The following is a 56282-nucleotide window of genomic DNA, read 5'->3' as shown; positions in this document are numbered from 1 at the left end:
GCGCCATCGGTGACACGACCCTGAGCGCTTCCAGGCGCCCGTCTACACCCCGCGGGAAAAAGGGAAGACGGAGCCTCGGAAGTCACGTTCCGCTTCCGTGTCGTTCCGCCGCGTAACCACCGGCGCGCTGGACCCGTTGGAGGGGGCATGGACTTCACGATCGGCGGCATTCGCGAGATCCGCTCCGGCACGCGTCGGCGCGGCCGTTCGTCGGAGTGCACCGCCGTCGCCGAGTTCACCGGACTGTGGGGCTGGGACGTGGTGCCGGGCGCGCGGGCCTCGGCGGGCGCCTGCTCGTGCGGGCGCGCCGACTGCGCCGCGCCGGGCGCGCATCCGCTGGAGTTCGCGCCGCGGGTCCCGGCGGGGGCCACGCTGGACGAGGTGACCACCGCCTGGGCCGAGGTGCCGGGCGCCGCCGTGATGCTGCCGGTCGGCCGGGCGTTCGACGTCATCGAGGTGGCCGAGCCGGCCGGCCGCCGCGCCCTGGTCCGCCTGGAGCGCATGGGCCTGCCCCTCGGCCCGGTCAGCGCGACCCCGGACGGCCGCGCGCACTTCTTCGTCGCCCCCGGCGCCGCCGCCGAGCTCCCCGCCCTGCTGTACCGCATGGGCTGGGACGCCCCCGCCGCCCTCGACCTGCGCGGCCTCGGCCCGGGTACATACATCACCGCCCCGCCCTCCGACCGGGGCGGCCTGGGCCCGGTCCGCTGGCTACGCCCACCCGCCCTCGACTCCGCGACCAAGCCCCCCACAGCCCGACTCCTACTGGGCACCCTGGCCTACGTGGCCCACCGGTCGCGGGCATAGAGCCGCGGACCCGCACGGCGGAGCGCCCGTCCCCGGCCGCATCCGGGGGCGGGCGCTCGTCGACACCTGATCGTCTCGGCGGCTGCTGTCCGCTCTCCGACGCGGGCGCCGACAGCGACCTTCGACTCCACCGGGCGCCGGTCGTCCGCGCCCCCGCCGGTCCGACAGCCGCTTCTCGGCACCCGATCGGCTCCGACCAGCCGGACCGGGACGGCCTGGGCCCGGCGCGCCGGCTGCGCTCACCCGCGCTGGAGCGGGGGACCCGACTGACGCTGGGCACACCCGGCGCGGGCGTAGTGACACGGGCCCGCACGGCGGAGCGCCCGTCCCCGGCCGCATCCGGGGGTGGGCGCTTGTCGACATCTGACCGTCTCGGCGGCTGCTGACGCTCTCCGACGCGGGCGCCGACGGCGGCGCCGGTCGTCCGTGTCCTCGCCGGTCCGACTGACGCCGGGCGCGCCGGGCGCGGGTGGGCGGTGCGGGCCCGCATGGCGAAGCGCCCGCCCCCAGGTCTGGCCGGGGCGGGCGCTTTCTCGCTGGGTACGGATTGTCGTATGCGGTCTCACTCGCCGATAAGGGCGTCAACGAAGGCCTCCGGCTCGAACGGAGCCAGGTCGTCCGCGCCCTCGCCGAGACCGATCAGCTTGACCGGGACGCCCAGCTCGCGCTGGACGGCGACCACGATGCCGCCCTTGGCCGTGCCGTCGAGCTTGGTCAGCACGATGCCGGTGATGTCGACGACCTCGGCGAAGACGCGGGCCTGCACGAGCCCGTTCTGGCCGGTGGTGGCGTCCAGTACGAGCAGCACCTCGTCCAGTGGGGCGTGCTTCTCCACGACCCGCTTGACCTTGCCGAGCTCGTCCATCAGGCCGGTCTTGGTGTGCAGACGGCCGGCGGTGTCGATGAGGACCACGTCGACCCCCATCTCCTTGCCCTCCTTGACCGCGTCGAAGGCGACGGAGGCGGGGTCGCCGGCCTCGGGCCCGCGCACGGTGTAGGCGCCCACCCGCTCGCCCCAGGTCTGCAGCTGGTCGGCGGCGGCGGCGCGGAAGGTGTCGGCGGCGCCGAGGACGACAGTGCGGCCGTCGGCCACCAGGACGCGGGCGAGCTTGCCGGTGGTGGTGGTCTTGCCGGTGCCGTTGACGCCCACGACCATCACGATGCCGGGCTTGCGGTCCTCGGGTTCCGTCTTCACCGTGCGGTCCGCGTCGGTGCCGATCAGCGTCAGCAGCTCCTCGCGCAGCAGCCCGCGCAGCTCCTCGGGGGTGCGCGTGCCGAGCACCCGGACGCGCTCGCGCAGCCGGTCGACCAGCTCCTGGGTGGGCTGCACGCCGACATCGGCGGTGAGCAGGGTGTCCTCGATCTCCTCCCAGGTCTCGTCGTCGAGGTGTTCGCGGGAGAGCAGGCTCAGCAGGCCCTTGCCGAGGGCGTTCTGCGAGCGGGAGAGGCGGGTGCGCAGGCGTACCAGGCGGCCGGCGGTGGGCTCCGGGATCTCGATCTCGGGAGCCTCTACGACGGGGGGCTCCTCGACGGCGACCGGGGCCGAACCGCCCGGTAGGTCCACCTCCTCGATGGTCCGGCGAGGTTCGTCGCGCGGCGTCTCGGCCTCGTCGCCGACATGCGGCTCGGCCGGGGGCGCGGTGATGTCGGGCGCGCTGGGGGGCGGCGGGGGCAGCTGCTTCTTGCGCCGGCTGCCGACGACGAGCCCACCGAGCGCGGCGAGCACGACCACGGCGATGACTACGGCAAGGATGATGGTTTCCATAACGGGACCAGTATCCATCCCCGCCCCGGGCTCGGCCGGGCGGTGCGCCCCGGTGCGCCGTGTGCGACGGCCGGGGGGCGGGCCCGCGGCCGGTCCGTGTCACCGCCATGGCCATCTGACGTGCCGTCAGCTACCGTCCCCCCGCACCCGGCCCCACCCACACGCCGAAGGGGGACCTCCCATGCCCGTGACGGTCGTACGCTTCAACCTCGTCGAACCCGGCGCCACCCCCGCCTCCCTCCACGCCCGCTACCGCGCGGCCCTGGAGATGGCCGCGTACGCCGACGAGCGGGGCATCACCACCGTGCAGACCGAGGAGCACCACGGCGTCGCGGACAACTGGGTGCCCTCGCCCTTCGTCTTCGCGGGCGCGGTGTTCGGGGCGACCCGCAGGATCGCGGTCACGGTGTCGGCGATCATCGGCCCGCTGCACGATCCGCTGCGGCTGGCGGAGGAGATCGCCGTGCTGGACCTGCTGAGCGGCGGCCGGCTGGTGACGGTGGCCGGGATCGGATACCGGCCGGAGGAGTACGCCCTGTTCGACGTGGAGTGGAAGCGGCGCGGCCGGCTCCAGGACGAGCTGCTGGAGACCCTGCTCAGGGCCTGGACCGGCGAGGAGTTCGAGTACCGGGGCCGCACCGTACGGGTCACCCCGCGCCCGTTCACCGACCCCCACCCCCTGCTCCTGGTCGGCGGCTCCTCCCGGGCCGCCGCCCGCCGCGCCGCCCGGCTCGGGCTGCCCTTCTTCCCGAGCGCGTACCTGCCCGAGCTGGAGGCGTACTACAAGGAGCGGCTCGTCGAGTACGGCACCGAGGGCTGGACGATGATGCCCGCCGCCGAGACACCGCTGCTGCACGTCTCCGAGGACCCGGACCGGGCCTGGGCCGAGTACGGCGAGCACTTTCTGCACGAGGCCCGGACGTATGCCTCCTGGCAGTCCGGCGGGATCCGCTCGGCGGTGCGGTCGGCGGCCACGACGGTGGAGGAGCTGCGCGCCGAGGGCGTGTACCGGATCCTCACCCCGGACGAGTGTGTGGCGCAGGGCCTCGACAACCTCGTCCTGCATCCGCTGGCGGGCGGGATGCCGGTGGCGGAGGGCTGGCGGAGCCTGCGGCTGTTCGCGGACCGGGTGCTTCCGGCGCTGGGCGACTGACCTTCGCGGATATCCGGTGGGTGCCGCGTACGACACCGCCGCCCCCGGTCCGGGCAGTGGCCGGGCCGGGGGCGGCGGAAGGTACGAGGAGAGGGGCAGCGGGGACTTGGCCCTTCTCCCCGAGTTCGCGGGGCGGGTGGTCAGCCCATCTCCTCCAGCGCCTTGCCCTTCGTCTCCTTGACGAACTTCAGGACGAACGGGATGGAGAGCGCGGCGCAGACCGTGTAGATCACGTAGGTCGCGGAGAGGTTCCAGTCGGCCAGCGACGGGAAGCTCGCGGTGATGGCCCAGTTGGCGATCCACTGCGCGGCGGCGGCCACACCCAGGGCGGCGGCGCGGATCTTGTTCGGGAACATCTCGCCGAGCATGACCCAGACGACCACACCCCAGGAGAGGGCGAAGAAGAGGACGAACACATGGGCGGCGATCAGCGCGGTCCAGCCCTGCGCGGCGGGCAGCTTGCCGCCGACCAGGTCGTAGGAGAAGGCCCAGGCCTCCAGGGCGAGGCCGACGACCATGCCGACCGAGCCGATGATCGCCAGCGGCCTGCGGCCGACGCGGTCCACGAAGATCATCGCGATCACGGTGCCGACGATGTTGATGATCGACGTCGTGAAGGAGTAGAAGAACGAGTCTGTCGGGTCGACGCCGACCGACTGCCACAGCGTCGAGGAGTAGTAGAACGCGACGTTGATGCCGACGAACTGCTGGAAGACCGACAGGCCGATGCCGACCCAGACGATCGGCTTGAAGAAGAAGCCGCCGCCGAGCAGGTCCCGGAAGCTCGACTTCTCCTCGCGGTTCATGGCGTGCTCGATCTCGGCGACGCGGGCGTCCAGGTCGAGGTCCTGGCCCTCCACCTCGGCGAGGATCTCGCGGGCCCGGTCGTGCTTGCCGACGGAGATCAGGAAGCGCGGGGACTCGGGGATCGCGAAGGACAGCAGGCCGTACAGGACGGCGGGGACGACCATCACGCCGAGCATGACCTGCCAGGCCTCCAGGCCCATCAGGTCGCCGCGCTGGTCACCGCCCGCGGAGTTGAGCAGACCCCAGTTGACCAGCTGCGAGATGGCGATGCCGATCACGATCGCGGCCTGCTGGAAGGAGCCGAGGCGGCCGCGGTACGCGGGCGGGGCGACCTCGGCTATGTAGGCGGGGCCGATGACCGAGGCCATGCCGATGGCGAACCCGCCGACGACGCGCCAGAGGGCGAAGTCCCACAGCGAGAAGGGAAGCGCCGAACCGACGGCGCTGACCGTGAACAGCGCGGCGGCGATCTGCATGACCCGGATGCGGCCGATGCGGTCGGCCATGCGGCCGGCGGTCGCGGCGCCGATGGCGCAGCCGATCAGGGCGACGGCGATGACCTGGGCCAGGGCCGCGGAGCCGATGTCGTACCGGTCCCGGATGGCCTCGACGGCGCCGTTGATCACGGAGCTGTCGTAGCCGAAGAGGAAACCGCCCATCGCGGCCGCCGCCGCGATGAAGATGACGTGCCCGAGATGCTCGGGGTGAGCCGTCCTGGCTCCTGACTTGGGTGCCTGCGCTGTGCTGGTCACGTGTACAACTCCTCGGGCCGCCGGCAACGCTGCCGACGTGGGGGTCAGCCCTAACAGGTGAGACCTGAAGGTAAAAGCAACGTTGCAGAGACTATGCCTTCAAGTTTCGAAGTCAATAGTCGATGTGATGTGAGCTTGGAGATACGCGGGGGCTTGTTGTGTTCATTTCTTGAAGGTGATGTGCCGGATGTGCCGGTGCCCGTCACCGAAGCCGCTGAGAGATGACCTTCGACACGCCGTCGCCCTGCATGGAGACGCCGTACAGCGCGTCGGCGACCTCCATCGTGCGTTTCTGGTGCGTGATCACGATCAGCTGCGAGGCCTCCTGCAGCTCCTGCATGATGCGGATCAGCCGCTGCAGGTTGGTGTCGTCGAGCGCCGCCTCGACCTCGTCCATGACGTAGAACGGGCTGGGCCGCGCCTTGAAGATCGACACCAGGAGAGCGACGGCGGTCAGCGACCGCTCGCCACCTGACAGCAGCGACAGCCGCTTGACCTTCTTGCCCGGCGGACGCGCCTCGACGTCCACGCCCGTGGTGAGCATGTTGTCGGGGTCGGTCAGCACCAGGCGCCCCTCACCACCCGGAAACAGCCGGCCGAAGACGCCCTCGAACTCCCGGGCTGTGTCCCGGTAGGCCTCCGAGAAGACCTGCTCGACGCGCTCGTCGACCTCCTTGACCACCTGGAGCAGGTCGGCGCGGGTCTTCTTCAGGTCCTCCAGCTGCTCGCTGAGGAACTTGTGCCGCTCCTCCAGGGCCGCGAACTCCTCCAGGGCCAGCGGGTTGACCTTGCCGAGCTGCTGGTAGGCCCGCTCGGCGGCCTTGAGCCGCTTCTCCTGCTCGGCGCGCACGAACGGTCTCGGCTGGTTGCGCGGGTGCTCGGGGTCGTCCGGCAGCTGCTCGCCCTCGGCGGGGGGCGAGGGCGGCACCGGCTGCTGCGGGCCGTACTCGGCCACGAGCCCCGCCGGTTCCACACCGAGTTCCTCCAGCGCCTTGGTCTCCAGCTGCTCGATCCGCAGCCGCTTCTCGGCCCCGAGTACCTCGCCGCGGTGAACTGAATCCGTCAACTTGTCCAGCTCGGCCTTCAGTTCGCGTCCCTCGCCGCGGGCGGCGGTCAGTTCCTGCTCACGGCGGGCCTTGGCGGACTCGGCGGCGACGCGCTCCCGCTCGGCGCGGGCCAGGGACACCTCGACGTGCGCGAGCAGCTGGCGCGCGCCGGAGGCGACGGCCTCGGCGACGGCGGCCTCGTGCCGCAGCCGGGCCCGCCGCTGCTCGGCACGCGCGCGTGCCTCGCGTTCCGCGCGGGCGGCCCGGTCGAGCGAGTCGGCCCGCCCGGCGAGCCCCTTGACCCGTTCCTCGTGCGTACGGGCCTGGAGCCGGGCCTCCATCTCCGTCTGGCGGGCGTTGGCGCCGTCGGCGGCCAGCCGGTCCCGTACCGAGGTGTCCGGTTCCTCCTCCACCGGCATCTCCTCGGCGACGGCGAGCCGTTCGGCGAGTTCCTCGGCGTCCCGTACGGCCTGGTCGAGCGCCTCCTGCGCGCGGGCCGCCGCCGCGGTGGACCGCTCGGCCTCCCCGGCGGCGCCGCGTGCCTGGCCGGCGAGCCGTCCGAGCTGCTGGGCGACGGCCGACTTCTCCCGGTCGGCGGCCCGGCGCCGCTCCCCCAGTTCCTCCATGAGCGTGGCGCACTCCCGCCGCCGCTCGGCCGCCTCGCGCTGCGCCTCGGCCAGCTCCTCGCAGCGCACCGCCAGCTCCTCCAGCTCGGCGGCGGCCTCGTCGACGGAGGCCTGCACTTCCAGCAGGCTCGGCGCTCCGGCGGACCCACCCTGCGCGAAGTGCGCGCCCAGCAGATCGCCTTCGGCGGTCACGGCGGTGAGGTCGGGGCGGGCGTAGACCAGATCCTCGGCGTCCTCGAGGGTGCCGACGACGACGATCCCGCGCAGCAGACGGCGTACGGCGGGCATGAGTTCGGCGGGCCCACGCACGAGGTCCCCGGCGAAGGGCGGCCCACCGGCAAGGGACTCCCCCGCACCGGCGGGCCGGGGGCCCGGCCTGTCCGGGATTGGGGTGCCTGGGGCGACTGGGGTGGTGGGGGTGCTGGGGGTGCCCGAGGTGCCGGGGGCAATGGAGGTGCCCGGGGCGCTGGGGGTGCCCGAGATGCTGGGGGCGCCCAGAGCGCCGACATCCGCCGACTCACCGGAGCGCCCTCCGTCCCGGAGTGCGGGGGTACGGGTCTCCCAGCTGCCGTCGGTCGCCCAGTTCTCCGGTGCTCCCGCGAGGAGCAGGGCCGCGCGGCCCGCGTCCTGTTTGCGCAGGAGGCGGATGGCGTCGGCGGCGGCGGAGGGGGTGGTGACGGCGAGGGCGTCGGCGGCTGCGCCGAAGGCGGCTGCCAGGGCGACCTCGTGGCCCGGGGTGACCGTGAGCAGCTCCGCCGCCGGGCCGAGCAGCCCGGTGAGCCGGTCCTTCGCGCCCAGCAGGGCACCGGTGCCGTCCTTCCGGCGCAGGCCCAGCGCCAGCGCCTCGTGGCGGGCCTGGGTCGCGGCGCGTCTGCGTTCCGCCGCGGTGGCCGCCTCGCGCGCGGCGGACAGGGCGGCCTCCGCCTCCGTCAGCTGCCGCTTGGCCTCCTCGTGCCGCTCGGCGAGCTCCATGTCCCCGGCGTCGAGGCCGTCGACCTCGGCCTTGAGGGTCTCGTACTCCTCCTGCGCCCGGACCGCCCGTTCCTGGGCCTCGTCCCGCGCGGCGGCCAGGCGGTCGATCTCGGCCTGCGCGGCGGCGGCGCGCGAACGGGCCGCGTTGACCTGGCCGCTGAGCCGGGCCAGGCCCTCGCGGCGGTCGGCGATGGCGCGGGCGACGTCCTTCAGACGGCGTTCCTCAGCGGCGAGTTCGCGCTCCAGCTCGGCCCGGTGGGCGACGGTGTCGTCGAGGGCGTGCTGCGCGGCCTCCAGCGCCGCCTCCAGCTCGGCCTCCTGCTCCCGGATCCGGGCGGCCTCGCGCTCCATGTCCTCGGGGTCCCGGCCGCGCCGCTCCTCGGGCGGTGCGGAGGTGGCGCTCTTCACCCGGGCTTCGGCGAGCGAGATCGTGCCGCGCACCCGCTCGGCGAGCTGGGAGAGTTCGTACCAGGTCTGCTGGGCGCGCTGGAGGCGCGGTGCGAGCCGGCGGACCTCGTCCTCCAGGAGGGCCTCACGCTGAAGGGCCTTCCTCAGCTCCTGCTCGGCGGTCTCCTTGCGCTCCTTCAGCGCGGCCTCGTCGGCGATCTCGGCCCGCAATGCCTCGCGCAGCCGTACCAGGTCGTCGGCGAGCAGACGCAGCCGGGCGTCGCGGAGGTCGGCCTGGATCACGGCGGCCCGGCGGGCGACGGCCGCCTGCCGGCCCAGCGGCTTGAGCTGCCGTCGCAGCTCGTCCGTCAGGTCCTGCACGCGCGCGAGATTGGCCTGCATCGCGTCCAGTTTCCGGAGCGCCTTCTCCTTGCGCTTGCGGTGCTTGAGGACGCCGGCGGCCTCCTCGATGAAGGCGCGGCGGCCCATGGGGTCGGCGTGCAGAACGGAGTCGAGCTGGCCCTGTCCGACGATGACGTGCATCTCGCGGCCGATGCCGGAGTCGGAGAGCAGTTCCTGGATGTCGAGGAGGCGGCAGGTGTCGCCGTTGATCTGGTACTCGCTGCCGCCGTTGCGGAACATGATCCGCGTGATGGTGACCTCGGCGTACTCGATGGGCAGCGCCCCGTCGGAGTTGTCGATGGTGAGGGACACCTCGGCGCGGCCCAGCGGCGGGCGGCCGGTGGTGCCGGCGAAGATGACGTCCTCCATCTTGCCGCCGCGCAGCGACTTGGCGCCCTGTTCGCCCATGACCCAGCTGAGCGCGTCCACGACGTTGGACTTGCCCGAGCCGTTCGGACCGACTACGCACGTGATCCCCGGTTCGAACCGGAGCGTGGTCGCGGAGGCGAACGACTTGAACCCCCGGAGGGTCAGGGCCTTGAGGTGCACGCCGCTGGACTCTACCCTTCCGCCCCTATCTCACTCCATGAACACTGGCAACCGCGCGGTTTCACGCATGAACATGCAGGGCACACCAGACGTTAAAGAGAGTGAAAGGATGCGCGGGGGAAAGAAAGAAGGGACGCCGAAGCGTCCCTTGCAACTCTGACAACTCAGCGGTTGATACGGGCAGCCCAACCACTGCTTGTGCTGTCGTGGAGCGATGCAGCGATCAGGTGAGCGCAGGCTCCGCCTGGTGTGCGTCGATGCTCTCCATGATCCTGTCGTGAGAAGCGGCAGCCGTCAGCGCCTCGTTCTCTGCCTGGATCCGTACGAGCTCGGATTCCAGGTCCTGTACGCGCTGCTGGAGCCGTCGCATCTCGGCGAGGAGTCGCGGGTCGGAGCCGCCGACGTAACCGAGAAGCGCCTTTGCCATGATGGATGGTCCTCCACACTGAGTGACCGACCGAATCGGTGGTGGGTCGTGAGGGATTCGCACCCGGAGTGCTTGGCACACTCGAGTGTTGCTCTGCTATTGCTACATGCCAAACAGCTAAGGTGCGCGGGGCTTTCAGCGTCTCACCAAAAAGTTTGACGGTCAACACGATCACGCCCCGGATTGGCGGGCAACCCGGCAGCGCGCGGCCGGAAAGCGGCGGCGCTGCGACTCCTGCGGGACCCGAAGGGCGTGGCGATCATCCTTACGTGCGGAGCCTGCCACCGCAAGCGGTTCTTGGCAACCACCAGGTCATTTCTGCTCGGGGCAGCTGCCTGTGGCATGTTCTTCCGCCTCGGCCTGCGGGAATTCACAGAACGGACTCAGCGGATGGCGAAGCTCTCGTAGCCGCCGCGGGGTGTGTCCCAGATCTCGGTGACGCCATCCACCTGCCCGGGCGTGTCGCCGCCTTGCAGCCACTTCAGCAGTCCCTCGCACGCCTCGCGCGACCCTTCGGCGACGACCTGAACGCGCCCGTCCGCCAAATTGAGAGCAAAACCACTCAGGCCGCCGATCTCGAGCGCCTTCGCCCGCGTGAACCAGCGGAAACCCACGCCCTGCACGTATCCGCGCACCCAGGCGACCAGCCGAACATCGTCACTCATACGTGCAACCTAACCGGCCAATGTCTCTCCGGACACTTCGTCCCCGGGTGCCATGGGGTACCGTCCCCACCCAATGAATCTCATATGAAACTCACTCGATCGGGTGAGTCGGGTTATCCGCAAGATCGTATGAGTGGGGTTGACCGCGAGGACGAGGAAGGCCAGGACATGGGACGCCACCGACGCGCCGCCACGGGCCGCGCCACGGAGGTCACGCAAGGGCAGGGCTCGTACACCGGGAGCCATGACCCGCGTGACTCGTACGCGGGCGAGCGCCCCACGATGGGCATCGCGCCCTATCTGAACCCGGAGGCGTACGCCGAGGCCTACGACAAGGCCGAGGCCTATCTGTACGCGACCGACGACGACTACGCCCGGACCACCGGCACGCTCCCCGTCCAGGACGGCGGGTTCACCCCGTCGGGCGGGGCGTCCCGGGGCCACCGCCGGAAGAAGAGGGCCGCGACCCCCGTGCGTACGGGACTGCTCGGCGTGTCCGCCGCGGTCGCCCTCGGCACGGTCGCGGTGTCCACCGGTGCGGTGCCCGGCCTCGACAACTACCGGCTCGGCGGTGGCACCAGCAGCGGCGGCGACAAGGTGCAGGCCGCGAGCTCGCCCAGCAACACGGCGGCCGAGCAGGGCGGCACCTCCGGCAGCGCCGAGAGCACCCGGACCGGCGAGTCCTCGACCAGCCGCGGCACCGGCCGCCCGGCCTCGCCGGCGAGCCCGTCCACCTCCACCTCCACCTCCGCTTCCGCCTCCACCTCGCCCTCCACCTCGTCGTCTCCCACGAAGACGAAGACGCCGTCGAAGAAGCCGGCCGCGAAGACCACACCGTCCGAGTCGAAGAGCACGCCCAGCCGCAGGGCGGGCAAGGCGCCGACGAGGAGCGCCGAGCCGGGGACGGTGTCGGCGGAGGCCGCCGTGGAGGCGGAGGTGCTGAGGCTGGTCAACGAGGACCGGGCCAGGGCCGGCTGCAGCGCCCTGTCCGCGAACAGCTCGCTGACGCGGCTGGCCGAGTCCTTCAGCGCGGACATGGCCACGCGGGGCTTCTTCGACCACACCGACCCGGACGGCGCCACCCCCTGGGACCGCGCCGCGAAGGCCGGCATCACCGGCCTCGGCGGCGAGAACATCGCGCGGGGCCAGGCCGACGCGGTCTCGGTGATGGAGTCCTGGATGAACAGCCCGGGCCACCGCGCCAACATCCTGAACTGCGACTTCAAGACCCTGGGGGTCGGTGTCCACTACGGGTCCGGTGGCCCCTGGTGGACGCAGGACTTCGGGTACTAGCCGCGGGACTGCGGCCACCGGTCGTACCCGTTACGCGGCGACGCGCCCCCGGGCGAACACCCGCGCCGTCTCCGTCACCCGGCGCCCCAGGTGCTCCGCCGTGGCCAAGTCCGCCTTGTGCACGGCCTCCGGGCCCTCGTCGACGTTGGTCTGCGCCGCCGCGCCCAGGAAGACGCCGAGGCGGTTGAGGTCGGTCTCGGCGCCCGTGCTGCTGTTCCAGCCGGGCAGCAGGCCGAGGCTGACCCAGTTCATGCCGAGCTGGGCGGCCAGGATCTGGAAGAACTGCAGGGTGTGCAGCTTGTCGCCGCTCTTGGAGCCGGAGTTGGTGAAGCCGGCCGCCAGCTTGTCCTTCCACGCCTGGGTGGCCCAGCGTGCCGAGGTCGCCTCGGCGAAGGCGTGGAAGGCGCCGGACGCGGTGCCCATGTAGGTGGGCGAGCCGAAGACGATGGCGTCCGAGGCGTCGAGAACCGCCCACTCCTCCTCGGTGATCCCGTCGACCTTGATCAGGTGCACCTCGGCGCCGGCCTCGGCCGCACCGGCGCGGACGGCCTCGGCGAGGACGGCGGTGTGGCCGTAGCCGGAGTGGTAGGCGATGGAGACAACAGGGGTGGTCACGAGCAGTACTCCTCGAATGAGCAGTTCAACAACAGTAACCACAGGAAAGCACTAACCCTGAGTTAGTGCAACCTGATGGTTAGCGCTGCCTTCGAGTACGCTTGAGGTATGACCGTCACGCAGGAGAGCGCGGAGGATCAGCACCTCCCGTACAACGTGTTCGCCAAGGCCTGCCCCTCGCGCGGCACCCTGGAGCACGTCACCGGCCGCTGGGGATCACTGACCCTCGGCGCGCTGCACGAGGGCTCGTTGCGTTTCAACGAGTTGCGCCGCCGGGTCGACGGCGTGAGCGAGAAGATGCTGTCCCAGACCCTGCAGGCGCTGGAGCGCGACGGCCTGGTGCACCGCGAGGCCCAGCCGACGAACCCGCCCCGGGTGGACTACGAACTGACCCCGCTGGGCCGCGAGGTGGCGACCCGTCTGCTGGACCTCATCCACTGCGTGGAGGGCCGGATGGACGACGTCCTGGCCGCCCGGGAGAACTACGACGTCACGCGCGGCGCCCGCTGACACTTCGGGCAGAAGTAACTGGAGCGGTTCATCCAGGGCCGGCGGCGCATGGGGGTCGCGCATCGCCGGCACGGCAGACCCTCGCGGCCGTAGGCGTCCAGGGAGCGGTCGAAGTAGCCCGACTCGCCGTTGACGTTGACGTAGAGGCTGTCGAAGCTGGTCCCGCCCACGGCGAGGGCCTCGTTCATCACGTCCCGGATGTGACCGAGGAGTTCCGTGGTGCGCGGGCGCGTGAAGGTGGTGGTGGGGCGCTCGTAGTGCAGGCGGGCGCGCCACAGGGCCTCGTCCGCGTAGATGTTGCCGACGCCGCTGATCAGCGACTGGTCCAGCAGGGCCCGCTTGATGGTGGTCCGCTTCCGGCGCAGCGCCCGGTGGAAGGCCTCGTCGTCGAAGAGCGGGTCGAGGGGGTCGCGGGCGATGTGCGCGATGACGTCCGGCAGACCGTCGGTGGTGGTGTCATGCAGCGACAGGCCGCCGAAGGTGCGCTGGTCGACGAAGCGGAGTTCGGTGCCCAGGCCGTCGGCGAAGCGGACGCGGATCCTGAGGTGCTTCTCGTCCGGCGCGGCCTCCGGCTGGACCAGCAGCTGCCCGCTCATGCCGAGGTGGGCCAGCACCGCCTGCCGGGTGTCCTCCAGCGGCAGCCACAGGTACTTGCCGCGGCGGCTGGGCGTGCCCACGCGATGCCCCTTGAGGCGGTGCGCGAAGTCGTCGGCACCGGCCAGGTGACGGCGTACGGCACGCGGGTGCAGCACCTCGGCGTCGGCGACGGCGCGGTGGGCGACCCACCGCTCCAGGCCACGCCGTACGACCTCGACCTCGGGCAACTCGGGCATCGGGACCCCCGTGACAAGCGGTGGATGAAAGCCGAGCGCCCGCCCCTGGGCGGGGACGGGCGCTCGGGTCCTGCTGTTCGGTCAGGCGGAGGCCGACGTCTCGTCGGCTTCGGCAGCGGCGTCGATGTCGACGGCATCGGCCGTCGCCTTGGCGCGCTCGTCCGCCGCGGCCCGGATGGACCGCCACGCGGATTCCGCGGCCTGCTGCTCCGCCTCCTTCTTGCTGCGGCCGGTGCCGGTGCCGTACGAGACGCCTCCGACGCGGGCGGCAGCAGTGAAGGTCTTCTCGTGGTCGGGACCGGTCTCCGTGACCAGGTACTCGGGCACGCCGAGCCCTTCGGTCGCGGTGAGCTCCTGGAGACTGGTCTTCCAGTCCAGGCCGGCACCGAGGTTGGAGGACTTCTCGATCAGCGGGTCGAAGAGCCGGTGCACCAGCTCGGACGCCGAATCGAGGCCCTGGTCGAGATAGACCGCGCCGATCACCGCTTCCAGGGTGTCGGCGAGGATGGACGCCTTGTCCCGGCCACCCGTGCCCTCTTCACCACGGCCGAGCCGGATGAAGGAACCGAGTTCGAGGCCACGGCCGACCTCCGCCAGCGCACGCGAGTTGACCACCGCGGCCCGCAACTTGGCCAGCTGGCCTTCGGGCAGGTCGGGGTGGGTGCGGTACAGCGTGTCCGTGACCACCAGGCCGAGCACGGAGTCCCCGAGGAACTCCAGACGCTCGTTGGTGGGCAGACCGCCGTTCTCGTACGCGTACGAACGGTGGGTCAGCGCACGCACCAGAAGGGCGGACTCGAGTTTGTACCCGAGCCGCCCTTCCAACAGCGTGTGGGACGAGGCCGTGTTGTCCGCTGAGTTCTTCTTCGGCGTGGACACAGTGCCTCTCACCAGCCGCTCAGACCTCGAGGACCTGGCGCTTGTTGTAGGTGCCGCAAGACGGGCACGCGATGTGCTGCAGCTTGGGCTCGTGGCAGCGCTCGCACGCAACCAGGGTGGGGACCGCAGCCTTCCACTGCGACCGGCGGTGGCGCGTGTTGCTGCGCGACATCTTCCGCTTCGGAACAGCCACGGCTACTTCTCCTGCTTCTCGTCGACGCCCGCTTCGGCGCCGCTCATCTCGTCCTTCTCGCCGTCCTGCATGGTGCCGGCGAGTCCCTGCAAAGCCGCCCAACGGATGTCGACGGCGTCATGGTGGTGGTCCGGGTCGTCCGCGAGCCGCGCTCCGCACTCGGAGCACAGGCCCGGACAGTCGTCCTGGCACACCGGCTGCATCGGCAGTGCGAGCACCACCGCATCACGCAGCACTGATTCGAGGTCGAAGAGTCCGTCCTCGAGGAAGAGCCTGTCCTCGTCGTCCTCTTCGTCGACGGCGTCTTCGTCGGACCGGGCTTTCGCACGGCCCCGCTCGTCGGCGTCGGGGTACGAGAACATCTCCTGGAAGTCCGCTTCGAGCTCCAGCCCGACCGGCTCCAGACACCTTACGCACTCCCCCTCGGCCGTTGCACGGGCGGTGCCTGTGACAAGCACCCCTTCCATGACCGACTCGAGCCGGAGTTCGAGCTCCACCGGGGCGCCTTCCGGCACTCCGATGACCTCCTGGATACCGAGATCCTTGGGGGCGTCGACCGTACGGGTCAGGCGCTGCAGCGCACCAGGACGCCGCCCCAGCTCGTGTGTGTCGAACACGAGGGGGTTGCGGTGGTCGAGGCGCGCGTTGGAGGCCATTCCTGCTTTCGATCTTCGAGCTCAGAGGGACGCCGCCCTGAAGGTGTCGCCGGGCAGCGTTGATCGCGGACGTAGACGCGACCGAAGAGCCAGGATACTGGACCTTTCGCTGACGGCCCAATCGGGTCCGTCGTTACAGGCCGCGCTCCTGCTCGTACGCCCGCAGCTGCTCGGCGCTGATCATGCTGGTGTCGAAGAGACTGGTCTCGTCGAGGGCGTAGCCCTGCTGGGGCTGCGGCTGCGGCTGCTGGGGCTCGTGGGCCTGCTGATCCTGGTTCGGGTCGTAGGCGGACTGCTGGTCGTAGCCCTGATAGGCGGCGTACGGGTCGGCCTGCTGGTAGCCGTACGGGTCCTGCTGGCCGTAGCCGTGCTGTTGCGGGAAGCCGCCGTACGGGTCGGGCTGCTGCTGGTAGCCGTAGGCCGGCTGCTGCTCGTACTGCGGCTGCGCCGGCTGCTGCGGCTGTTCGGCCCGGGCGTCCTGCTCGGCGAGGGCCGCGAGGTCGGCGAGGTAGTCGGCGTCGCTGGAGTGCTGCCGGGTGGTGGAGTCGCCGGCGAGGGCGCCGAGGTCGTCGGTGGCGATGCGGCCGTGCAGCTTCTGACGGCCCCGGCCGACGGCCTCCAGGGTCTTGGCGAGGACCGCCTCGAAGGCGCCGAGCTTGGTGTCCACGTAGGCGTCGGCGTCGCGGCGCAGGGTCTCCGGGTCGTGGCTGCGCTCGGGGGCGTCCTCGTCCTCGTAGCCGTTCTCGTCCAGGCCCGGCCCGGTGCCCAGCAGCTTCTCGCGCCCGCGGCCGACCGAGCCGAGGGTCTTGGTGAGGACGACCTCGAAGTTGGCGAGCTTGGAGTCGACGTAGTCGTCGGCCTCGGCGCGGATCTCCTCGGCCTCCTTGCGGGCCTCGGCCAGGATCCGGTCGGCCTCGGCCTGGGAGCGGCGGGCGACCTCCGTGCCGGAGACCAGCGAGCCGCGCTCGGCGTGCGCGCTCTCGATGATCCGCTCGGCCTCCAGGCGGGCCTGCTCGACCATCTGCTCGCGGTCGCCGATCAGCTCCTGGGCCTGCGCGAGGGAGCCGGGCAGGGCCTGGCGGACCTCTTCGAGCAGCGCGAGCAGCTCGGCGCGGTTGACCACGCACGAGGCCGACATGGGCATGGACCGGGCGCCGGAGACCGTGGTGACGATCTCGTCGAGCTTCTTCTGGACGTCCACCTGTGCTCGCCACTCTCTACAGCTGTGTTGGCAACGGACGGGACGACTGTACGACCCCGGGGTGGCCGCCCGACACCGGATGACGGGTTGTCAGGCGGTCAGTCCTTCCTGAGACGCTCGCCGAGGGCTTCGAGGACCGCCGGGGGCACCAGGTGGGAGACGTCGCCGCCCCAGGTGGCGACCTCCTTGACCAGGGAGGAGGAGAGGAAGCTGTAGGTGGGGTTGGTCGGCACGAAGAGCGTCTCGACGCCGGAGAGGCCGTTGTTCATCTGGGCCATCTGCAGCTCGTAGTCGAAGTCGCTGACGGCGCGCAGGCCCTTGACGATGGCGGGGATGTCGCGCTGCTTGCAGAAGTCGACGAGGAGGCCGTGGAAGGCCTCGACGCGGACGTTCGCGTACTCGGCGGTGACCCGGCGGATCAGGTCGATCCGCTCGTCGATCTCGAACAGGCCCTTCTTGGCCTTGTTGATCATCACCGCGACGTAGACCTCGTCGTAGAGACGGGAGGCGCGGGAGATGATGTCGAGGTGTCCGTTGGTGATCGGGTCGAACGACCCGGGACAGACGGCACGGCGCACTTGTGGTCCCTCGCTCTCCGGTCCGGTCATCGTGCGTCTTCGCACGTTGAGGCGGCGCGACCGTACCAAAACGTTCCCTCGCCGTAGCGACGGGCCCGGATGGCCTCGAAGCCGTCCGGCCAGTGGAATTCGCCGCCTCTGGTGCTGCGCTCCACGGTGACGAGGGCTTCCTCCGCGAGCCACCCCTGCGTGCGGAGTGTGAGCAGAATCTCGCGAAGATCGTCGTCGGTGACGGCGTAGGGCGGGTCGAGGAAGACGAGGTCGTACGGCTCCGCCGGCGCCGGTGACTGGATGATCTGCTCCGCTTTGCCCGCCCTGACCTCGGCGCCGGGGAGGCCGAGGCTCTTGACGTTCTCCCGGACGGTGCGGGCCGCTCGCGCGTCGGCTTCGACGAGGAGTGTGTGCCCCGCCCCTCTGGAGAGCGCCTCCAGGCCGACGGCCCCGGATCCGGCGTACAGATCGAGAACGCGCTCTCCCGCGAGCGGGCCGCCGAGCAGGGACTGCCAGGTGGAGAAGAGGCCCTCGCGTGCGCGGTCCGAGGTCGGGCGGGTGCCTGTCCCCGGCGGGACGGCCAGTCGGCGTCCGCCGGCCGCGCCGGCGATCACGCGAGTCATCTCAGGTCCTTGTCGGTGTGCTCGGATGGTGGCCGTTCCCAGTCTGTCAGCCCTTCTCCAGGTACTGCTCCCGCTCGTCGTCCAGCAGGGCCTCCAGGGCCGTCCGCAGTGCGGGCAGTCGCTCCAGGTCGGGGTCGGCCGCGACCACCGCCGCCGCCTCCGCGCGGGCCTCCGCGATGATCTCCTCGTCCTCGATGACGGCGAGGACCCGCAGGCTGGAGCGGACGCCGGACTGAGCCTGGCCGAGCACGTCGCCCTCGCGGCGCTGTTCCAGGTCGATACGGGAGAGCTCGAAGCCGTCCAGGGTGGTGGCGACGGCGTTCAGCCGCTGGCGGGCGGCGCTCGCCTCGGGCATCTCGGTGACCAGCAGGCACAGGCCGGGCGCCGAGCCGCGGCCGACGCGGCCGCGCAGCTGGTGGAGCTGGGAGACGCCGAACCGGTCCGCGTCCATGATCACCATCGCGGTGGCGTTCGGGACGTTCACACCGACCTCGATGACGGTCGTGGCGACCAGGACGTCGGTCTCCCCGGCGGCGAAGCGGCGCATGACCGCGTCCTTGTCGTCGGGGTGCATCCGGCCGTGCAGGACCTCCACCCCCAAACCCTTGAGGGGGCCCTTCTCCAACTGCTGGGCCACGTCGAGGACGGCCAGCGGAGGGCGCTTCTCGGCCTCGTCCTCGGGGGACTTCTGCTTCTTCGCGGCCTTGGGGTCGTCCTCCTCGTCGCCGATGCGCGGGCAGACGACGTACGCCTGATGGCCGTTGCCCACCTCCTCGCGCACCCGTTCCCACGCGCGGGCCAGGAAGTGCGGCTTGTCGGCGGCCGGGACGACATGGCTGGCGATCGGCGAGCGGCCGGCCGGGAGCTGGTCGAGGACGGAGGTCTCCAGGTCGCCGAAGACGGTCATGGCGACCGTGCGCGGGATCGGCGTAGCGGTCATGACGAGCAGGTGCGGCGGCTGCTTTCCCTTGCCGCGCAGGGCGTCGCGCTGTTCGACGCCGAATCGGTGCTGTTCGTCCACGACGACCAGCCCGAGGTCGTGGAACTGCACCTTGTCCTCGATCAGCGCGTGCGTGCCGATCACGATCCCCGCCTCTCCGGTGGCGAGGTCGAGCAGCGCCCGGCGGCGAGCGGCGGCGCCCATCGAGCCGGTGAGCAGCACCACCTTGGTGGCGTGCTCGACGCCGCCCAGCATGCCTCCCTCCGCCAGCTCGCCCATCATCTCGGTGACCGACCGGTGGTGCTGCTGGGCGAGCACCTCGGTGGGCGCGAGCATGGCGGCCTGGCCGCCCGCGTCGACGACGGCGAGCATGGCGCGCAGGGCGACCAGCGTCTTGCCCGAGCCCACCTCGCCCTGGAGCAGCCGGTGCATCGGGTGTTCGGTGGCGAGGTCGTCGAAGATGTCCCGGGAGACCCGCTGCTGGCCCTCGGTGAGGGTGAAGGGGAGGCGGTCGTCGAAGGCGGTCAGCAGGCCGTCGGGGAGCGGTGTGCGGGCGACCGCCGGGAGCTGGGCGTCGGCGTGCCGGCGGCGGGCCAGGGCGACCTGGAGCACGAAGGCCTCGTCCCACTTGAGGCGGGCGCGGGCGTCGGCGATGTCGGCCTTGGTGTGCGGGCGGTGGATCTTGAGGAGGGCCTCGGGGAGGGAGACCAGGGCGCGGCCCTCGCGGAGGCTGTCCGGGAGGGGGTCCACGGCTTCCTGGGCGCTGGGCAGCGCCGTCTGGATGGCCTTGCCGATCTTCCAGGACTCCAGTTTGGCGGTGGCCGGGTAGATGGGGATGAGGGCCCCGGCCCAGGTCTCGACCGCCTCCTCGCTGTCACTCTTCAGCAACTCGTACGCCGGATGGGCGAGTTGCAGTCGGCGGTTGAACACGGAGACCTTGCCCGCGAACATCGCGCGCGTGCCCGGCAGCAGCTCCTTGTGAGGCTTGTGAACGCCGTTGCCGAAGAAAACGAGTTGGAGCCGGCCACTGCCGTCCGTGATCGTCACCTCCAGGCGCTGGCCCTTGCCGCGCGGGGCCTTGGCGGAGGCGAAGGAGTGCAGGCGGGCGTCGGCGACCTGCGCGACCACCGTGACGTGCTCGTCCATGGGGAGGTCGGCGAGGTGGGTGAGCTGCCCGCGCTCCTCGTATCTGCGCGGGTAGTGGTGCAGGAGGTCGCCGACGGAGTGCAGGCCGAGGTGCTCGGCCATCACCTTCGCGGTGGCGGGGCCGAGCACTGACTTCAGCGGTTGTTTCAGTGGTTCTTCCAGTGCGGGCACGAGATCCATTGCACACCACGGCACTGACATTGCCGTATACGTACTGGGAAACCCCTGGTCAGGCGGGCTGTTCGGGCTCTAGGATGGCGCGCTCCGGCCATCCCCCCGCGGTCACCTCCCCACCAAGGGACCGCCCGACCCCGCGCCGTCGCGAAGTCCCCCCACCGGCGGCGCTGCGACGATGGACTCCCAGACCTCACAGTCATCCCAGGCATCACAGTCACCTCACACGTTCCAGGTCGACCTGCGTGGTCTGGTGGACCTGCTCTCCCATCACCTCTACTCCAGCCCCAAGGTCTACCTGCGCGAGCTGCTGCAGAACGCGGTGGACGCCATCACCGCCCGGCGCGCCGAGCAGCCCGACGCCCCGGCGCGGGTCCGGCTGTACGCGGACTCGCCGGAGGGCGCCGCCCTGCGGGTGGAGGACACCGGCGTCGGGCTCACCGAGTCCGACGTGCACAGCCTGCTGGCGACCATCGGCCGCAGCTCCAAGCGCGCGGAGGGGCTGCAGGAGGCCCGCTCGGACTTCCTGGGCCAGTTCGGCATCGGCCTGCTGGCCTGCTTCGTGGTCGCCGAGCGGATCCGGGTGGTCAGCCGCAGCGCCCGTACGCCCGACGCGCCGCCCGTGGAGTGGACGGCGAGCGACGACGGCTCCTACACCGTGCGGACGCTGCCCGACGAGGCCCGGCCCGAACCGGGCACGACCGTGCACCTCGTCGCACGGGCGGGCGCCGGGGAGTGGCTGTCGCCAGGGCGCGTCCTGACGCTGGCCCGGGACTTCGGCTCGCTGCTGCCGTACGACGTCCGGGTGGGCGAGGAGGCGGTCACCGACCTGCCCGCGCCCTGGGACCGCCCGTACCCCTCCCCCGCCACCCGCCGGGTCGCCCTGGCCCGGCACTGCCACGACACCTTCGGCTTCACCCCGCTGGACTCCATCGAGCTGGACGTGCCGCTGGCCGGGATCCGCGGGATGGCGTACGTGCTGCCGTCGGCGGTCAGCCCGGCCCAGCGTGCCGGGCACCGCGTGCACCTGAAGGGCATGCTGCTGACCGAGCGGGCCGAACAGCTGCTGCCGGACTGGGCGTTCTTCGTGCGCTGCGTCCTGGACACCGACAGCCTCAGGCCCACGGCCTCGCGCGAGTCGCTGTACGAGGACGAGACGCTGGCCGCCGTACGGGAAGCGCTCGGCGAAAGGATTCGGTCCTGGCTGACCGGCCTGGCCGCGGGCGATCCGGAACGGCTGGCCGCGTTCCTGTCCGTGCACCACCTGGGCGTGAAGTCCCTCGCCCGGCACGACAAGGAGATGCTGCGCACGATGCTGCCGTGGCTCCCCTTCGAGACCACGGACGGGCAGCTGTCCCTGGAGGAGTTCGCGCAGCGCCACCCGGTGGTGCACTTCACGCGCACGGTCGAGGAGTACCGGCAGGTCGCGCCGATCGCCTCCGCGCAGGGCGTCGGGGTGGTCAACGGCGGCTACACCTACGACAGCGAGCTGGTCGAGGCGCTGCCGTCGGTGCGCCCGGGGACGGTGGTCGCCGAGCTGGACGCGGACACCGTGACCGCCCACCTGGACGCGGTCGACCCGGCGGAGGAGCTGGCCCTGTCCGGGTTCCTGGCCGCCGCGCGGGCCGGACTCGACCCGCTGGGCTGCGACGTCGTCCTGCGCGCCTTCCATCCCCTCTCGGTGCCCGCGCTGCACCTGGACGACCGGGCGGCCCGCCACGAGCAGGCCCGCGCGGAGGCGGAGGCGCAGGCCGACGACCTGTGGGCGGGCATCCTCGGCTCGCTGCGCGGCAGCGCCCCGCGCGCGCGTCTGGTGCTCAACCACCTCAACCCGCTCATCCGGCGGATCAGTTCCCTGAAGGACCCGGAGCTGATCGGCACCGCGACCGAGTCGCTGTACGGGCAGGCGCTGCTGATGGCGCAGCGCCCCCTCAGACCCGCGGACTCCGCACTGCTCAACCGCGCGTTCATCGGCCTTCTGGAATGGGCCACTCACGGGGAATCCGCACACGGGGAGGACGGTCACCGATGACCGGGATCACGGACTTCGACGCGCTGCGCCGGGCGATGGCGGAGAACTCCGAGCAGCCGGAGGGCCCGGCCCGCAACGCGCGCGCGGAGCAGCTGCTCGCCGAGGCGGAGAAGCTGGACATCCCACTCGCCGTGATCGAGGCGCTCGGACACCAGCTGAAGGTCTACAACTACAGCTCCGAGAAGGACAAGATGTTCGTCCCGTTCGCGCGGCTGCTGCGCCTGTGGGACGAGCACCCCGAGGACTTCGACGAGTACGAGACCCACTCGCTGCACTGGGTCTTCAAGTGGGTGTCGGCGGGCATGCTGGACCAGCCGCACGTCCCGCTGGCCTCCGTCGAGAAGTGGCTCGGCGAGATGGAGCACCGCTACCGGCTGGCCGGACACTCCGAACGGGCCGTGCGCAGCGCCGAGTTCAGCGTCGCCGCGCACATCGGGGACCTGGAGCGCGCCCAGCGGGCGTACACGGCCTGGCTGGCCGCCGACCGGGACCGGATGGCCGACTGCCACGCCTGCGAGCTGCACGGGCAGGGGACGTGGCAGGTCAAGAGCGGCCGGGACGCGGAGGCGCTCGACCTGTGGAGGCCGGTCCTGGAGGGCGAGTACAGCTGCGCCCACGAGCCGCACAGCGTCCTCGCCTCCTCCCTGGCGCCGCTGCTGCGGCTGGGCCGTCTGGACGAGGCCCGCGCCCACCACCTGCGCGGCTTCCGGATGGTGCGGCCGATGGAGAGCATGCGCGGCGCCTACGCGGACCATGTGGAGTTCTGCGCGCTGACCGGGAACGAGGCGCGCGCCCTGGAGCTGCTGGCGGAGCGGCCGGCGTACTTCACGGACACCGGGCATCCGCGCAGCCGGCTGGACTTCATGGCGGTGGTGGCGCTGCTCATGGACCGCCTGACCGAGCTGGGGCTGGGCGGGCAGCGGGTGCCGGGCCCGGCCGGGCGGACGTGGACCGCGCGGGAACTCGCCGCCCACGCGCGCGAGGAGGCCCTCGGCCTGGCCGCGCGGTTCGATCTGCGCAACGGCACCTCGTACGTCGGTGACCGGGCACGCGCGCGCATGGCGCAGCGCCCACTGGTGGAGCGGCTGCCGCTGGGAGTGCGCACGACCGCCTCGCCCGCCCCCGTGGCCCGCCCGGCCGCCACGGTTTCTCCGGTCGCGGTCCCGGAGACGGACGGACCGGACCTGCCCGCGCTGCTCGCCGAGGCACGGCGGCTGTCGGACACGCTCCAGCCGCACGCCCTCCAGGCGTGGGCGGCGGTCGCCCGGGCCGCCGAGGGTGTCGAGCTGGACGCGCGGGACCGCGCCGAGATCGCCGACCACGAGGCGATGGGCCTCGGCCCCGAGGGCGCCGGGCTGTTCGAGCGGGCCGCCGAGCTGTACGCGGAGGCGGGCGACCCCGGTGAGGCGCTGGCGGCACACGCGCGTGCCGCCTACGTACGCGCCCTGTCGGGCCAGGTCGACGAGGCGCTGGCGGCGGTCGCCGAGCCGTACGAGCGGGTCCTCGCCCTCTACGCCGAGGACGCCGCCGGTCTGCGGCAGGCGGCGTCCGTGCTGACGAGCCGGGCGCGGATCCTGATGCGCCGGGTGCACGAGGACGCGCAGGGCTCCGTGCCCGAGGCCGAGCAGGCGGTCCGGGAGCTGCTGGCGCTCGTCGACGGGTACGTCGGGGACGAGGTGCGGCTGGTGTCCCGGGCGGCCGAGGCGCGGGCGATGCTGGCGGAGATCGCGGAGCACTCCGGGGACGCGGAGCGGGCGGCGGAGCTGTTCCGGCGGGCCGCGGCGGAGTTCGTCGGGGCGGGCCTGCCGTGGTTCGCGGTGGAGTACGAGGTGCGGGTGGCCGCCTTCGCCCACGAGCGCGGCGACATGACGGAGGCAGAACGGGCGCTGCGGGCCGCCCTGGAGCACGGCGGACCGTACGTGGAGGCGACCGGGCGGGCCCAGCTGCACCTCCAGCTGGCCGAGGTCGTCGGCGGCCGGGGTGCCGTCGCGGAGGCGGCGGAGCACGCCCTGGAGGCGGCGCACTGGGCCGACGAGGCGGGCGAGGGCGCCACCTTCGGTGCCTGGGCGCGCCACCAGCTGGGCGGCTTCCTGCTGCGGCAGGAACGGTACGCGGAGGCCGCCGAGGTGCTGGAGTCGGCGCTGCCCGATCTGTCCGCCGAGACGCACGGCGACGGCGCGATCGTGCAGACGCGCTGGTGGCTCGGGGACTGCCTGAGCGAACTGGGTGAGCACCGGGCGGCGGCCGAACACCGGCTCAAGGCCGCCGAGATCGCCCGGCACTGGCCCGAGCAGCAGGACCACGCCACCCTCGCCCACCTGGCCGCCGAGTCCCTCGGGCAGGCCGGGCTGCCCGCCGACGCGGACCGGGCCTACGCGCGCGCGGGCGACCTGTGGCGCTCCCTGGGCAACGTCCACGGCCTGGTGCGCAGCCTGCGCGCCCGCGCCTGGCTGGCGCTGCGCACCGAGGCCGGGCTCGACGGGGCGCGGCAGTGGATGGCGGACGCGGTCCGGGAGTGCGCGGCGGCACTGGAGGCGGCCGACGACCCGGAGACCCTGGAGCGGCTCACCGCCGAACTCGGTCACACCCACCGGCAGTACGGCGACCTGCTGGCCCGCTCGGCGCCCGAGGACGCCGACGACGGCGCGATCCGGGCCGCGTTCGAGGACGCCCTGTCCCAGATGACGCGGGCGGTCGCGGTGTTCACCTCACTGGGCGCGGGGGGCCTGCACAGCCGGACCGGCGCCGAGCTGGCCGCGGGCTGGCTGGAGGCCGACCTGAGCCGTCCCGCCGACGCGGCGGCACGCGCGCGTGCGGTCCTGGCGGCGTACGCGGCATACGAGGAGTACGAGAAGTACGAGGCGTACGACGGGGCGGGCGGCGCGGACGAGACCGTAGAGGCCCGGCGGGCGGAGGCGGAGCAGCTGCTGGACCTGCTGCCGGACCAGCGGCCCTGAGAAGGCGGAAGGGTTCTTCTACTCCACCCCGATGAGGAGCAGCGCCCCCTGTCGGCCGCCCCGGTACACCACCGTGTCGACGGCGAGGTACGTCTCCCGTACGCGTGCCTCCAGCCGCTCGGCGACGGTCCGCGGCGCCTCGTCGCCGACGACGAGGGTGACCAGCTCGCCGCCGGCCTGGAGCATGCGGTCCAGCACGGTCTCGGCGGTGGCGGTGACGTCCGAGCCGATCACCGCCACGTCGCCGTCGATGAGGCCCAGCACGTCGCCGGCCTGGCAGATGCCGGCCATGGTCCAGGACTGGCGTTCGGCGACGGCGACCTCGGCGTAGCGGGTGGCGCCCGCCGCCGAGGTCATCTGGACGACGTCCTCGTCGAAGCGGCGCTCCGGTGCGTGCACCGCCAGCGCGGCGATCCCCTGGACCGCCGAGCGGGTCGGGATGAGGGCGACGCGGACGCCCTCCGCGCGGACCTGCTCGGCCGCGGCGGCGGCCGTGTGGCGCAGCTCCGCGTCGTTGGGCAGCAGTACGACCTCGCGCGCGTGGGCACGGCGTACGGCCTGGACGATCTCCCCGCTGGCGGGCGGCTCACCGGGGCGGGCGAGCACGGTGGTGGCGCCGGCCTCGGCGTACAGCCCGGCCAGGCCGGCGCCGGGCACGACGGCCACCACCGCGCGCTGGACCGGCTCGCGGGGCGGCGGCTCGGCACCGGTGTGCACGTCCCCGAGCCCGAAGTGGGTGATCCGGATCCGGTACGGCCGCCCGGCCTCGACGCCCGCCTCCACGGCGGCGCCCGCGTCGTCGACGTGCACATGGACGTTCCACAGTCCGTCGCCGCCGACCACGACGAGGGAGTCCCCGAGCCGGTCGAGCCGCTCCCGCAGCCGGGCCACGGCGGCGTCCTCCGCCTCCAGCAGGTAGATCACCTCGAAGGCGGGGCCTCCGGCCGAGGCGCAGTCCTCCGGCTCGGCGTGCTTCTGCGCCTCGGTTCGCTCCCTCGCCTCGGCGTGCTCCTCCGTCTCGGCGTGCGCCACGCGCGCGTGCGGCAGGTACGGCGCCAGGGCCCCCGGCGCTTCCCCCGTGAACGTCTCCACCAGCGCCCCGAGGACCACCACCAGCCCCCGCCCGCCGGCGTCGACCACTCCGGCCCGCTCCAGCACGGCCAGCTGCCCCGGAGTCGCCGCCAGGGCCGCGCACGCCCCCTCGTAGGCCGCCCGCGCCACGCTTCCGCAGTCGCCCCCGGCCCCGTCGGCGGCGTCGGCGGCGGCGGAGGCCACCGACAGGACCGTCCCCTCGACGGGACGGGCCACCGCGTGGTGGGCGGCGTCGGCGGCGTGCCGCAGGGCGAGCCGCAGCCCCTGTCCGTCCGTGTGAGACGGCTCACTCCCGGTCGCCAGCACCTGCGCCATGCCGCGCAGCAGCTGCGCCAGGATCGTCCCGGAGTTGCCCCGGGCCCCGATCAGGGCCCCGTGCGCCATCGCGCGCACCGCGTCCGCCAGCGACGGCCCCGAAGCGTCACCCGGTCCCACCGCGTGCCCGGCGAACACGGCCTCCACCGCCGCCGCCGACGACTCCAGGGTCAGGTACAGGTTCGTGCCGGTGTCCCCGTCCGCCACCGGATACACGTTGATCGCGTCGATCTCCTCACGCGAGCGCCCCAGCGCCCGCAACGCGAGACCGCACCAGGTACGCACCGCTAGAGCATCGAAGAATGTCTGCGGCACCTGCGCCACCTGCGCCTCCCTGAGCTGGCTGGACGTGGGAGGCAGCGTAGTCCGCCGGGCGCGGGCGCCTGAGCCGCCATGGTAGTTTCGTTGTACGGACGCAGTCGTTGTATGCTGCTCCGGTTGCCCGATCCTGATCGGGCCATTCCCCCTGGCAGCGCCACTCAAGATCTCAGGTCTTACGATCTCGATCCCGGCATGCCGGGATTTAACCGTAAGTGCATCTGAAGTCTTTGGAGTGACCCGTGGCTGCCAACTGCGACGTCTGCGGCAAGGGGCCGGGCTTCGGCAACAACATCTCGCACTCGCACCGCCGTACGTCCCGCCGCTGGAACCCGAACATCCAGCGAGTGCGTACCGTGGTGGGCGGGACGCCGAAGCGCGTGAACGCTTGCACCTCGTGCATCAAGGCCGGCAAGGTCTCGCGCTGACGCTCAGCTGAGCGCGCGGCCACTGCCGGATCGCTGCACTGAGCCGGTCCACCTCCGGGTGGACCGGCTTTTTGCCGTACCCGGGCGCACCCGGGCGTCCCTGAGCGTCCCGGGGATTCAGTCCCGGAACCGCCACCCGTGATCCACCGGCCCGATCCCCGCCCCCAGCGCGAACCCGGCCCGGATGGCCCCGGTGACGTACTCCTTCGCCTCCGCCACCGCCTGCGGCACCGACCGCCCCTTGGCCAGCCCCGCCGCTGTCGCCGAGGCCAGCGTGCACCCCGTACCGTGCGTGTGCCGGTTGTCGTGCCGGGGCGCCCGCAGCCAGTGCTCCCGCGAGCCGTCGGTCAGCAGGTCCACGGCGTCCCCGGACAGATGGCCGCCCTTGATCAGCACCCACCGCGGCCCGTACTCCAGCACGGCCGCCGCGGCATCGCGCAGGTCCTCCTCGGACTCGACCCGCACCCCCGTGAGTTGCGCCACCTCGTCCAGGTTGGGCGTCGCCACGGTCGCCACCGGCAGCAGCCTCGTCCGGACGGAGTCCAGCGCGGAGGCCGCCAGCAGCGGATCGCCGTGCTTGGAGACGCCCACCGGGTCCACCACCGCCGGCGCGTCCGTCCCGGCGATCAACTCGGCGACCGCCTCGACCAGTTCGGCCGAGGCGAGCATCCCGGTCTTCACGGCCTGCACGCCGATGTCGTCGACCACACTGCGGTACTGGGCCCGCACCGCCGCCACCGGCAGCTCCCAGGCACCCTGCACCCCCAGTGAGTTCTGCGCGGTGACCGCCGTGATCACGCTCATGCCGTGCACACCGAGCGCGAGCATCGTCTTGAGGTCGGCCTGGACGCCCGCGCCACCGCCGGAGTCGGAGCCGGCCACCGTGAGGACCCTGGGGATCACGGCTCGATGTCCCCGAAGTGGTCCCAGCCGCCCTTGCTGGTCCACGGCGCCCCGTCGACCGTCACCTGGGGCAGCGCCGAGGGGTTGAGCACCTCGCCGATCACCTTCCAGCGGGCCGGCAGCTTCACGTCCGGCGGGAAGGTCGCCACGATCGCGTGGTCCTCTCCCCCGGTCAGCACCCACTGCAGCGGATCGACGCCGACGGCCTGCCCGATGTCGTTCATCTGGGTCGGGACGTCGATGGCGCCGGAGCGGATGTCGATGCGGACCTTGCTGGCCTCCGCGATGTGCCCGAGGTCGGCGATCAGGCCGTCGCTGACGTCGCACATGGCGGTCGCCCCCAGGCCCGCCGCGGCCGGTCCCGCGTGGTACGGCGGTTCGGGGCGCCGGTGCGCCTCGACGAAGGCGCGCGGTGAGCGGAAGCCGCGGGCGAGGACCGCGTACCCGGCCGCGGACCAGCCCAGCCAGCCGGTCACCGCGACGAGGTCGCCGGGCTGCGCGCCCGCCCGGGTCACCGGCTCCTGGTTGCGCAGATCGCCCAGCGCGGTGATCGACACCATGATCGTGTCGCCGCGCACCACATCACCGCCGACCACGGAGGCGCCCGCGACCTGGCACTCGTCGCGCAGCCCGTCCATCAGCTCGGTCGGCCAGGTGACCGGGAGTTCGGCCGGCACGACCAGGCCCAGCAGCAGCGCGGTCGGTACGGCGCCCATGGCGGCGATGTCCGCGAGGTTCTGCGCCGCCGCCTTGCGGCCCACGTCGTATGCCGTGGACCAGTCGCGGCGGAAGTGCCGCCCCTCCAGCAGGATGTCGGTGCTCGCGACCACCCTGCGGTCGGGCGCGGCGACCACCGCGGCGTCGTCGCCGGGACCGACCCGGACCGCCGGGGTGGTGGTGAGACGGGAGGTGAGCTCCCGGATGAGCCCGAACTCACCTAGCTCACCCACAGTGCCCTTCATTGCCCTTCAGCCCCTTCTGTGCCTGTCCGCACCCGCTCGCGCGTCATCCTGGTCCTCGTTACGGTCGAGGTGACCGTCAGCCTCTGTCGTGCCCGCACCCCGGCGCGCGGCGTCCCGGTCTCCCCAGGTCTCCCCGCGGCGACCGGCAACGCGATACCGTGGCGTTCCTTTTCCCCACATGATCCTCGTGGCCGCCCTGGAGGTTCCGTGGTACAGGCGTACATCCTGATCCAGACGGAGGTCGGCAAGGCGTCGACCGTCGCCGAGACGATCAGCAAGATCCCCGGAGTCATCCAGGCCGAGGACGTGACAGGACCGTACGACGTCATCGTGCGCGCCCAGGCCGACACCGTCGACGACCTCGGCCGCATGGTGGTCGCGAAGGTCCAGCAAGTCGACGGCATCACCCGCACTCTGACCTGCCCGGTCGTGCATCTGTAGCCCCCGTCTACCCTTGGCCGGTGAACTTCTTCCGTCACCGGCCGGCCGGTCTGCCCGTGCTCGCCCTGCTGATCGCCGTCGCGGGCTGCTCCTCGGCAGACGACAGCCGCACGGTGGCGGTTCCCAGCCCCGACGCGAAGACGACCGAACTGTGCCGGAACCTGCACAAGGCGCTGCCGGGGAAGGTGGCCGGCCAAAGCCGCGACGACCCCGAGCCCCGGTCCGCCCTCACGGCGGGCTGGGGAAGCCCGGCGATCATACTGCGCTGCGGTGTACGGCGGCCGCCGAAGATGACCGACCCCAAGGTGGCCCAGGGCGCCGACCCGGACGCGATCGCCGGCGGGGTCAACGGCGTCGACTGGCTGATGGAGAAGCGGCACGACGGGACGTACCGGTTCACCACGGCCGCGCGCGAGGCCTACGTCGAGGTGACACTGCCCAGGTCGGTGCCCGAGCAGGACAGCTCCACGGTCCTCGTCGACCTGGCCGCCTCCATCAAGAAGGCGATCCCCGAGGGGATCGCCTCCACCAGCTGACCGCACCCGGCCGCTACCGCAGCCCGGTCGACCTCCGCAGTGCCGCCTGCACCAGCCGGTCCACCAGTTCGGCGTAGCCGATCCCGGTCGCCTCCCACATCTTCGGGTACATCGAGATGGGCGTGAAGCCGGGCATCGTGTTGATCTCGTTGATCACGAACTCGCCGTCCTCGGTGAGGAAGAAGTCCGCGCGGACCAGGCCCTCGCAGGAGGCCGCCTCGAAGGCGTCCACCGCCAGCCGCCGCACCTCGGCGGTCTCCTCCTCGGAGAGCGGGGCGGGCACGATGCCGGGCGTGGAGTCGATGTACTTCGCGTCGAAGTCGTAGTACGCGTGCGCGTCCGGCGGCGGGATCTCGGCGGGCACGGAGGCTCGCGGCCCGTCCTCGAACTCCAGCACCCCGCACTCGATCTCGCGGCCGCGCAGCGCGGCCTCCACCAGGATCTTCGGGTCGTGCCGCTGGGCCTCGGCGATGGCCTCGTCCAGCCCGGAGAGGTCGTCGACCTTGGTGATGCCGATCGACGAGCCCGCGCGCGCGGGCTTCACGAACAGCGGCCAGCCGTGCTCGCCGGCGAAGTCGACGATCTTCTTGCGGGCGGCGGACTCGTCCCGCTCCCACTCGCGCGGCCGGATCACCACGTACGGGCCCACCTTCAGCCCGAAGGAGGTGAACACCCGCTTCATGTACTCCTTGTCCTGGCCGACGGCCGAGGCGAGCACGCCCGAACCCACGTACGGGACACCGGAGAGCTCCAGGAGGCCCTGAAGGGTGCCGTCCTCGCCGTACGGGCCATGCAGCACCGGGAAGACCACGTCGACCTCGCCGAGGGCCTTGGGCACCGAGCCGGGCTCGCTGTACACGACCTCGCGGTTGGCGGGGTCGACGGGGAGCACCACACTGCCCTCGCCGGACTCGGCGAGCTCCTCGACGCTGGGCGTGCGCCGGTCGACGATGGCCATGCGCTCGGGCTCGTCCGCGGTGAGCGCCCAACGGCCGTCCCGGGTGATGCCGATCGGCAGGACGTCGTACTTCGTCCGGTCGATGGCCCGTAGTACGGCGCCGGCCGTGACCATGGAGATCCCGTGTTCGGAGCTGCGCCCGCCGAACACGACGGCCACCCGCGGCTTGCGGGACGGCTGCTCAGGGCTCTGGGGGAGGTTCTCGGTGCTCATATCGCGTTGAGAGTACCCGGTGGTAGGGCACGGAGACAGCGTCGGCGGGCCGTGCGGGGACGTGCGTCGCTCAGCGTCGTTCCGGCTTCGCGCTGCGCGACATCAGCTCCTTCAACGCCACCACCGGCGGCTTGCCTTCGTGCACGATGCCGACGACCGTCTCGGTGATGGGCATGTCGACGCCGTGCCGACGGGCCAGATCCAGCACGGACTCGCAGGACTTGACGCCCTCGGCGGTCTGCTTGGTGACCGCGATGGTCTCCTCCAGGGTCATGCCCTTGCCGAGGTTGGTGCCGAAGGTGTGGTTGCGCGACAGCGGCGAGGAGCAGGTGGCCACCAGGTCGCCGAGGCCGGCCAGCCCGGAGAAGGTCAGCGGGTCGGCGCCGAGGGCCATCCCGAGCCGGGTGGTCTCGGCGAGCCCGCGCGTGATGAGCGAGCCCTTGGCGTTGTCGCCCAGGCCCATGCCGTCGGCGATGCCGACCGCCAGGCCGATCACGTTCTTGACCGCGCCGCCGAGTTCGCAGCCCACCACGTCGGTGTTGGTGTACGGGCGGAAGTACGGGGTGTGGCAGGCGGCCTGGAGCCGCCGGGCGACCGTCTCGTCGGTGCAGGCGACCACGGCCGCGGCGGGCATACGGGCGGCGATCTCCCGGGCCAGGTTGGGCCCGGTGACCACGGCGATGCGGTCCGGGCCGACCTTGGCGACGTCGTCGATGACCTCGCTCATCCGCATCGTCGAGCCGAGTTCGACGCCCTTCATGAGGGAGACGAGGACGGTGTCGGGGGCGAGCAGCGGAACCCAGTCGGCGAGGTTGGCGCGCAGGGTCTGGGAGGGCACCGACAGGACCGTGAAGTCCGCCCCGGCGAGGGCCTCGGCCGCGTCGGTGGTGGCCCGCAGGTTCTCCGGGAGCTCCACGCCGGCCAGGTAGTCGGGGTTGGTGCGGGTGGAGTTGATCGCGTCCGCGACCTCGGGCCGGCGGGCCCACAGGGTGACCTCGCATCCGGCGTCGGCGAGCACCATCCCGAAGGCGGTGCCCCACGAACCGGCGCTGAAGACCGCCGCCTTGACCGACTCGCTCACTTGGCGCTCTCCTCTTCCTGGCCCGTCTGCGCCCGCGTCCTGCGCCGCTGCTCGATCCGCTCCCGGCGCGGGTCGTACGGCTTCCGGGGCGCCCTCTCGCCGCGGATCTCCTCCAGCTGGCGGGTGATGGCCGCCATGATGACCTCGGTGGCCTCCTTCAGGAGGTCGGCGGACATCTCCTTGTCGTAGAAGGGGGAGAGGTCCACCGGCGGGCCGGCCAGGACGCGGTGGGTCTTGCGCGGGAAGAGGTGCGGCTTCTTGGCGTACGGCGGCAGCAGTTCGTTGCAGCCCCACTGGGCGACCGGGATGACCGGGCACTTGGTCTCCAGCGCCACGCGCGCGGCGCCGGTCTTGCCGGTCATCGGCCAGCCCGCGGGGTCGCGGGTGAGGGTTCCCTCGGGGTAGAAGGCGACGCACTCGCCGCGCCGCACGGCGTCGATCGCGGCCCGGAAGGCGCTGAGCGCGTCGGTGCTCTCGCGGTAGACGGGGATCTGTCCGGTGCCGCGCATCGCGGCACCGACGAATCCCTTCCCGAAAAGTCCGCTCTTCGCCAGGAATCGAGGAACCCGTCCGGTGTTGTACTGATAGTGCGCGTACGCGAAGGGGTCCACGTGGGAATTGTGGTTCACCGCGGTGATAAATCCGCCCTCGGCCGGAATGTGCTCCATTCCACGCCAGTCCCGCTTGATCAGAACCACCAGCGGCGGTTTGCAGAGCACCGCGGCGAAGCGGTACCAGAAGCCGATTCTGCGGCGGGGCACGCGGACACCTTCCTCTAGGGCCTCGAGGGCTGCCACCAGGGCCGGGGGGCCGCACAAGTGTCGCCCCAGGCCGCCGGTCTGTCGAGAACACCGTACGCCCCGCCACCTGGGCCGCCGGAAGGGCCGGGTGACAATGAGCGCAACGAGTAAGGGACGGTACGTCGGTGCAGTGGACCTTGGTCATACCTCTCAAGCCCCTGGCGCGGGCCAAGAGCAGGCTGGCGGACACCGCCGCCGACGAGCTGCGCCCCGGACTGGCCCTGGCCTTCGCCCAGGACACGGTGACCGCCGCGCTCGCCTGCCCGGCGGTGGCGGATGTGGCAGTGGTCACCAACGACGCGCTCGCGGGCCGGGAGCTGGCGGCGCTGGGCGCCCGGATCGTCCCCGACGAGCCGGGAACCGGCCTGAACGCCGCTCTGACGCACGCGGCGGGCGTCGTACGGGATTCGCGTCCGGAAACCCCGCTGGCGGCCCTGAACGCCGATCTGCCGGCCCTGCGCCCGCTGGAATTGTCCCGGGTGCTGTCCGCGGCGGCGGAATTCCCCCGCGCTTTTCTCCCCGACGCGGCCGGAGTCGGCACCACCCTGCTGGCCGCAACCCCCGGCCGGGATCTGCGCCCGGCTTTCGGCCTCGATTCCCGGGCCCGGCACCGCGCGTCCGGCGCCACGGAACTGCGGCTGAGGACAGTGGATTCGGTACGCCAGGACGTGGACACCGGCGAGGACCTGCGGGCCGCCCTCACCCTCGGGGTGGGACCGCGCACGGCGGCGGCGGCCGCGCGGCTGCTGATTCCCGGGCAGTAGGCTGCTGCCATGCAGGCGACCGCGTACACGTACGACCCCGAGACCCGCTGCGGGCAGGTGCTGCTGGACGACGGCACCCCGGTGGGGTTCGACGCGCCGGCGTTCGACGCGGGCGGGCTGCGGCTGTTGCGGCCCGGGCAGCGGGTGCGGATCGAGACGGAGCCGGCGGCGGGGGCCGGAGAGGGCCTCCGGATCACGCTGGTGACGCTGCAGACCTTCTGAGCGCAAGACCGCCCGGACACAGCCGTGAACGCGCCGCGGGCCGGGCTCCCGAGGGGAGTCCGGCCCGGCGCGTGAGTGCCCCTGTGCCCCTGTGCCTCAGCGGGCGGTGGCCTTCTTGGCGGTGGTCTTGCGTGCGGACGACTTCTTGGCCGGGGCCTTCTTGGCCGTGACCTTCTTGGCCGGGGCGCTCTTGGCCGTGGTCTTCTTGGCGGCGGCCTTGGTGCCCGTGGTCTTCTTCGCGGCCGCCGTGGTGCTCTTGGCGGTCGCCTTCTTCGCGGTGGTCTTCTTGGCGGCGGCGGTGGTCTTCTTCGCCGTCGTCTTCTTCGCGGCGGCCTTCTTCGCCGTCGGCGCGGCCTTCTTGGCCGTGGTCTTCTTGGCGGCGGCCTTCTTGACCGTCGCGGAAACGGCGCCGGCCTGGAGGCTGCCCTTCGGCGCCTTCTTCACGGAGACCTCGCCACCGCGCGGGAGCTTCTTCGAGCCGCTCACCAGGTCCTTGAAGCCCTGACCGGCACGGAAGCGCGGGACGGAGGTCTTCTTGACCCGAACCCGCTCGCCCGTCTGGGGGTTGCGGGCGTAGCGGGCGGGACGGTCCACCTTCTCGAAGGACCCGAAGCCGGTGACCGAGACCCGGTCTCCGCCGACGACCGCGCGGACGATGGCGTCCAGGACCGCGTCGACAGCATCGGCGGCCTGCTGGCGGCCACCCATCTTGTCGGCAATCGCTTCTACGAGCTGCGCCTTGTTCACGTCTTCCCCTTCGGAGACATCGCCAGAACGAAAGTGTTCAAGCTTTTTCGCACGTTAGGCAGATATATACCGCAAATCAAACACGAAACGGGCTAATCACCCTTGTGCCGCAACAGACTCGGCCTGCTCGGATCTTGTTCAGCGGTCCTCTTCGGGGATTCGCCCCTCGTCGAGGTCCGCGACGAACCGTTCGAGCCGCCTTGCCGCGTCGGCGAGATCGTGCTTGGCCGCGGCCGTAATGACCAGCAGCTTCCGGGTCAGCGCCATCCGTACGCCCTCCGGGACTTGCAGTGCGCGCACTCTTGTGTGCGCTTCCTTGAGTTGGTCCGCGACCGCCGTATAGAGCTCGAGTTGGCCGTCGTGTTCCATGCACAGATTGTGCCATCTGGGGCGAGTTGTCGCCTGCCCAGGGGGCAACTGCCGCCTCAAACGGCCTTCCCAGCGCATCCGGTTGCCGCGGTCCCACATCTCGCGTACCCCGGCAACCACCCGCCTAACGTGGGAAGTTGACCGGAGGGCCGGTCGGGCGCGGGGCCGTTCGGGTGCAGACATGGCTGTACCCCCAATCGTGGCGATCGGGGGTACAGAGGGGGTGGTGCGGTGGCCGAAACTCGACTTGCGCGGCCCGGGATCAGATCTGGAGCGTCCGCGGCTTGTACGACGGGCGCTTGGCCTCGTACTCGGCGATGTCCGCCTCGTTCCGGAGCGTGATGGAGATGTCGTCCAGCCCGTTCAGCAGCCGCCAGCGGGAGTTCTCGTCCAGCTCGAAGGAGGCCGTGATGCCCTCGGCGCGCACCTCACGCGCCTCAAGGTCCACAGTGACCTCAGTAGTCGGGTCCTTCTCCGTGAGCTCCCACAGCGCGTCCACGACCTTCTGCTCCAGCACCACCGTGAGCAGGCCGTTCTTCAGCGAGTTACCGCGGAAGATGTCGGCGAAGCGGGAGGAGATCACGGCCTTGAAGCCGTAGTTCTGCAGCGCCCAGACGGCGTGCTCGCGGGAGGAGCCGGTGCCGAAGTCGGGGCCGGCCACCAGGACGGTCGCGCCCTGCCGCTCGGGGCGGTTGAGCACGAACTCCGGGTCCTTGCGCCAGGCCTCGAACAGCCCGTCCTCGAACCCGTCCCGCGTGACCTTCTTGAGCCAGTGAGCAGGGATGATCTGGTCGGTGTCGACGTTGCTGCGGCGCAGCGGGACGGCCCGGCCGGTGTGCGTGGTGAATGCTTCCATGACTGATCAGACTCCAGCGGGCGTACGGGTTGCGGCGTCGGACAGGTCGGCCGGGGAGGCCAGGTGGCCCAGCACCGCCGTGGCGGCCGCGACCTGCGGCGACACCAGGTGCGTACGGCCGCCCTTGCCCTGCCTGCCCTCGAAGTTGCGGTTGGAGGTGGACGCGGAGCGCTCACCCGGGGCCAGCTGGTCGGGGTTCATGCCCAGACACATCGAGCAGCCTGCGTGCCGCCACTCGGCGCCGGCCTCCTTGAAGACCACGTCCAGGCCCTCGGAGACGGCCTGCAGACCCACCCGCGCGGAGCCCGGGACGACCAGCATCCGTACGCCGTCGGCGACTTTGCGGTCCTTGACGATCTCGGCGGCGGCGCGCAGGTCCTCGATGCGGCCGTTGGTGCAGGAGCCTACGAAGACGGTGTCCACCTTGATGGAGCGCAGCGGCTGCCCGGCCTCCAACCCCATGTATTCCAGGGCCTTTTCGGCGGCAAGGCGCTCCGAAGCGTCTTCGTACGAAGCCGGGTCGGGGACCGCGGCCGAAAGCGGCGCGCCCTGGCCGGGGTTGGTGCCCCAGGTGACGAACGGCGACAGCTCGTCGGCGTTGATGACGACCTCGGCGTCGAAGACCGCGTCCTCGTCCGTCTTCAGGGTCTTCCAGTACTCCACCGCGGCGTCCCAGTCGGCGCCCTCGGGGGCGTGCGGGCGGCCCTGGAGGTACGCGAAGGTGGTCTCGTCGGGGGCGATCATGCCCGCGCGGGCGCCGGCCTCGATCGACATGTTGCAGATGGTCATCCGGGCCTCCATCGAGAGCTTCTCGATGGCGGAGCCGCGGTACTCCAGGATGTAGCCCTGGCCGCCGCCCGTACCGATCTTCGCGATGATCGCCAGGATCAGGTCCTTGGCGGTGACGCCGTCGGGCAGCTCGCCCTCGACGGTGATCGCCATGGTCTTCGGGCGGGCCAGCGGCAGCGTCTGGGTGGCCAGCACGTGCTCGACCTGCGAGGTGCCGATGCCGAACGCCAGCGCGCCGAAGGCACCGTGCGTGGAGGTGTGCGAGTCGCCGCAGACGACGGTCGTGCCGGGCTGGGTCAGGCCCAGTTGCGGGCCGACGACGTGCACGACGCCCTGCTCGACGTCGCCCAGCGGGTGCAGCCGGACGCCGAAGTCGGCGCAGTTCTTGCGCAGCGTCTCCAGCTGGGCGCGGGAGACCGGGTCCGCGATGGGCTTGTCGATGTCGAGGGTCGGGGTGTTGTGGTCCTCGGTCGCGATGGTGAGGTCGAGGCGGCGCACCCGGCGGCCGTTCTGGCGCAGCCCGTCGAAGGCCTGCGGGCTGGTCACCTCGTGCAGCAGGTGCAGATCGATGAAGAGGAGGTCGGGCTCGCCCTCGGCGCGCCGGACGACGTGGTCGTCCCAGACCTTCTCCGCGAGTGTCCTACCCATCGCTTTCCCTCCGGCCGGCAAAGGTGCGCCGGCCCAACTAGAGATCTTGAGGAGGCGGCACCCGCGCCCCAGATACGGGCGTCCGCCGCCGGGCCCGTTGGTCCGCGGGCCGTTGTGTATTCAAGGGTGGCGTGTTCCACGGAAAATTGAACTTGCGTTTCACAGAGTGAGACGCGAGTATCGTTGCATGGACAACAGTAGCGGCGTCGGCGTTCTGGACAAGGCGGCCCTCGTCCTGAGCGCTCTGGAGTCCGGTCCGGCCACCCTCGCGGGTCTGGTCGGGGCCACCGGACTGGCACGACCCACGGCCCACCGGCTGGCCGTGGCTCTGGAACACCACCGCATGGTGGCGCGCGACATGCAGGGCCGTTTCATTCTGGGCCCGCGCCTGGCCGAGCTGGCCGCGGCGGCGGGCGAGGACCGCCTGCTGGCCACGGCGGGCCCGGTGCTCACCCACCTCAGGGACATCACCGGCGAGAGCGCGCAGCTCTACCGCCGCCAGGGCGAGATGCGGATCTGCGTGGCGGCGGCGGAACGCCTGTCCGGCCTGCGGGACACCGTCCCGGTCGGCTCCACGCTGACCATGAAGGCCGGCTCGTCGGCGCAGATCCTGATGGCCTGGGAGGAGCCCGAGCGCCTGCACCGTGGCCTCCAGGGCGCCCGCTTCACGGCGACGGCCCTGTCGGGCGTACGGCGGCGCGGCTGGGCCCAGTCGATCGGCGAGCGCGAGCCGGGCGTCGCGTCCGTCTCCGCGCCCGTACGCGGCCCCTCCAACCGCGTCGTGGCCGCGGTGTCCGTCTCCGGCCCCATCGAGCGCCTGACCCGCCACCCGGGCCGTATGCACGCCCAGGCGGTCATCGACGCCGCCGCCCGCCTCTCCGAGGCTCTGCGCCGCTCCGGCTGACCGCCGGCCCGTACGTCACCCGGGAGGGGCCTGCCTCAACGCCGCGGCAGGCCCCTCCCGGCACAACGCCGTCGAGCAGCGGATCCGCTCAGGACCTGCCGAGCCGGTCGGCCGCCCGGTCGCCCCGCCGTCCGACCGGGACGACGCCCGTGGCCTTCCCGAGGCCGAACTCGGGCATGTTCACGTAGATCGACTCGTACGACCCGGCCGGCACGACGTATGTCTCGTGCCAGAAGCCGACGTTGCCCTTCCCCTCGCGCAGCCGCCGGTTGAAGGCGGCCCACGCGGGCCGGTGCTTCCCGTCCGGCGCCGACGCGTAGGCGAGCAGCTTCTCCTTCGAGTCCCAGTACTGCACCACGTACAGCACACGCGGGAAGCCCAGCAGGAACTGGTATCCGAGCAGCCCGCTGCCCTTATCGCGCGACAGCTCCGCGATCATCGGCCCCATGGCCCGGGCCACCGGCAGCCAACTGCGCAGCGAGGTGAAGCTGTTGATCCGCATCCCGATCAGGAAGACGACCACCTCGTCCTCGCCCGCCGCGGTCATGCGCCCTTCGATCGGCTTGGCACCCATCACGTCCCCCACTCCCTCACAGTCCTGACCCGAACATTGGATAGCGGCGCTATCCATGCTTGGATAGTGACACTCTCCAATGGGGAGCGCAAGAGGAAAGCGCAAGAGGAAAGAGGGTGCGAGGCGGATGCGACTGGCAGAGCTGAGCGCGCGCAGCGGTGTCTCGACGGCGACGATCAAGTACTACCTGCGCGAAGGGCTGCTGCACCCCGGCCGCCGGATCACGGCCACACAGGCCGAGTACGACGAGGAGCATCTGCGGCGGCTGCGTCTGGTGCGCGCGTTGATCCAGGTGGGACGGATCCCGGTGGCCTCGGCCCGTGAGGTGCTCGCCGCCCTGCGGGACGAGGATCTCGACCGGAACGAGCGACTGGGCACCGCCGTGTGGGCCCTCCCGCACGGACCGGCGCCGGACGAGGGCGACCCCGCGTACGAGGCGGCCCGGCGCACCGCGGACGCCCTCCTGGACCGGCTCGGCTGGAACTACGGCCGTACGTCCGAGACGCCCACCGCACCGGCGTACGGGATGCTGTTGACCGCGATCTGCACGCTCTCCCGGCTCGGCTATCCGTGCTCCGCCGAGGACTTGGAGCCGTACGCCCGCGCGATGGAGCGGATCGCGGTCACCGATCTCGACCTGGTGGAGCGCTACGGAACGCCGGACGAGCAGGTGGAGGCCGCGGTGGCGCTGACCGTGCTGTACGAGCCGGTGCTGCTGAGCCTGCGCCGGCTGGCGGAGGCGGAGGAGTCACGGCGGCGGTTCGGCGGGAAGTGAGCGGGAGAACGCCGAAGGCCCCCCACCGAAGTGGAGGGCCTTCGCCTGACGTACCCCCGACCGGATTCGAACCGGCGCTACCGCCTTGAGAGGGCGGCGTGCTAGGCCGCTACACAACGGGGGCGAGGATCTTACGTTTCCGCAGATCCGAGCTGGTCTACCTGGACTCGAACCAAGACTAACTGAACCAGAATCAGTCGTGCTGCCAATTACACCATAGACCAATGTGGTTTAGACCAGTTTGTACCCCCGACCGGATTCGAACCGGCGCTACCGCCTTGAGAGGGCGGCGTGCTAGGCCGCTACACAACGGGGGCCCTAGCGATCCCGACAGAGTCAGGACCAGTACCCCCGACCGGATTCGAACCGGCGCTACTGCCTTGAGAGGGCAGCGTGCTAGGCCGCTACACAACGGGGGCTTTGCAGATGAGCTCTGCGAGCTGGCCTACCTGGACTCGAACCAAGACTAACTGAACCAGAATCAGTCGTGCTGCCAATTACACCATAGGCCACTGGAACGCAAGCCCTTGAGGGGATTTTGTTCTAGTACTGCGCTGAGGTCCTCCGGCCTTCCGGCCCGCTTCCCTCGGCGCAGGAAGAACATTACCCGAAGGTGGACGGGGCTCCAAAACGGGTATCCGCACGGACGATCGCCGGGAGTTCGGCGAGGGAGGCGATCCGGTGCGGCGGGTGGCCCCCCTCGGCCGCCGCCACGTACACCCCGCCACGGTCGATCCACACGGACAGCAAACCCGCCTCCGCGGCGCCGCGCCCGTCGATCTCCGGGTGGTCGCCGACGTACGCCACCTCGTGCGGGGGCAGGCCGAGCGCCTCGCAGGCCGCCAGGAACGCCCCGGCCTCCGGCTTGGAGACGCCGAGCTCGGCGGCGCACAGGACGGCCTCGAAGCGGTCCCACACGCCGAGGGCGCGCAGTTTGCGCTCCTGCACGTGGATGCTCGAGTTGGACAGCACGGCGTGCCGGTGACTCGCGGCGAGGGCGTCCAGGACGGGCAGCACGTCCGGGAAGAGCTCCCAGGCGGTCTCGTAGTGACGGATGTAACGCTCGAACCAGTCGTCGGCCTCGGCGTCGGTCAGTTCCTCGCCCAGGAACACCCGTACCCGGTCCCGGCGCTGGCCCTGGAAGGAGGTCTCCCCTGCGGAGAAGCGGGCCCACTGCCGGTCGGTGATCTCCCGCCACCGCGTGATGGCCTGCTCGACGCTGTCGTACCCGTCCAGCAGCCCCTCCGCCGCCAGATGGGCCCGCATGCCGGCGCGGTCCGCGGCGGTGTAGTCGAAGAGGGTGTCGTCGACGTCCCAGACCACGGCCCGAATGCTCATGACCCGACGGTAACCCGGCGCCGCGGGCCGCGTCCGGGGAACGCGAAGGGGCGGCACCCCGGACCGGGTGCCGCCCCTCACAGGCCGGTGCGTTCCCTCACGCCGCCAGCTTCGCCAGCGCCGCGTCGATACGGGCCAGCGTCCTGTCCTTGCCCAGGATCTCCAGGGACTCGAACAGCGGCAGGCCGACCGTGCGGCCGGTGACGGCGACCCGGACGGGGGCCTGGGCCTTGCCGAGCTTGAGGCCGTGGGCCTCGCCGGCGGCCAGGACGGCCTCCTTCAGGGACTCGGCCGAGGTCCAGTCGGCGGCCTCGAGCTTCTCGCGGGCGGTGCGCAGCAGGGCGTCGCTGCCCTCCTTCATCGCCTTCGTCCAGCTCGCCTCGTCGAAGACCGGCTCGGGCAGGAACAGGAAGTCGACGTTGTCGGTGATCTCCGACAGGACCTTCAGGCGGGTCTGCGCGTGCGGCGCGACGGCCTGCCACTTCGCCTCGTCGAAGTCCTCCGGCGCCCAGGGGGCGAACGGCGGCTGCAGCCAGGGGCGGCAGCGCTCCGTGAAGTCCTTCACATCCAGCAGACGGATGTGGTCGGCGTTGATCGCCTCGGCCTTCTTCAGGTCGAAGCGGGCCGGGTTGGGGTTCACGTCCTTGATGTCGAAGGCCGCGATCATCTCGCCGATGGTGAAGATGTCCTGGTCGGCCGAGAGCGACCAGCCGAGCAGGGAGAGGTAGTTGAGCAGGCCCTCGGGGAGGAAGCCCCGCTCGCGGTAGAGGTTGAGCGACGACTGGGGGTCGCGCTTGGAGAGCTTCTTGTTGCCCTCGCCCATCACGTACGGCAGATGGCCGAACTCCGGGATGCCCTGCGCGATGCCCAGCTCGATCAGCGCCTTGTACAGGGCGATCTGGCGCGGGGTGGAGGAGAGCAGGTCCTCGCCGCGCAGGATGTGGGTGATCTCCATCAGGGCGTCGTCGACCGGGTTGACCAGCGTGTACAGCGGGGCGCCGTTGGCACGGACGATGCCGTAGTCCGTGACGTTCTCCGGGAGGTACGTGATCTCGCCGCGGACCAGGTCGGTGAAGGTGATCGTCTCGTCGGGCATCCGGAAGCGGACGATCGGCGTACGGCCCTGGGCCTTGTACTCCTCGACCTGCCCGGCGCTCAGGTCGCGGCAGTGGCCGTCGTAGCCGGACGGCTTGCCGGCGGCTCGGGCGGCCTCGCGGCGGGTGTCCAGCTCCTCCTGGGAGCAGTAGCAGTGGTAGGCGTGACCGGCGTCGAGCAGCTTCTGGGCGACGTCCTTGTAGAGGTCCATGCGCTGCGACTGGCGGTACGGCGCGTGCGGGCCGCCGACCTCGGGGCCCTCGTCCCAGTCGAAGCCCAGCCAGCGCATCGAGTCGAGCAGCTGGTTGTAGGACTCCTCGGAGTCGCGGGCCGCGTCGGTGTCCTCGATGCGGAAGACCAGGGTGCCCTGGTGGTGCCGGGCGAACGCCCAGTTGAACAGGGCGGTGCGGACCAGGCCCACGTGGGGGTTACCGGTGGGCGAGGGGCAGAAACGGACGCGAACGGGGGAGGCGGGTGCGCTAGCCACGCTTGACAACCTTGTTGGTGAGAGTGCCGATGCCTTCGATGGTGACGGCGACCTCGTCGCCGACGTTGAGGGGGCCGACCCCTGCCGGGGTGCCGGTGAGGATGACGTCGCCGGGGAGCAGCGTCATCGCCTCGGAGATGTTGACGACCAGGTCCTCGATGGAGTGGATCATCTCGCTCGTCCGGCCCAGCTGGCGCTGCTCGCCGTTGACGGTGAGCTGGACGGTCAGGTCGGAGGCGGTGGCGAGGTCCAGGTCCGTCTCCACCCAGGGGCCGAGCGGGCAGGAGGTGTCGAAGCCCTTGGCCCGCGCCCACTGCTTCTCCCGCTTCTGGACGTCGCGGGCGGTGACGTCGTTGGCGCAGGTGTAGCCGAAGATCACATCCTGGACGCGCTCGCGCGGCACCTCGCGGCACATGCGCCCGATCACCACGGCCAGCTCGGCCTCGTGGTGCAGCTCCTGGGAGAAGGGCGGGTACTGGATGTCGTCGCCGGGGCCGATCACCGAGGTGGAGGGCTTGAAGAAGGCGAACGGCGCGTCGGGCACCTCGTTGCCGAGTTCACGCGCGTGTTCGGCGTAGTTGCGGCCGAACGCCACCACCTTGTTGGGGAGCACCGGCGGCAGCAGCCTGACCTTGCTGACCGGCACCTTCGTACCGGAGAGCGCGTAGTCCGCGAACGGGATGCCCTTGATGATGTCGAGGACGAGCTCGTCCTGCTTGTCGCCCTCGACCGCGCCGAAGGCGACGTTCCCGTCGATGGAGAACCTGGCGATGCGCACGGGATCCTTGCGCCCCTTAACTTGTGACCGAGCCGGCTGGAGTCTGACGCTCCAGGCTAACGCGGAAGAGGCCGCGGACCTCGCGCATTACGAAGGGCGCCCCTGGTGCGGGGGCGCCCTGTCTTCGTCGGGCCGCGTGCGAGGCCCGCGACTTCCGGCCGCCGTGAGCATTCGGCGGCCGGTGTGCGTACTACTCGGCGACGGAGGCCCCGACCGGGACCTCGGTGAGGATGGTGCGCCTGGGGTTGGCGGTCTGGGTGGGCAGGTCGACGGAGTGCTCCGGCTGCTCCGGGGTCTGCAGTTCGTCGGCGTCCTCGAGGTGCGCCAGAGTCGTGCGCCGCGGGTTGGCTATGGTGCGGAACATCATCGTCGTCTTCACGGTTTGTCCTGAGCCCTGTTCTTGTTGTCGTTGTCGCCGTATTTGTAAAGCGCCAGGCTAAACACGCGATTCCCCGACGAAGGCGTGAAGTAGTCGTGATCAGCGTGTGAGTTTGCTCACGGATCTGTGCGCAAACCGGTCAATTCCGACCTGTAACACGACCCAGCGAAACGGACATTGGCCCACTGAAGCCATCATTCCGCTCCCGATCATGGCGACTGGGACACCGGTCTATCCCCAGCGACTCGCTGGGGAAAGTCCTTTATGTACGGAAACGGTTTCCACACCCCGTAATCCCTCACTCACGTGCTGTCACGGAGGTCACAGCTCGGTCCACGGCCCTTGTTGGAGATCCGGCACTGTGCTGGAATTCCACGGACCGCCGCAGGATCGAGCCGGTGCACAGCGGGCGCGACGCAGCGCCGAGTGGCGGCGAGACAGGGGGAAGCGCCGGTCACTCACGACCACCCAGGAGGGCGCGTTCAGGGCGCTCTCCACAACGCCGACACCGTGTCCTTCCGTTCGCGCGGAGGGGCGCCTGGTCCAGAGGTTGCGACGCTAGTGCAGGGACGTTTCAAGAGGGATGGCAGTGCTTCGGCGGAGCCGGAGCCGCATGGCGGGACCGACCGCGGTTCCTCGCCCCAGCACGCCCAGAACCCGGGCCCGGCCCCGTCCGGCGACGGCGGTGAGCGCTCCGGGCGCCCCGGCGCGTCGGCACCTTCGGGAGCCACGAGCCCCACTCCCCCGGTCAAGCCCGCCAAGAGCCCGCCCGGCCCCGGCTCGCGCGTAGCCCTGCGCAACTGGCGCATCTCCACGCGCCTGGTGTCGCTGCTCGCGCTGCCCGTGGTCGCCGCGACCTCGCTGGGCGCGCTGCGCATCAGCCAGTCGATGGACGACATCCAGCAGCTCGACAACATGAAGCTGCTGACGGACATGACCAAGCAGGCCACCGAGCTGGCCACCGCGCTCCAGGACGAGCGCGACCAGTCCGCCGGTCCGCTGGCCCACGGCCTGAAGGTGACCGACTACACGGTCAAGGGCCTCCAGGACAAGACCGACGACGCCCGCGACAACTTCCTCGACGCCTCCGAGGAGATCGACGACGCCACCAAGAACGGCCAGCTCCAGGGCGTCCGCGACAGCCTCGTCGGACTGGCCGGCCAGCTGGACGGGCTCGCCAAGATCCGCAAGTCCGCCTACCAGTCGAAGAACAACTCGACGCAGACGGTCGAGGCCTACCACCGCCTGATCACCCAGCTGATCGACCTCTCGCAGGACATGGCGGAGGCCTCCAGCAACCCGGAGATGATCACGCGCACCCGCGCCCTGGCGGCGTTCTCCACCGCCAAGGAGTACGCGTCCGTGCAGCGCGCCGTGATCGCCGCGGCCCTGCCCGACAACAACACGACGACCGGCCGTATCTCCGAGAACGACCGGCTGTACGCGCAGTCGGCGCTGGCCAGCGAGACCTCCGAGCTCTCCATCTTCCGGAAGATCTACGACAAGCAGGGTGCGGCGGAGCTCCTCCAGCCCATCGACGAGGGCAACGCGACGATCAAGTCCGCGGACACCTACGCCAACCGCGCCCTCGGCAGCACCGACGGACTCGCCGAACTGCAGAAGCGGTCCTACCGCGACTGGGTGGACGAGAGCTCCACCAAGATCGACCAGATGAAGAAGATCGAGCACACGCTGCTCGAGGACATGGAGCAGAAGGCCCGCGAGCTGCGCAGCGCCACCGAGCGCGACGCGATCATCTCCGGTGCGCTGATCCTCCTCGTCCTCGGCGTGTCGCTGGTCGGCGCCTTCGTCGTGGCCCGCTCCATGATCCGCTCGCTGCGCCGTCTGCAGGAGACCGCCACCAAGGTCGCCCAGGACCGGCTGCCCGAGCTGGTCAAGCAGCTGTCGGAGTCCGACCCGCAGGACGTCGACACCTCCGTGGAGTCGGTCGGTGTGCACTCCCGGGACGAGATCGGCCAGGTGGCCGCGGCCTTCGACGACGTGCACCGCGAGGCGGTCCGCCTCGCCGCCGAGCAGGCCCTGCTGCGGGGCAACGTCAACGCGATGTTCACCAACCTCTCGCGCCGCTCCCAGGGTCTGATCCAGCGCCAGCTGTCGCTGATCTCCGAACTGGAGTCCCGCGAGGCCGACCCGGACCAGCTGTCCTCGCTGTTCAAGCTCGACCACCTCGCGACGCGTATGCGCCGTAACGGTGAGAACCTCCTCGTCCTCGCCGGTGAAGAGCCCGGCCGCCGCTGGACCCGTCCGGTCCCGCTGGTCGACGTGCTCCGCGCCGCCGCGTCCGAGGTGGAGCAGTACGAGCGCATCGAGCTCGCCTCCGTGCCGACCACCGAGGTCGCCGGCCGCGTCGTCAACGACCTCGTGCACCTCCTCGCCGAGCTGCTCGAGAACGCCACCTCCTTCTCCTCCCCGCAGACCAAGGTCAAGGTCACCGGTCACGCGCTGCCCGACGGCCGGGTGCTGATCGAGATCCACGACACCGGTATCGGCCTCTCCCCCGAGGACCTCGCGGCGATCAACGAGCGGCTCGCCTCGCCGCCCACCGTGGACGTGTCGGTCTCCCGCCGCATGGGTCTGTTCGTGGTCGGCCGGCTGTCCCAGCGGCACGGCATCCGCATCCAGCTGCGCCCGTCCGACTCCGGTGGTACGACCGCGCTGGTCATGCTCCCCGTGGACGTCGCCCAGGGCGGCAGGAAGCCCACTCCCGGCAAGCCCGGCGGGCCCTCCGCGGGCGGTCCGGCCGCCGCGCAGGCGGCCGCCGGTGCCGCCGCCGCCCGACGGGCGGGCGGCAACGGCGGCTCCCTCGGCGCCGGTGCGCCCGGTGGCGCCCTCGGCGGCGGTTCCTTCGGTGCGGGCGCGCCCGGTGGCGCGCTCGGCGGGGGTGCGCCCTCGGGTGGCGGACGCATGGGGGCCGGTCCCGGCTCGCGCGGCCAGGTCGGTTCCGGTCAGGGTCCGCGGGCGGCGCTGCCCGGCGCGGGCCAGGGCGGCCGTCCCGGCGCGCCCGGCGGAGCGCGTGGACCACAGCAGGGCCGGCCCGCTCCGGCCGGTGCGGGCGTCTTCGGCGGTCCGGCAGGTCAGGCGCCGGGTGCCCCGCAGGGCCTGCAGGCCGCCGGCACGGGCGCGCAGCAGCAGGACGCCTTCGGCAACAACCGCGGCCCGGTTCCCCCGCAGCGCGGCAAGAACGCCTCCGACCAGGGCCGCCAGCCCCAGCTGCCGCCGCGCGGCGGCCCGCGGGCCGAGCTGCCCGGCGGCAACCCCCAGCAGTCGCCGAGCTGGAGCGACGACAACGCCCAGCCGCCGGTGTCGCGTGCCTCGCTGGACACCCCGCGCGGCCACGACGAGCAGGACCCGGCGCAGCAGACCTCGCGGATGCCGCGCGTCGACGACCGGCAGGGTCCGGGCGCGACCGCGGAGATGCCCGCGATCGGGCGGTTCGACGACCGGCAGGGTCCGGCCGCCACGGGCGAGTTCCCCCGCGCGGACCTGAACGGTGTGAACGGCTCCCGGAACACGGGCCAGTTCACCCGCCCGGGCGCCGACGACCCGCAGAACACCGGCCAGTTCCCCCGCCCGGACACGAGTGGCGGACAGGGCACGGGCCCGTTCGTCCGCCCCGACGTCTTCGGCACCCCGGCCGGGCAGCCGGACCCCTCCGCCACGGGCCAGTTCGCCGCCCCGCAGGCGTACGACGCCGGCTCCACCGGCCAGTTCGCCGCACCGGGCTACGACCCCAACTCCACCGGCCAGTTCGCCGCGCCGGGCTACGACAACGGTTCCACCGGGCAGCACGCCCTGCCCGGCCGCCACAACGGCTCCGGCACCGGCCAGTTCGAACGGCCGCAGACCGGTGGCCGCGGTGCCGACCTCGGCACGCCGCGTCCGCCGGCCCCGCAGCAGCGTCCGGCCCGTCAGGAGCCCGAGGCGCTGCCGCCGGCCAGCGGTCCCGGGGACGGTCGTACACCGCTGTACGACACCCTGGAGACCAACTGGTTCCATGGCCAGGGCGGCCAGCAGGAACCGCAGCAGAGCAACGGCTCCGCTGCGGCTCCGGCCCCGCAGCAGCCGCAGGCCCCGGCCCCGCAGGCTCCGGCCCCCGCCGCCTCGGCGGCTCCACAGCGTCCCGCAACCGGCTCCTGGCGCACCTCGCCGAACGACGAACTCGTCCGGCAGGCAGAGCGCGTACGGCAGCCGGCCGCGGGCGGCGTCACCACTTCCGGCCTGCCGCGCCGGGTGCCCCGAGCGAACCTCGTACCGGGCACGGCTCAGCAGCAACAGCACCAAACCGGTCCGCAGGTCTCGCGTGCGCCCGACGACGTACGCGGCCGGCTGACCAATCTCCGTCGGGGTATCGCGCAGGGTCGTCAGGCCGGCAACGGCCAGACGGGCAGTTTCCCGAGCACCACTCACCAGCAGGAGCGTTAGTTGAGCCCGATGAGCCAGGCGGCACAGAACCTCAACTGGTTGATCACCAACTTCGTGGACAACACCCCCGGGGTGTCCCACACCGTCGTCGTGTCCGCCGACGGCCTCCTTCTGGCGATGTCCGAAGGCTTCCCGCGTGACCGCGCCGACCAGCTGGCGGCCGTCGCGTCCGGTCTCACCTCGCTGACGGCCGGGGCCTCCCGGATCTTCGAGGGCGGGAGCGTGGCGCAGACGGTCGTCGAGATGGAACGCGGGTTCCTCTTCCTGATGTCCGTCTCGGACGGGTCGTCCCTGGCCGTCCTCGCCCACCCCGAGTGCGACATCGGCCTCGTCGGTTACGAGATGGCGCTGCTCGTCGACCGCGCGGGTGCGGTTCTCACGCCCGACCTGCGCGCCGAACTACAGGGCAGTCTGCTCCACTGACAGGCCTCGGTACCACTCCCCTCACCACATCACCGTCCGGCCGCCACAATCCCCCCACCGGCCTCGTCAGACGGCTTGACTGACCGACTTGCTGTCCCGCCCGGAGGATTCATGACCCCGCCCACCGCCTCTCATGATCCGTACGCCGAGCCGTACGGGGACGAGGGCGACCAGCCGCTGGTACGTCCGTACGCGATGACCGGTGGCCGGACCCGGCCGCGCTATCAGCTCGCCATCGAGGCGCTGATCAGCACCACGGCCGACCCGGCAGCGCTCATGGGACTGCTCCCGGAGCACCAGCGGATCTGCCACCTGTGCCGTGAGGTGAAGTCGGTCGCCGAGGTGTCGGCGCTGCTGGCCATGCCGCTGGGCGTGGCCCGCATCCTCGTCGCGGACCTCGCCGAGGCCGGTCTGGTGGCCATCCACCAGCCGGGCGGCGACGAGAACAACGGCGGCGCACCGGACGTGACGCTGCTCGAAAGGGTGCTCAGTGGACTTCGCAAGCTCTGACGGGGGCCGGGCGACCACCTCCGCGAAGATCGTGGTGGCGGGTGGCTTCGGCGTGGGCAAGACCACGTTCGTCGGTGCCGTCTCGGAGATCAACCCGCTGCGCACGGAGGCCGTGATGACGTCCGCCTCTGCGGGCATCGACGACCTCACCCACACCGGGGACAAGACGACCACCACGGTCGCCATGGACTTCGGCCGCATCACGCTCGACCAGGACCTGATCCTGTACCTCTTCGGTACGCCGGGCCAGGACCGCTTCTGGTTCATGTGGGACGACCTGGTCCGCGGCGCCATCGGCGCGGTGGTGCTGGTGGACACCCGGCGCCTGGCCGACTGCTTCCCGGCCGTGGACTACTTCGAGAACAGCGGTCTGCCGTTCGTCGTCGCCCTCAACGGCTTCGACGGACAGCAGCCGTACCAGCCCGAAGAGGTGCGCGAGGCCCTGCAGATCGGGCCGGACACCCCGATCATCACCACCGACGCCCGGCACCGCGCCGATGCCAAGAGTGCGCTGATCACGCTGGTGGAGCACGCCCTGATGGCGCGGTTGAGGTAGCACCCAAGTCGCTATTGCAATGGGAACGTTGCCGTTGACGCATCGGAGCCGGCTGTGGCCTTTGACACGGTCGGCTCCGGTGTTCATAACGTTTCGGCAGAGGAATCGGGTGGTATCGCCACGCGTCGCGGTCGCGTGGTGCCGCTGCGCTCACAAACGCCCCGTCTTTTGGCGGGGCTCGCTCTTTATGACCGTTTTATCTGGGGCTTACATCACTCCCAATCAGAGGTTTCCGCTGTTTGGAAGTGCGCATGCCCCCGTGCTGGAATGCCTGAACTGCCCAATAGTCAAAGACGTACTGACTAGTGGTCTATGACACACCGGGCTCTGAGAGACTGCGGCACGACGTAGGTGCCCGCCGCCGAGAGGTTGTTGGTCGAGTGAGGCGAAGCAAGAACGGTCCCGAGCCGTCGGCGCGGGGCAACTTCACCCCGCCGCCGCGCGCTGCGGCGCCCACCCCTGTGCCCGGTAACGAGCCGACGGCCGCCCCCGCCCCGAGCGGCGGGCGTTTCTCCCCGCGCAACTGGCGCGTGCCGACCCGGCTGAACGCGATCCTGCTCATACCCGTGATGGTCGGCCTCGTCATGGGCGGCTTCCAGGTAAAGAACTCGATCGACACCTGGCAGGAGGCCCGCGACGCGGAGAACACCGCGCGTCTGGTCCGTACCGCCCTCGCCTACGCCGACGCCCTCGAGAACGAGCGCGACATCACCGCCGCCCCGTTGCTCCAGGGCAAGGGCCGGGACAACACCACCGTCACCACGATCCGCAAGAAGACGGACCAGGCCGCCGACGCCTTCGACCAGGCCGCGCAGAACATGCCGGACAAGTCCGGCCTGAAGCGCCGACTGCAGCTGTTCCGCGAGGTCGAGCCCAAGCTCCAGCAGCTGCGCGCCGCCGCCTACACCACCCAGCTCACCGGCGTGAACACCGAAGAGGGGTACATCAAGGTCAGCCACCCCTTGATGGAGTTCGCCAACGAGCTCGGTCTGGGCACCGGCAACATCACCTCCTACGGCCGTACCGTCTACGCCATCTCGCTGACCAAGGCCGCTCTGTCGCTGGAGCGCTCCATCGGCATGCACCTGCTGATCAAGCCCGGCCCGGACGACGGCAACCTGGCCACCCAGCGGGTCTCCCTGTCCTCTTACGCCTACCTGGAGCGGATCGCCGTCGAGGAGTACATCGGCGGTGGCACCGAGGCCGACGCGCAGAAGCTCGACGACGCCGAGAAGAAGGTCAAGACCGACGGCGCGGTGATGGCGCGGGAAGCCAAGGCCGAGGACCCGAACTACGTGGCCCCGCCGTCCAAGGTGGAGACGATGGTCTCCGCCCTGGCGACGCTGAAGGACACCGACACCACCACGCGCGCCGGCCTCGCCCAGAAGGGCATCACCGCGCAGAACTGGTGGGCGGTCAACACCCTCAAGTACAACGCCTACCGGCAGATCGAGTCCGACCTGGCCGACAAGGCGGTGAGCGAGGCCTCCGGCATCGCCGACGACGCCAAGACCGACGCCTTCATCACCGGTGCCGTGGTCGTGGTCGCCCTGCTCGCCGCGTTCATCCTGGCCGGCATGGTGGCCCGCCAGATGAGCCGCTCGATGCGCCAGCTGCGCAACGCCGCCTTCGGCATCGCCGAGCAGCGCCTGCCGATGCTGGTCGACCAGCTCTCCCGCACCGACCCCGGCCGCGTCGACACCCGCGTGGCGCCCATCCCGATCACGTCCACCGACGAGATCGGCGAGGTCGCCCGGGCCTTCGACCAGGTCCACCGCGAGGCCGTCCGGCTCGCCGCCGAGCAGGCCCTGCTGCGGGGCAACATCAACGCGATCTTCACCAACCTCTCGCGCCGCAACCAGTCGCTGATCGAGGGCCAGCTGACCCTGATCACCGACCTGGAGAACAACGAGGCCGACCCGGACCAGCTGGAGAACCTCTTCAAGCTGGACCACCTGGCCACCCGTATGCGCCGCAACGGCGAGAACCTCCTGGTCCTCGCGGGCGAGGAGCCCGGCCGCCGCTGGGACCAGCCGGTCCCGCTGGTCGACGTGCTGCGCGCCGCCTCCTCCGAGGTGGAGCAGTACGAGCGCATCGAGCTCTCCGGCGTCCCCGAGGCCGAGATCCACGGCCGCGCGGTCACCGACCTCGTGCACCTGCTCGCCGAGCTGCTGGAGAACGCGACCACGTTCTCCTCCCCGCAGACCAAGGTCCGCGTGACCGCGACCCGTCTCCCCGACGGCCGCATCATGATCGAGATCCACGACAAGGGCATCGGCCTCACCGCCGAGGACTTCGCGGACATCAACCACAAGCTGGCCAACCCGCCGACCGTGGACGCCGCGATCTCCCAGCGCATGGGCCTGTTCGTGGTCGGCCGGCTGTCCGACCGGCACGGCATCCGCGTCCAGCTGCGCCCCTCCGGAGAGCAGGCCGGCACGACCTCGCTGGTCATGCTGCCGGACGCGATCACGCACGGCGGTGGCGGCGAGCAGGCGCTGGACCGCGACGAGTTCACGGTCTCCCAGATCATCCCGGAGCAGCAGTTCCAGGGCGAGAGCTTCAACCCGCAGCAGCAGCAGCTCCAGCCGATGCGCACGGCGGCCGAACTCGGCTTCGACGACAGCCGCTACGCGGACGTCCCCGACGACATCCGGGAACTGGACCCGGTGGGCCGCTCGCTGATGCGCGAGGAGCGCCGTGCGGCCCTGGAGGCCCAGTCCCACCCGCACGACCCGCAGGACGCCTCCGAGGCGTCCGCGTACGCCGACGAGTTCGACGCCCAGGGCTACGACGGCAGCCGTACCGGCTACCAGGAGCAGCCCGCGGCCTACGACCCCCAGCAGGCGTACCGGGAGCAGGCGCAGACGGCCTACGAGGAGCCGCAGCAGCCCGCGTACGAGGAGCAGTACTACGCGCCGAACGGCGGCCTGCCGCAGAACGACGCCTTCTCGTCGGGCGGCGGCTACCCCGAGCCCACGTATGCGGAGCCGGCCCAGGAGGAGCCCGCGGCCGCCCAGTCCGCCGCGTCCGAGTCGTACCCTGCCTACCAGGAGCAGTCCTACCAGGACGACTGGCCGCAGCAGGACGGTTACCAGAACGGGTACCCGGCCCAGTACGCTCCGGAAGCGGAATCGGCGCAGGCCGGTGACGTGAGCGAGCGGGACCGCGTAGGCTTCGACCGTCCGGGAACGTCCTCCCCCGCCGGTCACGCACTGACCGACGCCGGGCTGCCCCGCCGTGGATCCGCCGCGAGCGGTTCGAACGGCGCCGGCGGCGCGAACGGTACGCGGCACGTGACGCGGGAAGCCTCGGCTTCCGCACCGGAGAGCGGCGGCAACGGCGGCAACGGCGACTGGCGTTCGGCGAACGACCAGCGCTGGCAGCAGGCCTCGCAGCTCCGGAAGCCCAAGGCAGGCGGGGTCACCTCCTCGGGTCTGCCGCGGCGGGTACCCAAGGCCAACCTGGTCGAGGGCGCCGCCGAGACCACCCCCCAGGGAGGCCCACAGGTCTCCCGCGCCCCGGAGGACGTCCGGGGCAGGCTGAGCAACCTGCGTCGAGGCGTCCAGCGCGGACGCAGCGCAGGCAGTGAAACGAACGGCCAGGGCTTCGGTCCTGACAGCACCTACAACCAGGAGCGTTAGTGTGAGCCCGATGAGCCAGGCGGCACAGAACCTGAACTGGTTGATCACCAACTTCGTGGACAACACCCCGGGGGTGTCCCACACGGTGGTGGTCTCCGCCGACGGACTCCTTCTGGCGATGTCCGAAGGCTTCCCCCGCGACCGCGCCGACCAGCTCGCGGCCGTCGCCTCCGGTCTGACGTCTCTGACGGCAGGCGCCTCCCGGATCTTCGAGGGTGGCAGTGTGAACCAGACGGTTGTGGAGATGGAGCGGGGATTCCTCTTCATCATGTCCATTTCCGATGGTTCGTCGCTCGCCGTCCTCGCCCACCCGGAGGCGGACATCGGCCTCATCGGGTACGAAATGGCGCTTCTGGTGGACCGCGCGGGCACGGTCCTTACCCCCGATCTCCGGGCGGAACTCCAGGGAAGCCTTCTCAACTAACAGTCAGACGGTGCGTTTTCGCGTCCCGTAGCCGTAAGGTTTCGGGACGCGGCTCCACAGGGATGGGTGCCCGGCGCAGTCGGAGGAGGAGAAAGTGGCAACACCCCCAGGCGGTTCGTCTTCGGGCAACTGGTCCTACGGCCCTGCTCAGGGCCAGGGCGACGGTTCGGCGAACCGGTACAACTTCCCCTCCGCCCCGAGCCACCGGCAGCCGTACGCGCCGCAGGGCCCCGGCCCGTCGCCGTACGACCAGCCGCCCGCGCCGCGCATCCAGCCGGTGCAGCCGCAGCGTCGACCTGAGCCGTCGCCCGCCGGGGCGTCGAACAACCCCTTGGTGCGTCCGTACGCCATGACCGGTGGCCGGACCCGCCCGCGGTACCAGCTCGCCATCGAGGCACTGGTGCACACCACCGCGCAGCCGCACCAGATGCAGGGCCAGCTGCCCGAGCATCAGCGGATCTGCAACCTCTGCCGAGAGATCAAGTCGGTAGCCGAGATCTCGGCGTTGCTGACCATTCCCCTCGGCGTGGCCAGGATCCTCGTCGCCGACTTGGCGGAGGCGGGCCTGGTCGCCATCCATCAGCCCGGCGGCGACGAGAACGCCGGTGGCCAGCCAGACGTGACACTGCTCGAAAGGGTGCTCAGTGGACTTCGCAAGCTCTAGCGGCGGTCCTTCCCGCTCCACCACCTCCGCGAAGATCGTGGTGGCGGGCGGCTTCGGCGTGGGCAAGACCACGTTCGTCGGCGCCGTCTCGGAGATCAACCCGCTGCGCACAGAGGCCGTGATGACTTCCGCGTCGGCGGGCATCGACGACCTCACCCACACCGGGGACAAGACGACCACCACGGTCGCCATGGACTTCGGCCGCATCACCCTGGACCAGGACCTGATCCTGTACCTCTTCGGTACGCCGGGCCAGGACCGCTTCTGGTTCATGTGGGACGACCTGGTCCGCGGCGCCATCGGCGCGATCGTCCTGGTGGACACCCGCCGTCTCGCCGACTGCTTCCCCGCGGTCGACTACTTCGAGAACTCGGGTCTCCCCTTCGTCATCGCCCTCAACGGCTTCGACGGCAACCAGCCGTACAACCCGGACGAGGTCCGCGAGGCGCTCCAGATCGGCCCCGACACGCCGATCATCACGACGGACGCCCGCCATCGCGCCGACGCCAAGTCCGCGCTGATCACTCTCGTGGAGCACGCGCTGATGGCCCGCCTGCGGTAGCCGACGGTACGTGCTCGAAGGGGCCCCCTCCCTGCGGAGGGGGCCCCTTCGTGTGGGCCGGGCACACAGCCGGACACACAGGCCGGGCACACACGGAGAAGGGCCCCTCCCGAAGGAGGGGCCCTTTACCGTCGTACGAGCTCAGTGCCAGCTGTGCGGGGCGCGGAAGCCGGGCTCCCGCTCCAGGCGGCGCCAGCCGGCCTTGGCGCGGCCACGGTGGGTCTGGGCCGTGGCGTCCGGCTGGGCGGCCGCACGGGCCAGGAGGACGGCCGTGATGGCGGCGACCTCCTCGGGCTCGGCGTGGCCCTTCTCGACGCGGATGTCAGCGTTGTCCATGGGTGTCAGTCTCCGTGAGAGAGGTTTCCGCGGGGGTACCGCGGAGGTTCCGCCGGGTTACTGCGGGGGGTTGCCGTGCTTGCGGGACGGCAGGTCGGCGTGCTTGGTGTGCAGCATCGCCAGGGACTTGATGAGCACCTCGCGGGTCTCGGCCGGGTCGATGACGTCGTCGACGAGGCCGCGTTCGGCCGCGTAGTACGGGTGCATCAGCTCGGCCTTGTACTCCTTGACCATCTTCTGCCGCATGGCCTCGGGGTCCTCGGCGTTCGCGATCTGCCGCCGGAAGATCACGTTGGCCGCGCCCTCCGCACCCATCACGGCGATCTCGTTCGTCGGCCACGCGTACGTCAGGTCGGCACCGATGGACTGGCTGTCCATCACGATGTACGCACCTCCGTACGCCTTGCGCAGGATCAGCGAGATCCTCGGCACGGTCGCGTTGCAGTAGGCGTACAGCAGCTTCGCGCCGTGCCGGATGATCCCGCCGTGCTCCTGGTCGACACCCGGCAGGAACCCCGGGACGTCCAGGAAGGTGACGATCGGGATATTGAAAGCGTCACACATCTGGACAAAGCGCGCAGCTTTTTCGCTGGCCTCGATGTCCAGGACGCCCGCGAGGACCTGCGGCTGGTTGGCGATGATGCCGACCACCTGGCCGTCGAGCCGGGCCAGCGCGCAGATGATGTTGCGGGCCCAGCGCTCGTGGACCTCCAGGTAGTCGCCGTCGTCGACGATCTCCTCGATGACCTTGACCATGTCGTACGGCCGGTTGCCGTCCGCGGGGACCAGGTCCAGCAGGACGTCCGAACGGCGGTCCACCGCGTCCGCGGACTCCACCCGGGGCGGGTTCTCGCGGTTGTTCTGCGGGAGGAGGGAGAGGAGGTAGCGCACCTCGGCGATGCAGGTCTCCTCGTCGTCGTAGGCGAAGTGGCACACACCGCTCGTCTCGGCGTGCACGTCCGCACCGCCGAG

The 56282-nt window shown here is 71.3% G+C and carries 52 protein-coding genes and 5 tRNA genes; 21 read left to right on the top strand and 36 right to left on the bottom strand.

Going from position 1 to position 56282, the window contains the following annotated elements; translation table 11 throughout:
- Positions 1-147: 147 nt before the first annotated feature.
- Positions 148-804 (top strand): bifunctional DNA primase/polymerase, encoded by a 657-nt coding sequence (locus tag ACZ7L0_RS29840; RefSeq protein ID WP_471245615.1) that lies wholly within the window; start codon positions 148-150, stop codon positions 802-804.
- A 562-nt stretch (positions 805-1366) separates the two neighbouring features.
- Here the strand turns inward: ACZ7L0_RS29840 and ftsY are convergent.
- Entirely contained in the window at positions 1367-2569 is a 1203-nt protein-coding gene (ftsY, locus tag ACZ7L0_RS29835; RefSeq protein ID WP_471245614.1) for a signal recognition particle-docking protein FtsY, read from the bottom strand.
- Positions 2570-2750: 181 nt separating this feature from the next.
- Here ftsY and ACZ7L0_RS29830 point away from each other — a divergent pair, with 181 nt between their 5' ends.
- Positions 2751-3722: an LLM class flavin-dependent oxidoreductase gene (locus ACZ7L0_RS29830; protein ID WP_471245613.1), complete on the top strand. Its 972-nt coding sequence runs from the start codon at positions 2751-2753 to the stop codon at positions 3720-3722.
- 140 nt (positions 3723-3862) lie between these two features.
- Here ACZ7L0_RS29830 and ACZ7L0_RS29825 read toward each other — a convergent pair whose 3' ends face one another.
- From ACZ7L0_RS29825 to ACZ7L0_RS29810, 4 genes are all read right to left on the bottom strand, one after another.
- Complete coding sequence (locus tag ACZ7L0_RS29825) at positions 3863-5281, bottom strand: sugar porter family MFS transporter (protein ID WP_471245612.1); 1419 nt, start codon at positions 5279-5281, stop codon at positions 3863-3865.
- A 202-nt stretch (positions 5282-5483) separates the two neighbouring features.
- Positions 5484-9263, bottom strand: a complete 3780-nt coding sequence (locus ACZ7L0_RS29820; RefSeq protein ID WP_471245611.1) for an AAA family ATPase — start codon at positions 9261-9263, stop codon at positions 5484-5486.
- A 223-nt stretch (positions 9264-9486) separates the two neighbouring features.
- Positions 9487-9690: a hypothetical protein gene (locus ACZ7L0_RS29815; RefSeq protein WP_055623302.1), complete on the bottom strand. Its 204-nt coding sequence runs from the start codon at positions 9688-9690 to the stop codon at positions 9487-9489.
- 383 nt (positions 9691-10073) lie between these two features.
- Positions 10074-10355: an acylphosphatase gene (locus ACZ7L0_RS29810; protein ID WP_471245610.1), complete on the bottom strand. Its 282-nt coding sequence runs from the start codon at positions 10353-10355 to the stop codon at positions 10074-10076.
- A 129-nt stretch (positions 10356-10484) separates the two neighbouring features.
- Here ACZ7L0_RS29810 and ACZ7L0_RS29805 point away from each other — a divergent pair, with 129 nt between their 5' ends.
- Positions 10485-11648, top strand: coding sequence for a CAP domain-containing protein (locus tag ACZ7L0_RS29805; RefSeq protein ID WP_471245609.1), 1164 nt, complete (start codon positions 10485-10487; stop codon positions 11646-11648).
- A gap of 30 nt (positions 11649-11678) precedes the next feature.
- On the opposite strand, the gene ACZ7L0_RS29800 is transcribed toward ACZ7L0_RS29805, so the two are convergent.
- The gene (locus ACZ7L0_RS29800) at positions 11679-12263 is read right to left on the bottom strand and encodes a flavodoxin family protein (protein ID WP_471245608.1); all 585 of its coding nucleotides are present in this window, start codon (positions 12261-12263) and stop codon (positions 11679-11681) included.
- A 108-nt stretch (positions 12264-12371) separates the two neighbouring features.
- Here ACZ7L0_RS29800 and ACZ7L0_RS29795 point away from each other — a divergent pair, with 108 nt between their 5' ends.
- Positions 12372-12773, top strand: coding sequence for a winged helix-turn-helix transcriptional regulator (locus ACZ7L0_RS29795; protein ID WP_471245607.1), 402 nt, complete (start codon positions 12372-12374; stop codon positions 12771-12773).
- On the opposite strand, the gene mutM is transcribed toward ACZ7L0_RS29795, so the two are convergent.
- The 8 genes from mutM to recG all read right to left on the bottom strand — a co-directional run bounded on the left by mutM (position 12746) and on the right by recG (position 19993).
- Positions 12746-13606 (bottom strand): bifunctional DNA-formamidopyrimidine glycosylase/DNA-(apurinic or apyrimidinic site) lyase, encoded by an 861-nt coding sequence (gene mutM, locus ACZ7L0_RS29790; RefSeq protein ID WP_471245606.1) that lies wholly within the window; start codon positions 13604-13606, stop codon positions 12746-12748. The genes ACZ7L0_RS29795 and mutM overlap by 28 nt on opposite strands.
- 81 nt (positions 13607-13687) lie before the next feature.
- Entirely contained in the window at positions 13688-14497 is an 810-nt protein-coding gene (gene rnc, locus ACZ7L0_RS29785; protein ID WP_471245605.1) for a ribonuclease III, read from the bottom strand.
- Between the two features lie 7 nt (positions 14498-14504).
- A complete protein-coding gene (gene rpmF / locus ACZ7L0_RS29780; protein ID WP_007493396.1) occupies positions 14505-14678 on the bottom strand; it encodes a 50S ribosomal protein L32 in 174 nt (57 codons plus the stop codon).
- Between the two features lie 2 nt (positions 14679-14680).
- On the bottom strand, positions 14681-15334 hold the full coding sequence (locus tag ACZ7L0_RS29775) for a YceD family protein (protein ID WP_471245604.1): 654 nt from the start codon (positions 15332-15334) through the stop codon (positions 14681-14683).
- A gap of 133 nt (positions 15335-15467) precedes the next feature.
- On the bottom strand, positions 15468-16535 hold the full coding sequence (locus ACZ7L0_RS29770; RefSeq protein WP_471245603.1) for an ATP synthase F0 subunit B: 1068 nt from the start codon (positions 16533-16535) through the stop codon (positions 15468-15470).
- A gap of 98 nt (positions 16536-16633) precedes the next feature.
- Entirely contained in the window at positions 16634-17113 is a 480-nt protein-coding gene (gene coaD / locus ACZ7L0_RS29765; protein WP_471245742.1) for a pantetheine-phosphate adenylyltransferase, read from the bottom strand.
- A gap of 26 nt (positions 17114-17139) precedes the next feature.
- Positions 17140-17727, bottom strand: coding sequence for a 16S rRNA (guanine(966)-N(2))-methyltransferase RsmD (gene rsmD / locus ACZ7L0_RS29760; protein ID WP_471245602.1), 588 nt, complete (start codon positions 17725-17727; stop codon positions 17140-17142).
- A 46-nt stretch (positions 17728-17773) separates the two neighbouring features.
- Positions 17774-19993 carry an ATP-dependent DNA helicase RecG gene (gene recG / locus ACZ7L0_RS29755; RefSeq protein ID WP_471245601.1) on the bottom strand — a complete coding sequence of 740 codons (2220 nt, stop codon included), beginning with the start codon at positions 19991-19993 and terminating at the stop codon, positions 17774-17776.
- Positions 19994-20165: 172 nt separating this feature from the next.
- Here recG and ACZ7L0_RS29750 point away from each other — a divergent pair, with 172 nt between their 5' ends.
- Both ACZ7L0_RS29750 and ACZ7L0_RS29745 read left to right on the top strand, forming a co-directional pair.
- The gene (locus tag ACZ7L0_RS29750; RefSeq protein ID WP_471245600.1) at positions 20166-22019 is read left to right on the top strand and encodes an HSP90 family protein; all 1854 of its coding nucleotides are present in this window, start codon (positions 20166-20168) and stop codon (positions 22017-22019) included.
- Positions 22016-24976: a tetratricopeptide repeat protein gene (locus ACZ7L0_RS29745; protein WP_471245599.1), complete on the top strand. Its 2961-nt coding sequence runs from the start codon at positions 22016-22018 to the stop codon at positions 24974-24976. The genes ACZ7L0_RS29750 and ACZ7L0_RS29745 overlap by 4 nt, the downstream gene beginning before the upstream one ends.
- An 18-nt stretch (positions 24977-24994) precedes the next feature.
- Here the strand turns inward: ACZ7L0_RS29745 and ACZ7L0_RS29740 are convergent, their stop codons facing one another.
- Positions 24995-26707: a DAK2 domain-containing protein gene (locus tag ACZ7L0_RS29740; RefSeq protein ID WP_471245598.1), complete on the bottom strand. Its 1713-nt coding sequence runs from the start codon at positions 26705-26707 to the stop codon at positions 24995-24997.
- 236 nt (positions 26708-26943) lie between these two features.
- Between ACZ7L0_RS29740 and rpmB the strand changes: the two genes are divergently transcribed.
- Positions 26944-27129, top strand: coding sequence for a 50S ribosomal protein L28 (gene rpmB / locus ACZ7L0_RS29735; RefSeq protein WP_003993230.1), 186 nt, complete (start codon positions 26944-26946; stop codon positions 27127-27129).
- Between the two features lie 117 nt (positions 27130-27246).
- On the opposite strand, the gene thiD is transcribed toward rpmB, so the two are convergent.
- Both thiD and ACZ7L0_RS29725 read right to left on the bottom strand, forming a co-directional pair.
- The gene (gene thiD, locus ACZ7L0_RS29730; protein ID WP_471245597.1) at positions 27247-28032 is read right to left on the bottom strand and encodes a bifunctional hydroxymethylpyrimidine kinase/phosphomethylpyrimidine kinase; all 786 of its coding nucleotides are present in this window, start codon (positions 28030-28032) and stop codon (positions 27247-27249) included.
- Positions 28029-28994, bottom strand: coding sequence for a thiamine-phosphate kinase (locus tag ACZ7L0_RS29725; protein WP_471245596.1), 966 nt, complete (start codon positions 28992-28994; stop codon positions 28029-28031). Before ACZ7L0_RS29725 ends, thiD begins: the two co-directional genes overlap by 4 nt.
- A 207-nt stretch (positions 28995-29201) precedes the next feature.
- Here ACZ7L0_RS29725 and ACZ7L0_RS29720 point away from each other — a divergent pair, with 207 nt between their 5' ends.
- On the top strand, positions 29202-29435 hold the full coding sequence (locus ACZ7L0_RS29720) for an Lrp/AsnC family transcriptional regulator (protein ID WP_003997603.1): 234 nt from the start codon (positions 29202-29204) through the stop codon (positions 29433-29435).
- A 20-nt stretch (positions 29436-29455) separates the two neighbouring features.
- Entirely contained in the window at positions 29456-29971 is a 516-nt protein-coding gene (locus ACZ7L0_RS29715; RefSeq protein WP_471245595.1) for a DUF3515 domain-containing protein, read from the top strand.
- Between the two features lie 13 nt (positions 29972-29984).
- On the opposite strand, the gene ACZ7L0_RS29710 is transcribed toward ACZ7L0_RS29715, so the two are convergent.
- From ACZ7L0_RS29710 to ACZ7L0_RS29700, 3 genes are all read right to left on the bottom strand, one after another.
- The gene (locus ACZ7L0_RS29710; protein ID WP_471245594.1) at positions 29985-31142 is read right to left on the bottom strand and encodes a D-alanine--D-alanine ligase family protein; all 1158 of its coding nucleotides are present in this window, start codon (positions 31140-31142) and stop codon (positions 29985-29987) included.
- A gap of 70 nt (positions 31143-31212) precedes the next feature.
- A complete protein-coding gene (locus ACZ7L0_RS29705) occupies positions 31213-32223 on the bottom strand; it encodes an NAD(P)H-dependent glycerol-3-phosphate dehydrogenase (RefSeq protein ID WP_471245593.1) in 1011 nt (336 codons plus the stop codon).
- Positions 32220-32984, bottom strand: coding sequence for a lysophospholipid acyltransferase family protein (locus ACZ7L0_RS29700; protein ID WP_471245592.1), 765 nt, complete (start codon positions 32982-32984; stop codon positions 32220-32222). The genes ACZ7L0_RS29705 and ACZ7L0_RS29700 overlap by 4 nt, the downstream gene beginning before the upstream one ends.
- A 164-nt stretch (positions 32985-33148) precedes the next feature.
- On the opposite strand from ACZ7L0_RS29700, the gene cofC reads away from it, so the two are divergent.
- Together cofC and ACZ7L0_RS29690 are read left to right on the top strand one after the other, a co-directional pair.
- Entirely contained in the window at positions 33149-33787 is a 639-nt protein-coding gene (gene cofC / locus ACZ7L0_RS29695; protein ID WP_471245591.1) for a 2-phospho-L-lactate guanylyltransferase, read from the top strand.
- A gap of 9 nt (positions 33788-33796) precedes the next feature.
- Positions 33797-34009, top strand: coding sequence for a hypothetical protein (locus ACZ7L0_RS29690; RefSeq protein ID WP_471245590.1), 213 nt, complete (start codon positions 33797-33799; stop codon positions 34007-34009).
- A 96-nt stretch (positions 34010-34105) separates the two neighbouring features.
- On the opposite strand, the gene ACZ7L0_RS29685 is transcribed toward ACZ7L0_RS29690, so the two are convergent.
- The 4 genes from ACZ7L0_RS29685 to leuC all read right to left on the bottom strand — a co-directional run bounded on the left by ACZ7L0_RS29685 (position 34106) and on the right by leuC (position 37418).
- Complete coding sequence (locus ACZ7L0_RS29685; protein ID WP_471245589.1) at positions 34106-34756, bottom strand: HU family DNA-binding protein; 651 nt, start codon at positions 34754-34756, stop codon at positions 34106-34108.
- A gap of 138 nt (positions 34757-34894) precedes the next feature.
- Positions 34895-35125 carry an SCO5555 family protein gene (locus tag ACZ7L0_RS29680; RefSeq protein WP_471245588.1) on the bottom strand — a complete coding sequence of 77 codons (231 nt, stop codon included), beginning with the start codon at positions 35123-35125 and terminating at the stop codon, positions 34895-34897.
- Between the two features lie 262 nt (positions 35126-35387).
- Positions 35388-35981 carry a 3-isopropylmalate dehydratase small subunit gene (gene leuD / locus ACZ7L0_RS29675; protein WP_471245587.1) on the bottom strand — a complete coding sequence of 198 codons (594 nt, stop codon included), beginning with the start codon at positions 35979-35981 and terminating at the stop codon, positions 35388-35390.
- Positions 35982-35987: 6 nt separating this feature from the next.
- The gene (gene leuC / locus ACZ7L0_RS29670) at positions 35988-37418 is read right to left on the bottom strand and encodes a 3-isopropylmalate dehydratase large subunit (protein ID WP_471245586.1); all 1431 of its coding nucleotides are present in this window, start codon (positions 37416-37418) and stop codon (positions 35988-35990) included.
- 187 nt (positions 37419-37605) lie between these two features.
- Here leuC and ndgR point away from each other — a divergent pair, with 187 nt between their 5' ends.
- Complete coding sequence (gene ndgR / locus ACZ7L0_RS29665; protein WP_471245585.1) at positions 37606-38322, top strand: IclR family transcriptional regulator NdgR; 717 nt, start codon at positions 37606-37608, stop codon at positions 38320-38322.
- Positions 38323-38410: 88 nt separating this feature from the next.
- Here the strand turns inward: ndgR and ACZ7L0_RS29660 are convergent, their stop codons facing one another.
- On the bottom strand, positions 38411-38896 hold the full coding sequence (locus tag ACZ7L0_RS29660) for a DUF4188 domain-containing protein (protein ID WP_471245584.1): 486 nt from the start codon (positions 38894-38896) through the stop codon (positions 38411-38413).
- A gap of 127 nt (positions 38897-39023) precedes the next feature.
- On the opposite strand from ACZ7L0_RS29660, the gene ACZ7L0_RS29655 reads away from it, so the two are divergent.
- The gene (locus tag ACZ7L0_RS29655; RefSeq protein ID WP_471245583.1) at positions 39024-39671 is read left to right on the top strand and encodes a MerR family transcriptional regulator; all 648 of its coding nucleotides are present in this window, start codon (positions 39024-39026) and stop codon (positions 39669-39671) included.
- A 51-nt stretch (positions 39672-39722) separates the two neighbouring features.
- Here ACZ7L0_RS29655 and ACZ7L0_RS29650 read toward each other — a convergent pair.
- From ACZ7L0_RS29650 to ACZ7L0_RS29610, 9 genes are all read right to left on the bottom strand, one after another.
- Positions 39723-39795, bottom strand: a tRNA-Glu gene (locus tag ACZ7L0_RS29650).
- 28 nt (positions 39796-39823) lie between these two features.
- Positions 39824-39895, bottom strand: a tRNA-Gln gene (locus ACZ7L0_RS29645).
- Positions 39896-39915: 20 nt separating this feature from the next.
- Positions 39916-39988, bottom strand: a tRNA-Glu gene (locus ACZ7L0_RS29640).
- 29 nt (positions 39989-40017) lie between these two features.
- Positions 40018-40090: transfer RNA gene (locus tag ACZ7L0_RS29635), tRNA-Glu, on the bottom strand.
- Positions 40091-40111: 21 nt separating this feature from the next.
- Positions 40112-40183: transfer RNA gene (locus tag ACZ7L0_RS29630), tRNA-Gln, on the bottom strand.
- Positions 40184-40274: 91 nt separating this feature from the next.
- The gene (locus tag ACZ7L0_RS29625; RefSeq protein ID WP_471245582.1) at positions 40275-41009 is read right to left on the bottom strand and encodes an HAD family hydrolase; all 735 of its coding nucleotides are present in this window, start codon (positions 41007-41009) and stop codon (positions 40275-40277) included.
- Positions 41010-41106: 97 nt separating this feature from the next.
- On the bottom strand, positions 41107-42591 hold the full coding sequence (gltX, locus tag ACZ7L0_RS29620; RefSeq protein ID WP_471245581.1) for a glutamate--tRNA ligase: 1485 nt from the start codon (positions 42589-42591) through the stop codon (positions 41107-41109).
- Positions 42584-43369 (bottom strand): fumarylacetoacetate hydrolase family protein, encoded by a 786-nt coding sequence (locus tag ACZ7L0_RS29615; protein ID WP_471245580.1) that lies wholly within the window; start codon positions 43367-43369, stop codon positions 42584-42586. The genes gltX and ACZ7L0_RS29615 overlap by 8 nt, the downstream gene beginning before the upstream one ends.
- A 190-nt stretch (positions 43370-43559) precedes the next feature.
- The gene (locus ACZ7L0_RS29610) at positions 43560-43748 is read right to left on the bottom strand and encodes a hypothetical protein (protein WP_471245579.1); all 189 of its coding nucleotides are present in this window, start codon (positions 43746-43748) and stop codon (positions 43560-43562) included.
- A gap of 561 nt (positions 43749-44309) precedes the next feature.
- On the opposite strand from ACZ7L0_RS29610, the gene ACZ7L0_RS29605 reads away from it, so the two are divergent.
- From ACZ7L0_RS29605 to ACZ7L0_RS29570, 8 genes are all read left to right on the top strand, one after another.
- Positions 44310-48191: a sensor histidine kinase gene (locus ACZ7L0_RS29605; RefSeq protein ID WP_471245578.1), complete on the top strand. Its 3882-nt coding sequence runs from the start codon at positions 44310-44312 to the stop codon at positions 48189-48191.
- Positions 48192-48200: 9 nt separating this feature from the next.
- A complete protein-coding gene (locus ACZ7L0_RS29600; protein ID WP_003993189.1) occupies positions 48201-48614 on the top strand; it encodes a roadblock/LC7 domain-containing protein in 414 nt (137 codons plus the stop codon).
- Positions 48615-48725: 111 nt separating this feature from the next.
- Positions 48726-49124 (top strand): DUF742 domain-containing protein, encoded by a 399-nt coding sequence (locus ACZ7L0_RS29595; protein ID WP_019058642.1) that lies wholly within the window; start codon positions 48726-48728, stop codon positions 49122-49124.
- Positions 49105-49680: a GTP-binding protein gene (locus ACZ7L0_RS29590; RefSeq protein WP_132855910.1), complete on the top strand. Its 576-nt coding sequence runs from the start codon at positions 49105-49107 to the stop codon at positions 49678-49680. Before ACZ7L0_RS29595 ends, ACZ7L0_RS29590 begins: the two co-directional genes overlap by 20 nt.
- A gap of 380 nt (positions 49681-50060) precedes the next feature.
- Positions 50061-53324 (top strand): nitrate- and nitrite sensing domain-containing protein, encoded by a 3264-nt coding sequence (locus ACZ7L0_RS29585; protein ID WP_471245577.1) that lies wholly within the window; start codon positions 50061-50063, stop codon positions 53322-53324.
- A gap of 10 nt (positions 53325-53334) precedes the next feature.
- Positions 53335-53748, top strand: a complete 414-nt coding sequence (locus tag ACZ7L0_RS29580) for a roadblock/LC7 domain-containing protein (RefSeq protein WP_004983065.1) — start codon at positions 53335-53337, stop codon at positions 53746-53748.
- 94 nt (positions 53749-53842) lie between these two features.
- Complete coding sequence (locus ACZ7L0_RS29575; RefSeq protein ID WP_388796717.1) at positions 53843-54412, top strand: DUF742 domain-containing protein; 570 nt, start codon at positions 53843-53845, stop codon at positions 54410-54412.
- Complete coding sequence (locus ACZ7L0_RS29570; protein ID WP_026248371.1) at positions 54393-54974, top strand: GTP-binding protein; 582 nt, start codon at positions 54393-54395, stop codon at positions 54972-54974. The genes ACZ7L0_RS29575 and ACZ7L0_RS29570 overlap by 20 nt, the downstream gene beginning before the upstream one ends.
- Before the next feature lie 141 nt (positions 54975-55115).
- Here ACZ7L0_RS29570 and ACZ7L0_RS29565 read toward each other — a convergent pair whose 3' ends face one another.
- On the bottom strand, positions 55116-55310 hold the full coding sequence (locus tag ACZ7L0_RS29565; RefSeq protein WP_471245576.1) for an acyl-CoA carboxylase subunit epsilon: 195 nt from the start codon (positions 55308-55310) through the stop codon (positions 55116-55118).
- 57 nt (positions 55311-55367) lie between these two features.
- Positions 55368-56282 (bottom strand): acyl-CoA carboxylase subunit beta (locus ACZ7L0_RS29560; protein ID WP_471245575.1); only part of this gene is annotated, 915 nt, incomplete at its 5' end.

This window comes from Streptomyces sp. NPDC039424, assembly GCF_055639495.1.
Note: the sequence above shows the minus strand (reverse complement) of the source record. Positions and strands in the feature narration are given on the sequence as shown.

Excerpts from the sequence above, each read along its gene's own strand:
- ACZ7L0_RS29810 (WP_471245610.1), bottom strand. The coding sequence starts at position 10,355 with ATGAGTGACGATGTTCGGCTGGTCGCCTGGGTGCGCGGATACGTGCAG.
- ACZ7L0_RS29680 (WP_471245588.1), bottom strand. The coding sequence starts at position 35,125 with ATGGAACACGACGGCCAACTCGAGCTCTATACGGCGGTCGCGGACCAA.
- ACZ7L0_RS29710 (WP_471245594.1), bottom strand. The coding sequence starts at position 31,142 with ATGAGCACCGAGAACCTCCCCCAGAGCCCTGAGCAGCCGTCCCGCAAG.
- ACZ7L0_RS29745 (WP_471245599.1), top strand. The coding sequence starts at position 22,016 with ATGACCGGGATCACGGACTTCGACGCGCTGCGCCGGGCGATGGCGGAG.
- ACZ7L0_RS29625 (WP_471245582.1), bottom strand. The coding sequence starts at position 41,009 with ATGAGCATTCGGGCCGTGGTCTGGGACGTCGACGACACCCTCTTCGAC.
- ACZ7L0_RS29655 (WP_471245583.1), top strand. The coding sequence starts at position 39,024 with ATGCGACTGGCAGAGCTGAGCGCGCGCAGCGGTGTCTCGACGGCGACG.
- mutM (WP_471245606.1), bottom strand. The coding sequence starts at position 13,606 with ATGCCCGAGTTGCCCGAGGTCGAGGTCGTACGGCGTGGCCTGGAGCGG.
- ACZ7L0_RS29565 (WP_471245576.1), bottom strand. The coding sequence starts at position 55,310 with ATGGACAACGCTGACATCCGCGTCGAGAAGGGCCACGCCGAGCCCGAG.
- ACZ7L0_RS29660 (WP_471245584.1), bottom strand. The coding sequence starts at position 38,896 with ATGGGTGCCAAGCCGATCGAAGGGCGCATGACCGCGGCGGGCGAGGAC.
- ndgR (WP_471245585.1), top strand. The coding sequence starts at position 37,606 with ATGGACAACAGTAGCGGCGTCGGCGTTCTGGACAAGGCGGCCCTCGTC.
- leuD (WP_471245587.1), bottom strand. The coding sequence starts at position 35,981 with ATGGAAGCATTCACCACGCACACCGGCCGGGCCGTCCCGCTGCGCCGC.
- ACZ7L0_RS29815 (WP_055623302.1), bottom strand. The coding sequence starts at position 9,690 with ATGGCAAAGGCGCTTCTCGGTTACGTCGGCGGCTCCGACCCGCGACTC.
- ACZ7L0_RS29795 (WP_471245607.1), top strand. The coding sequence starts at position 12,372 with ATGACCGTCACGCAGGAGAGCGCGGAGGATCAGCACCTCCCGTACAAC.
- leuC (WP_471245586.1), bottom strand. The coding sequence starts at position 37,418 with ATGGGTAGGACACTCGCGGAGAAGGTCTGGGACGACCACGTCGTCCGG.
- ACZ7L0_RS29775 (WP_471245604.1), bottom strand. The coding sequence starts at position 15,334 with ATGGCCTCCAACGCGCGCCTCGACCACCGCAACCCCCTCGTGTTCGAC.
- ACZ7L0_RS29690 (WP_471245590.1), top strand. The coding sequence starts at position 33,797 with ATGCAGGCGACCGCGTACACGTACGACCCCGAGACCCGCTGCGGGCAG.
- ACZ7L0_RS29840 (WP_471245615.1), top strand. The coding sequence starts at position 148 with ATGGACTTCACGATCGGCGGCATTCGCGAGATCCGCTCCGGCACGCGT.
- ACZ7L0_RS29750 (WP_471245600.1), top strand. The coding sequence starts at position 20,166 with ATGGACTCCCAGACCTCACAGTCATCCCAGGCATCACAGTCACCTCAC.
- ftsY (WP_471245614.1), bottom strand. The coding sequence starts at position 2,569 with ATGGAAACCATCATCCTTGCCGTAGTCATCGCCGTGGTCGTGCTCGCC.
- ACZ7L0_RS29600 (WP_003993189.1), top strand. The coding sequence starts at position 48,201 with ATGAGCCAGGCGGCACAGAACCTCAACTGGTTGATCACCAACTTCGTG.
- recG (WP_471245601.1), bottom strand. The coding sequence starts at position 19,993 with ATGGATCTCGTGCCCGCACTGGAAGAACCACTGAAACAACCGCTGAAG.
- ACZ7L0_RS29725 (WP_471245596.1), bottom strand. The coding sequence starts at position 28,994 with ATGAAGGGCACTGTGGGTGAGCTAGGTGAGTTCGGGCTCATCCGGGAG.
- ACZ7L0_RS29595 (WP_019058642.1), top strand. The coding sequence starts at position 48,726 with ATGACCCCGCCCACCGCCTCTCATGATCCGTACGCCGAGCCGTACGGG.
- ACZ7L0_RS29580 (WP_004983065.1), top strand. The coding sequence starts at position 53,335 with ATGAGCCAGGCGGCACAGAACCTGAACTGGTTGATCACCAACTTCGTG.
- ACZ7L0_RS29830 (WP_471245613.1), top strand. The coding sequence starts at position 2,751 with ATGCCCGTGACGGTCGTACGCTTCAACCTCGTCGAACCCGGCGCCACC.
- ACZ7L0_RS29805 (WP_471245609.1), top strand. The coding sequence starts at position 10,485 with ATGAGTGGGGTTGACCGCGAGGACGAGGAAGGCCAGGACATGGGACGC.
- rsmD (WP_471245602.1), bottom strand. The coding sequence starts at position 17,727 with ATGACTCGCGTGATCGCCGGCGCGGCCGGCGGACGCCGACTGGCCGTC.